The sequence below is a fragment of the Janthinobacterium saanense genome, from assembly GCF_014200675.1.
Lineage (GTDB): Bacteria > Pseudomonadota > Gammaproteobacteria > Burkholderiales > Burkholderiaceae_D > Janthinobacterium.
The window spans coordinates 456,071-513,365 of record NZ_JACHCI010000002.1 but is presented as its reverse complement, the minus strand read 5'-3'; the positions used below and the strand labels follow the sequence as shown (position 1 = coordinate 513,365).

Annotated in this window: 48 protein-coding genes (2 of these 48 cut by a window edge); 27 read left to right on the top strand and 21 right to left on the bottom strand. The window is 62.3% G+C overall.

Annotation, left to right across the window (positions count from 1 at the left end; all coding sequences use genetic code 11):
• A protein-coding gene (locus tag HDE72_RS05140; protein WP_260176500.1) for an AraC family transcriptional regulator crosses the window boundary here: on the bottom strand, positions 1-293 show its start. 673 nt of this gene lie to the left of the window's left edge; the window shows 293 of its 966 coding nt (coding positions 1-293); it begins with the start codon at positions 291-293; the stop codon falls past the left edge of the window.
• A gap of 216 nt (positions 294-509) precedes the next feature.
• Between HDE72_RS05140 and HDE72_RS05135 the strand changes: the two genes are divergently transcribed.
• Positions 510-1,358, top strand: coding sequence for an oxidoreductase (locus HDE72_RS05135; RefSeq protein ID WP_183737633.1), 849 nt, complete (start codon positions 510-512; stop codon positions 1,356-1,358).
• A gap of 276 nt (positions 1,359-1,634) precedes the next feature.
• Here HDE72_RS05135 and HDE72_RS05130 read toward each other — a convergent pair whose 3' ends face one another.
• On the bottom strand, positions 1,635-3,287 hold the full coding sequence (locus tag HDE72_RS05130) for a hypothetical protein (RefSeq protein ID WP_183737632.1): 1,653 nt from the start codon (positions 3,285-3,287) through the stop codon (positions 1,635-1,637).
• A 277-nt stretch (positions 3,288-3,564) separates the two neighbouring features.
• Between HDE72_RS05130 and HDE72_RS05125 the strand changes: the two genes are divergently transcribed.
• The 3 genes from HDE72_RS05125 to HDE72_RS05115 are packed head-to-tail and all read left to right on the top strand — an operon-like array spanning position 3,565 to position 7,274.
• Entirely contained in the window at positions 3,565-4,236 is a 672-nt protein-coding gene (locus HDE72_RS05125) for a vWA domain-containing protein (protein WP_221291159.1), read from the top strand.
• 3 nt (positions 4,237-4,239) lie between these two features.
• A complete protein-coding gene (locus tag HDE72_RS05120; protein WP_183737630.1) occupies positions 4,240-4,998 on the top strand; it encodes a PP2C family serine/threonine-protein phosphatase in 759 nt (252 codons plus the stop codon).
• The gene (locus HDE72_RS05115) at positions 4,995-7,274 is read left to right on the top strand and encodes a hypothetical protein (protein WP_183737629.1); all 2,280 of its coding nucleotides are present in this window, start codon (positions 4,995-4,997) and stop codon (positions 7,272-7,274) included. Before HDE72_RS05120 ends, HDE72_RS05115 begins: the two co-directional genes overlap by 4 nt.
• 16 nt (positions 7,275-7,290) lie before the next feature.
• Here HDE72_RS05115 and HDE72_RS05110 read toward each other — a convergent pair whose 3' ends face one another.
• Positions 7,291-7,899, bottom strand: coding sequence for a hypothetical protein (locus HDE72_RS05110; protein WP_183737628.1), 609 nt, complete (start codon positions 7,897-7,899; stop codon positions 7,291-7,293).
• A gap of 191 nt (positions 7,900-8,090) precedes the next feature.
• Here HDE72_RS05110 and HDE72_RS05105 point away from each other — a divergent pair, with 191 nt between their 5' ends.
• Complete coding sequence (locus tag HDE72_RS05105) at positions 8,091-9,449, top strand: toxin-antitoxin system YwqK family antitoxin (RefSeq protein WP_183737627.1); 1,359 nt, start codon at positions 8,091-8,093, stop codon at positions 9,447-9,449.
• A gap of 105 nt (positions 9,450-9,554) precedes the next feature.
• On the opposite strand, the gene nadB is transcribed toward HDE72_RS05105, so the two are convergent.
• Positions 9,555-11,168 (bottom strand): L-aspartate oxidase, encoded by a 1,614-nt coding sequence (nadB, locus tag HDE72_RS05100; RefSeq protein ID WP_183737626.1) that lies wholly within the window; start codon positions 11,166-11,168, stop codon positions 9,555-9,557.
• A 214-nt stretch (positions 11,169-11,382) separates the two neighbouring features.
• Between nadB and HDE72_RS05095 the strand changes: the two genes are divergently transcribed.
• The 5 genes from HDE72_RS05095 (at position 11,383) to HDE72_RS05075 (ending at position 18,021) form a co-directional block, all read left to right on the top strand.
• Positions 11,383-12,771 carry a TIGR03013 family XrtA/PEP-CTERM system glycosyltransferase gene (locus HDE72_RS05095; RefSeq protein ID WP_183737625.1) on the top strand — a complete coding sequence of 463 codons (1,389 nt, stop codon included), beginning with the start codon at positions 11,383-11,385 and terminating at the stop codon, positions 12,769-12,771.
• Positions 12,768-14,813, top strand: a complete 2,046-nt coding sequence (gene prsK, locus HDE72_RS05090) for an XrtA/PEP-CTERM system histidine kinase PrsK (RefSeq protein WP_311735185.1) — start codon at positions 12,768-12,770, stop codon at positions 14,811-14,813. Before HDE72_RS05095 ends, prsK begins: the two co-directional genes overlap by 4 nt.
• Before the next feature lie 15 nt (positions 14,814-14,828).
• Entirely contained in the window at positions 14,829-16,184 is a 1,356-nt protein-coding gene (gene prsR, locus HDE72_RS05085; RefSeq protein WP_183737624.1) for a PEP-CTERM-box response regulator transcription factor, read from the top strand.
• Between the two features lie 118 nt (positions 16,185-16,302).
• Positions 16,303-17,214 (top strand): hypothetical protein, encoded by a 912-nt coding sequence (locus HDE72_RS05080; protein WP_183737623.1) that lies wholly within the window; start codon positions 16,303-16,305, stop codon positions 17,212-17,214.
• Between the two features lie 237 nt (positions 17,215-17,451).
• The gene (locus HDE72_RS05075) at positions 17,452-18,021 is read left to right on the top strand and encodes a DUF1439 domain-containing protein (protein WP_183737622.1); all 570 of its coding nucleotides are present in this window, start codon (positions 17,452-17,454) and stop codon (positions 18,019-18,021) included.
• 78 nt (positions 18,022-18,099) lie between these two features.
• Here HDE72_RS05075 and lpxO read toward each other — a convergent pair whose 3' ends face one another.
• Together lpxO and HDE72_RS05065 are read right to left on the bottom strand one after the other, a co-directional pair.
• Positions 18,100-18,999, bottom strand: coding sequence for a lipid A hydroxylase LpxO (gene lpxO / locus HDE72_RS05070; protein WP_183737621.1), 900 nt, complete (start codon positions 18,997-18,999; stop codon positions 18,100-18,102).
• Positions 19,000-19,051: 52 nt separating this feature from the next.
• Positions 19,052-19,942, bottom strand: a complete 891-nt coding sequence (locus HDE72_RS05065; protein WP_183737620.1) for a helix-turn-helix transcriptional regulator — start codon at positions 19,940-19,942, stop codon at positions 19,052-19,054.
• A 294-nt stretch (positions 19,943-20,236) separates the two neighbouring features.
• Here HDE72_RS05065 and HDE72_RS05060 point away from each other — a divergent pair, with 294 nt between their 5' ends.
• Entirely contained in the window at positions 20,237-21,865 is a 1,629-nt protein-coding gene (locus tag HDE72_RS05060) for a methyl-accepting chemotaxis protein (RefSeq protein ID WP_183737619.1), read from the top strand.
• Positions 21,866-21,937: 72 nt separating this feature from the next.
• Positions 21,938-22,486 carry a CPBP family glutamic-type intramembrane protease gene (locus HDE72_RS05055; RefSeq protein ID WP_183737618.1) on the top strand — a complete coding sequence of 183 codons (549 nt, stop codon included), beginning with the start codon at positions 21,938-21,940 and terminating at the stop codon, positions 22,484-22,486.
• Here the strand turns inward: HDE72_RS05055 and HDE72_RS05050 are convergent.
• Positions 22,455-23,960, bottom strand: coding sequence for an MFS transporter (locus HDE72_RS05050; protein ID WP_221291158.1), 1,506 nt, complete (start codon positions 23,958-23,960; stop codon positions 22,455-22,457). The genes HDE72_RS05055 and HDE72_RS05050 overlap by 32 nt on opposite strands.
• Positions 23,961-24,072: 112 nt before the next feature.
• On the opposite strand from HDE72_RS05050, the gene HDE72_RS05045 reads away from it, so the two are divergent.
• Both HDE72_RS05045 and HDE72_RS05040 read left to right on the top strand, forming a co-directional pair.
• Positions 24,073-24,975 (top strand): LysR family transcriptional regulator, encoded by a 903-nt coding sequence (locus HDE72_RS05045; protein WP_183737617.1) that lies wholly within the window; start codon positions 24,073-24,075, stop codon positions 24,973-24,975.
• Positions 24,976-25,100: 125 nt separating this feature from the next.
• Positions 25,101-25,604 (top strand): VOC family protein, encoded by a 504-nt coding sequence (locus tag HDE72_RS05040; protein ID WP_311735196.1) that lies wholly within the window; start codon positions 25,101-25,103, stop codon positions 25,602-25,604.
• Here HDE72_RS05040 and HDE72_RS05035 read toward each other — a convergent pair.
• The 3 genes from HDE72_RS05035 to HDE72_RS05025 all read right to left on the bottom strand — a co-directional run bounded on the left by HDE72_RS05035 (position 25,601) and on the right by HDE72_RS05025 (position 29,549).
• Positions 25,601-28,036: a TonB-dependent siderophore receptor gene (locus HDE72_RS05035; RefSeq protein ID WP_183737615.1), complete on the bottom strand. Its 2,436-nt coding sequence runs from the start codon at positions 28,034-28,036 to the stop codon at positions 25,601-25,603. The genes HDE72_RS05040 and HDE72_RS05035 overlap by 4 nt on opposite strands.
• 65 nt (positions 28,037-28,101) lie before the next feature.
• Positions 28,102-29,040 carry a FecR domain-containing protein gene (locus HDE72_RS05030; RefSeq protein ID WP_183737614.1) on the bottom strand — a complete coding sequence of 313 codons (939 nt, stop codon included), beginning with the start codon at positions 29,038-29,040 and terminating at the stop codon, positions 28,102-28,104.
• Positions 29,037-29,549, bottom strand: a complete 513-nt coding sequence (locus tag HDE72_RS05025; protein ID WP_183737613.1) for a sigma-70 family RNA polymerase sigma factor — start codon at positions 29,547-29,549, stop codon at positions 29,037-29,039. Before HDE72_RS05025 ends, HDE72_RS05030 begins: the two co-directional genes overlap by 4 nt.
• A gap of 165 nt (positions 29,550-29,714) precedes the next feature.
• On the opposite strand from HDE72_RS05025, the gene purT reads away from it, so the two are divergent.
• Complete coding sequence (gene purT / locus HDE72_RS05020; protein ID WP_183737612.1) at positions 29,715-30,935, top strand: formate-dependent phosphoribosylglycinamide formyltransferase; 1,221 nt, start codon at positions 29,715-29,717, stop codon at positions 30,933-30,935.
• Positions 30,936-30,950: 15 nt separating this feature from the next.
• On the opposite strand, the gene HDE72_RS05015 is transcribed toward purT, so the two are convergent.
• The 6 genes from HDE72_RS05015 to HDE72_RS04990 are packed head-to-tail and all read right to left on the bottom strand — an operon-like array spanning position 30,951 to position 35,564.
• Entirely contained in the window at positions 30,951-31,565 is a 615-nt protein-coding gene (locus tag HDE72_RS05015) for an ABC transporter permease (RefSeq protein ID WP_221291157.1), read from the bottom strand.
• A gap of 38 nt (positions 31,566-31,603) precedes the next feature.
• Positions 31,604-32,845 (bottom strand): glycosyltransferase, encoded by a 1,242-nt coding sequence (locus HDE72_RS05010; protein WP_260176498.1) that lies wholly within the window; start codon positions 32,843-32,845, stop codon positions 31,604-31,606.
• The gene (locus tag HDE72_RS05005) at positions 32,839-33,684 is read right to left on the bottom strand and encodes a hydrolase 1, exosortase A system-associated (protein ID WP_183737610.1); all 846 of its coding nucleotides are present in this window, start codon (positions 33,682-33,684) and stop codon (positions 32,839-32,841) included. The genes HDE72_RS05010 and HDE72_RS05005 overlap by 7 nt, the downstream gene beginning before the upstream one ends.
• Positions 33,674-34,564: a hydrolase 2, exosortase A system-associated gene (locus HDE72_RS05000; RefSeq protein ID WP_260176497.1), complete on the bottom strand. Its 891-nt coding sequence runs from the start codon at positions 34,562-34,564 to the stop codon at positions 33,674-33,676. The genes HDE72_RS05005 and HDE72_RS05000 overlap by 11 nt, the downstream gene beginning before the upstream one ends.
• A complete protein-coding gene (locus tag HDE72_RS04995) occupies positions 34,561-34,830 on the bottom strand; it encodes an acyl carrier protein (RefSeq protein WP_183737609.1) in 270 nt (89 codons plus the stop codon). Before HDE72_RS04995 ends, HDE72_RS05000 begins: the two co-directional genes overlap by 4 nt.
• Positions 34,797-35,564, bottom strand: coding sequence for a hypothetical protein (locus HDE72_RS04990; RefSeq protein WP_183737608.1), 768 nt, complete (start codon positions 35,562-35,564; stop codon positions 34,797-34,799). The genes HDE72_RS04995 and HDE72_RS04990 overlap by 34 nt, the downstream gene beginning before the upstream one ends.
• Before the next feature lie 236 nt (positions 35,565-35,800).
• Between HDE72_RS04990 and HDE72_RS04985 the strand changes: the two genes are divergently transcribed.
• Genes HDE72_RS04985 through HDE72_RS04975 form a run of 3 tightly spaced genes read left to right on the top strand, consistent with a single transcriptional unit; the run spans position 35,801 to position 40,532 of the window.
• Positions 35,801-37,402 carry an acyl-CoA ligase (AMP-forming), exosortase A system-associated gene (locus tag HDE72_RS04985; RefSeq protein ID WP_183737607.1) on the top strand — a complete coding sequence of 534 codons (1,602 nt, stop codon included), beginning with the start codon at positions 35,801-35,803 and terminating at the stop codon, positions 37,400-37,402.
• Positions 37,399-38,622: a pyridoxal-dependent decarboxylase, exosortase A system-associated gene (locus HDE72_RS04980; protein ID WP_183737606.1), complete on the top strand. Its 1,224-nt coding sequence runs from the start codon at positions 37,399-37,401 to the stop codon at positions 38,620-38,622. The genes HDE72_RS04985 and HDE72_RS04980 overlap by 4 nt, the downstream gene beginning before the upstream one ends.
• Complete coding sequence (locus HDE72_RS04975; protein WP_183737605.1) at positions 38,619-40,532, top strand: asparagine synthetase B family protein; 1,914 nt, start codon at positions 38,619-38,621, stop codon at positions 40,530-40,532. The genes HDE72_RS04980 and HDE72_RS04975 overlap by 4 nt, the downstream gene beginning before the upstream one ends.
• On the opposite strand, the gene HDE72_RS04970 is transcribed toward HDE72_RS04975, so the two are convergent.
• Positions 40,450-41,370 (bottom strand): polysaccharide deacetylase family protein, encoded by a 921-nt coding sequence (locus HDE72_RS04970; protein ID WP_183737604.1) that lies wholly within the window; start codon positions 41,368-41,370, stop codon positions 40,450-40,452. The genes HDE72_RS04975 and HDE72_RS04970 overlap by 83 nt on opposite strands.
• Positions 41,367-42,620 carry a putative O-glycosylation ligase, exosortase A system-associated gene (locus HDE72_RS04965; RefSeq protein ID WP_183737603.1) on the bottom strand — a complete coding sequence of 418 codons (1,254 nt, stop codon included), beginning with the start codon at positions 42,618-42,620 and terminating at the stop codon, positions 41,367-41,369. Before HDE72_RS04965 ends, HDE72_RS04970 begins: the two co-directional genes overlap by 4 nt.
• Before the next feature lie 147 nt (positions 42,621-42,767).
• Between HDE72_RS04965 and HDE72_RS04960 the strand changes: the two genes are divergently transcribed.
• The 6 genes from HDE72_RS04960 (at position 42,768) to HDE72_RS04935 (ending at position 51,258) form a co-directional block, all read left to right on the top strand.
• Positions 42,768-44,852, top strand: a complete 2,085-nt coding sequence (locus HDE72_RS04960) for a glycosyltransferase (RefSeq protein ID WP_260176496.1) — start codon at positions 42,768-42,770, stop codon at positions 44,850-44,852.
• A gap of 6 nt (positions 44,853-44,858) precedes the next feature.
• The gene (locus HDE72_RS04955) at positions 44,859-46,313 is read left to right on the top strand and encodes a lipopolysaccharide biosynthesis protein (RefSeq protein ID WP_183737602.1); all 1,455 of its coding nucleotides are present in this window, start codon (positions 44,859-44,861) and stop codon (positions 46,311-46,313) included.
• A 19-nt stretch (positions 46,314-46,332) separates the two neighbouring features.
• The gene (locus tag HDE72_RS04950) at positions 46,333-47,433 is read left to right on the top strand and encodes a glycosyltransferase family 4 protein (RefSeq protein ID WP_183737601.1); all 1,101 of its coding nucleotides are present in this window, start codon (positions 46,333-46,335) and stop codon (positions 47,431-47,433) included.
• Positions 47,423-48,958: an MBOAT family O-acyltransferase gene (locus HDE72_RS04945; RefSeq protein WP_183737600.1), complete on the top strand. Its 1,536-nt coding sequence runs from the start codon at positions 47,423-47,425 to the stop codon at positions 48,956-48,958. Before HDE72_RS04950 ends, HDE72_RS04945 begins: the two co-directional genes overlap by 11 nt.
• 2 nt (positions 48,959-48,960) lie before the next feature.
• Positions 48,961-50,151 carry a hypothetical protein gene (locus tag HDE72_RS04940; protein WP_183737599.1) on the top strand — a complete coding sequence of 397 codons (1,191 nt, stop codon included), beginning with the start codon at positions 48,961-48,963 and terminating at the stop codon, positions 50,149-50,151.
• Between the two features lie 102 nt (positions 50,152-50,253).
• Positions 50,254-51,258, top strand: coding sequence for a 2-hydroxyacid dehydrogenase (locus HDE72_RS04935; protein WP_183737598.1), 1,005 nt, complete (start codon positions 50,254-50,256; stop codon positions 51,256-51,258).
• Positions 51,259-51,397: 139 nt separating this feature from the next.
• On the opposite strand, the gene HDE72_RS04930 is transcribed toward HDE72_RS04935, so the two are convergent.
• The gene (locus tag HDE72_RS04930; RefSeq protein WP_183737597.1) at positions 51,398-51,745 is read right to left on the bottom strand and encodes a TfoX/Sxy family protein; all 348 of its coding nucleotides are present in this window, start codon (positions 51,743-51,745) and stop codon (positions 51,398-51,400) included.
• Between the two features lie 63 nt (positions 51,746-51,808).
• On the opposite strand from HDE72_RS04930, the gene HDE72_RS04925 reads away from it, so the two are divergent.
• Both HDE72_RS04925 and HDE72_RS04920 read left to right on the top strand, forming a co-directional pair.
• Entirely contained in the window at positions 51,809-52,036 is a 228-nt protein-coding gene (locus HDE72_RS04925; RefSeq protein WP_183737596.1) for a hypothetical protein, read from the top strand.
• Between the two features lie 279 nt (positions 52,037-52,315).
• Complete coding sequence (locus HDE72_RS04920) at positions 52,316-52,720, top strand: RidA family protein (RefSeq protein WP_183737595.1); 405 nt, start codon at positions 52,316-52,318, stop codon at positions 52,718-52,720.
• Here HDE72_RS04920 and HDE72_RS04915 read toward each other — a convergent pair whose 3' ends face one another.
• Positions 52,721-53,620 carry a LysR family transcriptional regulator gene (locus tag HDE72_RS04915; protein ID WP_311735186.1) on the bottom strand — a complete coding sequence of 300 codons (900 nt, stop codon included), beginning with the start codon at positions 53,618-53,620 and terminating at the stop codon, positions 52,721-52,723.
• Positions 53,621-53,801: 181 nt separating this feature from the next.
• On the opposite strand from HDE72_RS04915, the gene HDE72_RS04910 reads away from it, so the two are divergent.
• Positions 53,802-55,175, top strand: coding sequence for an energy-coupling factor ABC transporter ATP-binding protein (locus HDE72_RS04910; protein WP_183737594.1), 1,374 nt, complete (start codon positions 53,802-53,804; stop codon positions 55,173-55,175).
• A 21-nt stretch (positions 55,176-55,196) separates the two neighbouring features.
• Here the strand turns inward: HDE72_RS04910 and HDE72_RS04905 are convergent, their stop codons facing one another.
• A protein-coding gene (locus HDE72_RS04905) for a glycosyltransferase (protein WP_183737593.1) crosses the window boundary here: on the bottom strand, positions 55,197-57,295 show its 3' portion. 331 nt of this gene lie beyond the right edge of the window; only the last 2,099 of its 2,430 coding nucleotides appear in the window; its start codon lies beyond the right edge, outside the window; its stop codon occupies positions 55,197-55,199.

Below are 57,295 nucleotides of genomic sequence, written 5' to 3'. Positions count from 1 at the left end.
GTTTCCATCGTGAACGGCACGGGCACCGAGACGACCAGGCAATGATTTTCGTCATAGACATAAGTCTGGCCGCCAAAAAAGCCCCGTTTCCGGCCCTGGCACACGATCACGATGCCGGGGTCGTACAGCACCGGCACCAGTTTCAGGGCGCGGTTCGAGCGCAAAAAGCGCACGCCGGGCAAGGACGTCAGGTTATAGCCCTCGGTCGGCGCCAGCCGTTCCAGCAGGCTGACCATGCGCAGCCGTTGCTGTTCGCGTTCTTGCGGGGCATAGTGATTCAGGTCATCAGGCATGTGGAAGCTCGCTTGTGGTTGGCGTCATTTTTACCCCAAAGCTAACCCTGGGGTCGGACCCTGCAGGGTCCGACCCCGGCATTTTGCAGTGTGGGGTATTACTGCAATACCTATCGCTCTATAGGATTAGGCAATAAACAGAGATTCTACGCCATGGATAGCTAGGGCTGGGCGATCTATCATGCAATACGTTTATACCTTGACAGGAGCATCACCATGAACACCATCGCAAGCACAGCATCAAAAACCATCGTCATCACGGGCGTGAGCAGCGGTTTCGGCCTGGCGTTGGCGAAAGAATCCCTGGCGGCCGGCCATACCGTCGTCGGCACGGTGCGCAATGAGCAGGCGCGGCTGGAATTCGAAGCGCTGCAGCCGGGCAGCGCCTTTGGCCGCATCCTCGACGTGAGCGACTTTGGCGCGGCTGAAGGCGTGGCGGCGGAAGTGGAAAAGACGCTGGGGCCGGTCGATGTGCTGGTCAATAACGCCGGGTATGGCCATGAAGGGGTGCTGGAAGAGTCGCCGCTGGACGAGTTGCGGCGCCAGTTTGACGTGAATGTGTTTGGCGCCGTGGCCGTCATCAAGGCTTTCTTGCCGGCCATGCGCCAGCGCCGCAGCGGGCATATCGTCAATATCACCTCGATGGGCGGCCACGTGGGCATGCCGGGCGTGGCGTATTACTGCGGCAGCAAGTTTGCGCTGGAAGGCATTTCGGAAGCGCTGGGCAAGGAACTGGCGCCGTTCGGCATCCACGTGACGGCGGTGGCGCCGGGTTCGTTCCGCACCGACTGGGCCGGCCGCTCGATGCAGCGCAGCCCGCGCAGCATCGCCGATTACGATAGCGTGTTCGACCCCATCCGCCAGGCGCGCGAAGAAAAAAGCGGCAAGCAGCTGGGCGACCCGGTCAAGGCGGCGCGCGCCATTTTAAGCATGCTCGACAGCGCCGCGCCACCCGCGCACTTGCTGCTGGGCAGCGATGCGCTGGCCATCGTGCGGGCCAAGCTGGCGCAACTGTCGAGCGAGATCGATGCCTGGGAAGCGCTGAGTCTGACGACCGATCATTGAGACTGGTGCGGATTTTCAGATCAGGCGCGGTAGCGACTGGAAGACCAATGTTTGTAATAGCCTGGTCCACCTTGATCGGCATGACGCGCTGCCGGTGTTTTCTTGCCTACCTGTGAGCGATGATTATCGCCATCGCTTTGTTGGGTGGCAATTTCGACGCCAACGGGTAGCGCGTAGCTGGCAAGATGGGCATGAAGCTGGGTTTGAACCCGGCGGAGTTCGAGTGACAGTAATTAAATTCCATCGCGGGTCTTCAAGCGGTGAGTTCCAGGGGCATTAAAACAGCCGTGTCAGGGTAGCGCTCAATTTGCCCATCGCCGTTTCTGATGCCAGTAAGGCCGCCGCCGCTGCGACGCCGGCTGTCGGCGCATTGGTCAACTGATTGCCATGAATGAGGATAAAGTTAGGGACGTAAGGCTCCCTTGCTTCTTCCTGTTGTAGCTCGTCGTTAAGGTCAATGGACGAGACGATGTCGTCCAACATTTTCCGTACCCGCTCTGGGGCGGGAAGAATCACCGGTTTGCGTTGCTTGACGATATTCTGGCAATGCGGTTCAAAGTGCGAGCGCACAAATGTTGCACGCGATTCTTTGGCATATATTTCTCGCAAGAATGTGGTCGTGCATGCCTCGCCGACTTGTTTTAGTAGCAAGTTGAACTCATCTTGCGTCAGCAAATATTCGTCTGCCAGAAGGGGCAATTCGTCGCCGATAATCCTGAGCATCTCTTCAGCGTCGTCTTCGATAACATAGTCTAGTGTTTTCTTGCTGAGATAAGATCCTCCCGAGCCTGCGCCAATCGAGCCAGCAAGCCCGCCGATGACCATCCCGACCGTGGTGCCTGCGCCAGGGAAAATCATGGTTCCGATTGCGGCCCCTGCGGCGGCGCCCCCCATCCAGCCTGCTGTCCCCGCCGCGACACCTACGCCATTAACAACAAAGTTTTTGCCTAGCTGTGACCACGATGTATTTTTGGAAATGGCTGCACGGTAGAAATCCGGGCCAGTGATCACGACGGTGGTCACGACGCCAGTAATTACGTTGGACCGCAGCAGCTTCGATACATGGTTGGTTGCCGCCGCTCCAGACAGGGCTTTGCCAGTTGAGGCAGAAGCGATTTTATCGACGGCAAGTCGTCCCCATTCCGTCTTGGCAACCTGTTTTACCCCGGCACGGACAAAGACGGTTGCCTTTCGCGCCAAGCCAGTGCGTAGCATCTGAGACGTCGCGATGCCTGCTATGAAGGACGTCCCTGCCGAAAGCAGGCCGGTATCGACCGACTCTTTCATTGCCTCCTTGCTAGATTTCCCCTGCCATTTGGCTCTTGCAAAATTGATGGCAAACCCGATGGCGAATGCATAGCCGCTTGTCACCAGATTGTTTTTTGCATCGTATTTCAGGCTATCGATGTTGCCGGCACGCGCTATATTTCTGGCTTGCCGGTAGGTAACGCTGCCTTTCTTGACGATGCTGCTTGCTTCCTCAGGGTTGGTAACACCTGGAACCTTGCCATCAGCAATCTTTTTCCGCATCAGCTCTACGGCCTTGTCGTACTGATCGCTGGGCACTTCCAACTGCATGCCTTTGTAACGGAATTGTCCAGTGCTGGAATCAAAAGCATCGGCCACGGTTTTTGATGCCGAATCGAAATATTTTGTTTGTATGGGAATGCCGTCGGAGATGCGGTCTGCACCATTCTTTGCATTGTTGCTGCCGACCTGGTCTACTTTTGTACCGCGCAGTTTTTCGTTAAGTGCGTTGCTATCTTCCGCCGCAAAACCGGTGCCGCCTTTTGTGCCGAACTTGTTGAGCTGGGTCGATTCGAGATAGTCCGATACCCTGCCAGTTGCTGCGTAGTTGTACAGATTGTCGGCCATGCCGTTCTTGTCAGGAGAATCTTTTTTCATCTTGCGATTTTTATTGTCAGCCATGCGACAACACCCCTTTATCTTTACCTGTTTTATTGGCTGGTGCGCAGCAACGCAACTAGCCAATCCATTGCTTTGTATTAAGTATCGTGCATGTTGACATGATAATTTCTCTTTGGCAACTTTTTCATATGGGCCGCAAATCTGGCAGAGCGCCATGTGATAGGCGATAGCTTAAAAAGTAACTGTGCGGCAATTGCGTGGTGGGACATCACAGCGATGATGTAAGATTCGCATCTTGTCCGATTTTACATTTTACTGTTTAGCCATGAGTTCAATAATGATTCCCGACGTCGCGCTGGTCGACAATACCGAGCAACGCACGCCGCTGGTACTGGTGCTGGACTGTTCCGGCAGCATGGACGGTGAGCCCGTCGCGCTGCTCAATGAAGGCCTGGCCTTGCTGGAGCAGGAACTCAAGTCCGACCTGATCGCCGCCAAGCGCGTGCGCATGCTGGTCATCCAGTATGGCGCTTACGATGAAGCCGCGGTGGCCAGCAACTGGTGCGACGCCATGGATTTCACGGCGCCACGGCTGGAAGCGAACGGCACCACGCCGACCGGTGCAGCGGTGGAACTGGCGCTGGCCGAGATCGAGCAGGAAAAGCAGCGCTTCCGCCAGGCGGGCGTGGCGTACACGCGGCCCTGGCTGTTTTTGATGTCGGACGGCGAACCGACCGACCGCTGGCAGCAGGGCGCCGAGCAGGCGCGGGCTGCTGAGCAAGGCAACAAGGTGGCGATATTTCCGATTGCCGTGGGCGAACATGCCAATATCGAGACGCTGGGGCAGTTTTCCAGCCGTGGCGAGCGGGGCGTCAAGCAGCTGAAAGGCTTGCAGTTCCGCGAACTGTTCTTGTGGCTGAGCGCCAGCATGCAAGTGGTGTCGCAATCGCGCCCTGGTGCGCAGGCGCAACTGGCGTCGACGGACGGCTGGTCGGTGGTAAATACCTGATCCATGGTCGTATTGAAGAATCATTGGCGCGTGTTTGGCGCGTCCGTAAGGGGCAAATCGCATCTGGACAAGGGCGTGCCTTGCCAGGATGCCCATGCGCAAGTGGTGGTGGACGATATTTTGGTGGCCATCGTCTGCGATGGTGCCGGTTCAGCGCGGCATAGTGAGCAGGGCGCGCGGTTTGTGGCAACGCAAACTATGCTGGCGTTGGCTGAAAGGCTGCGTCTAGGCGCGTCCCTGCAGGATCTGCAGGCTGGCGCATTGACGGCTACTCTGGTGCAAATCCGCGCCGCGCTGGACGAACTCGCCAGCGCTGCTGGCGCTACCCTCGACGATTACGCCACCACCGTGGTGGGCGTGGTGATGGGGCCAGATGATGGCTTCTTTTTCCATCTTGGCGATGGCCTGGGCGTGGCGCAGCTGGCCGATGGCAATCAACTGATTTCACTCCCCGCCAACGGCGAATATGCCAACGAAACTTACTTTTTAAGTGGCGAACGCTGGTCTGAACAGCTACGTTTGTTACCGATAAGCCAGCCTGTGCGCGGTCTGGTGCTGATGTCCGATGGCTGCATGCCTTTTGCCATGAGCAAGAATAACGCCAGCCTGTATGCACCGTTCATGGATGCCGTGCAAGGCTATCTGCGCACGGTCGATAGTGTGTCGGTGGGCAATGAGGCGCTCAGCGCGACCCTGGCAGACCCGCGCACGCACCAGATCACCGGGGACGACAAGACCTTGTTGCTGGCCATGCGGACATGAGTCAAAAGCAGGGCGTGGCGCCGGGACTGAGTGCGGGCGGCAAGATATGGCTCGATAAGTCAGGCGGGCTGGTGCTGGGCAAGCTGATCAAGAGCGGCGGCGCGGGCAGCGTGTATCTGCTGCCGGGTGCGCCTGCGCAAGTGGCCAAGCTGTATCACCCGTATCTGGACCGGGTACGAAACCGGCGCAAGCTTGAAGCGATGCTGGAACTGTCGCCCGAATTGCCGGACCAGCTGGAAAACGGCCAGCGCTATGTGCAGATTGCCTGGCCGCAAGCGGCAGTGTTCGATGGCGAGGGCGGTTTTGCCGGCTTTGTCATGCCCTTGCTGGACATGGCGCAAACGGCCGAGCTGGAACATATCATGCAGGAGCGCCAGGCGCGCGCGGCCGGTTTGCCCACGGGGCTGGGCCCCAAGCTGACCCTGGCTGCCAACCTGGCGGCCGTGATCGACGCCTTGCATCAGCAGCAGCATTATGTGGTCGATCTGAAACCCGTCAACCTGCGCTTTTACCGCGATTCGCTATATATCGCCATGCTCGATTGCGACGGTTTCAGCATCCAGGGCCATGCCGAGCGTTTTCCGGCTGAGCAATTCACCGTCGATTACCTGGCGCCCGAGTTCCAGCGCAAGGGGATGCCGGCTGGCGCGGAACCGGCGCAAGACCGTTTTGCGCTAGCGGTGGTGATCTTTCAGCTGCTCAACTTCGGCATCCATCCGTATAGCGGCCGGCCAGCCAATCCCCAGGTGCCGACCGATATACCGGGGCGCATACGCGACGGTTATTACGCTTACGGCGTGCAGCGGCAAAAGCTGATGGCGCCGAACGCCACCAGCGGCCACGCCCTGATGCCGCCCGAGCTGCGGGCCATGTTCGACCGCGCCTTTGGCAATTCGCCCAAGGCGGTGCGACCATCGGCGGCCGACTGGGCGCTGCTGCTGCGGGCCTATGCGCAGCGCAGCGGCGGCAAGCTGACGGTCTGCAAGCGCAACCCGGAACACCAGCATTTCACCGGCCTGGGTTGCGCCGCCTGTGCGCGCGACAGGATCATCGCTGCTGCGGCGCAGGCGCAGGCGCAGGCGCAGAATCAGCAGCCCGCCGTGCGCCAGCATGCGCCGGGACAGACTCCTGCGCTCGTCGGCGCCAGTCCGGTCTCGGGCAAGCGCTGGACGATGGCCGTGGCGCTGGTCCTGGCATTGCTGTTTATCCTGATGGGCTTTTCCATCTGGTTATCATCCGAAGAGGAAAAAGAACAAGGGCAAAAAGTAGCCCAGGAGGCGGGCCGCGAACGGCTGCAGTGGCACACACCGAAGCCGGCCGGTTTTTTACAGTCCGACGCCAGCAAGTTGCTGCATACCTTGACGCAAGACATGAGCCGTGGCGACGACCCGGCCCTCACGCGTGACTTGCAGCTGCTGTATCGCACAGCCACGCACAATAACTCGGGCTATCAGGGCGACCGGGCGCGCCAGCAATTGCGCACCACCCTGATGGAAGGTTTGGGTGCGCTGCCCGGCTACCAGCCCGACCTGGCCAATACGTACCGGGACCAGTTGCAAGCCGATCCGCGCGACTATCTGGCCGCCGCTGCCTTGGGACGCATGCACCTGAGCCTGAACGAACCACAGGCGGCGCGCCAGTATTTCGAGCAAGCGGTCTGGGCCCGCCCCACCGATGGCGTGGCCTGGCTGGGCCTGGCAGCCACCGCACTGTTGCGTGGCGACAAAGACGACGCCATCCACCTGGTGGCGCTGGGTTATCTGACGGCGCAACGGTATGCCATACAGAACGCCATGCCGGCCGAAGATGGTGAGGCGCCCGATAACGGCGTCGAACGCACGCAGCGCCGCATGGATAGGGCAGGCAAGGTCTTGCGCATGGCCCAGTCCGGCGCGTATCCCAAACGCTGGGACCAGATTCTGGACCAGGGCGCGGTATTGTCGAAAAAGCTGCAAGCCTTGCCGCCGCTGCCAGACCAGGCCGCTAGCATCGTGTCCGGCTCCATGCAGACCTTGCACTATCAGGTAGCCGATCCTGCCAACGCGGAAGGCAGCAACCAGTTGACGCTGTCCATCGGCGCCAACGGCGCGCTGACCTCGGTGCAGGCCCGGCAAGCGTTGGAGACCATGCTCAATCAAGTCATATTGAATGGCGTAAAGACCTGGAAGTTGCAGCCAGCGGTGCAGCATGGGCGATTGCAGGACAGCAAGGTGGATATACTGCTGCGTTACCGCAATGGGCAGATCAGCTTTATGGCGGCGCCATCAGCGAGTTGATGGCGCCGCTGAGCGTTCAGGCCAGGCGCGGCAGAGCCTTGAGTACCAGCTCCTGCAGCGCTTTATCGTGCTGGTCGCAACGCGCGCGCAGCATGGCCAGTTCCAGGCTGGGCTTGTCTGAGAACAGGTCGGCCAATACCTGCTTATGCCAGTTGTCATCGAGCAGGGTAGTGCTGGATGCCTGCATTTTCTGGTTGATTTCCAGTTGCAGGCTGGTACGGCAGGCATAGGGATCAAGCGCCATGCCGAAATGCTGTTCCATGATCTTGCGCAGTTGCACAACCTGCGGATTACGCATTTTTTTGTCGATTAAGTAAGAGGCAATAAATCCTAACAGCAGTGCCGCCATGATGGGAACATTGGGTAGCAGTTCACCCGCTTGCGGATGGGTGCTGATCATCAGAAAGGCAAACGCCACGAATAACCATGGACGCAGATAGCCGAACAGGGTGGACAGGCCGTGTATGCGATTGAGTTCAAACGCGGCATTGTTTTTGCCAGCGATGTAATAGCTGCCCACGGGTAAGAGGGGCAGATACCACAAGTGCCTGAAGACGGTTTTGATTGCGGCATTGCCGACCCGGTCTACCGAGCCATATGTTCGTTTACCCCAGATGAAGAGCATGAATTTTCCGTTTGATGATGTGGCTGCCGTATTGCGACAGTTAAATTGAAATTGCCAATATGAAACTTTTCATATGTTGCCAGATGGGTATGCTTTTGGCAAATGAATAATTTTCCCTTGGTGCCGCAATGGTGTGCGTTAATGCCGCTACCGGCATGTAAGATTCGCAGCGTGTTTAATTTCGCTATTACATGAATATGAACCCAAGCAAGACCGTGCTGTTGGCAGCGCTACTGTGGCCCATCGTGGCGCATGCCGATATCGTGCAGCGCGTACAGTTCACCGCCATCGACCGCGAGCAAGACAGCGAGGGCGCCGATGTGCTGTTGCTGGCAGATGCGACCGCTTGCGGCGGCAAGCGGGTGCGTATGGACAGCCGTTCGGTCAGGCTGGACGATGGTCCTTACGAGACCCTGAAAGCCGAGCTGGACCGTAGCATTGCTGCAAAGACGCCCATGCTGCTGACATTGGCCAAGTGTCCTGCAGGCGAGACGGGAGAGGCGGCGGTTCCCATCGTGCGCAAGATCGTCGCTTGCATACCCGGCGCCTGCGCCGATGGCAAGGCGCGGCTGTATCTGCATGAACGTTTTTTTCCTGTCGAACAGGAGCGCGCGCCGTATGTGCTGATATTGCCACTGCCGAAAGGCAAGTTGCCTGGCACCTGGAAGGTAGAAATTGTCAGCGTGGGCCAGCAGCGCCCGCGTTTGTCGGGCCAGGTCGATGCGGCCGATTATGTCTCGGGCAAGCTGGTGGGCGGTTACGTTTCCTATTACCCGAATGGAAAAGTTGAAAAGCAGGTGGCCCAGGATGGCCAGGGCCGGCGAGATGGCATCAGCAGCGCATATTATTTGGACGGCATGCTGGAGTCGCGCGGCGATTGGCGCCATGGCTTGCCTGAAGGCAGGCATCAGCAATATCACGCCACCGGCAAGCTGCGCGAAGAAATCGTTTATGGCGATGGCAAGCGTATCGATGGTCCCGGCCAGTCATTTGATCAGAACGGCAAGCTGAGCACCAGTTATGTGCTGCGCGATGGCAAGCTGGAAGGGGAGCTGCTGACTTACTTCCCGGATGGAAAAGTGGCCAACCGCGCGCAAGTGAGCAAAGGCAAGTTCAATGGCTTGAGCACCGATTATGATGTCGACGGCGCCGTGCGGAGCACCATGACGCACAGCAATGATTTGCCGGTGGGTGAGGCGCTGGAGTTTTATCCCGATGGCAAGGTCAAGACCCGGCAGCACTATGCCGGCGATGGCGCGCTGCGCAGCATACGCCGCTACAGTCCGGCGGGCGTGCTGGTGCTGCAGCGCGCATGGGATGACAAAATGCGCGAGCAGGGCACGTCGCGTTCCTGGTATGCAAGTGGCAAACCTGAACATGTCATCGAGTATGTGAATGACAGGCGCGAAGGCTGGAGCCGCAGCTGGGGCGAGGATGGCCGCTTGGTCAGCGAGTGCCGCTATGTGGCTGGAGAGCCGCAGGGAGCTTGTGCAGCTGAGCCGCAGTCCGGGGAGTTATTGCAAAGCGAGCAGGCATGGCGCGCGCTGTAGGGCAGGCGCTGCTGGCGCAGGCAGAGATCGTGCAGCGCCAGGTGCTCACGGTGCACAGCAGCACGCGTCAGACACTCCGATCACGAAGTGACTGACGCGTGCTGCTTAGCGATGCGGCGGCGTCAGCACGCTGGCGATGGCTTTTGGCAAGGTTTCGGGATAATCGCGGCTGAAGTGCAAACCTCGGCTTTCGCGGCGCGACAGGGCGCTGTTGACGATCATGGAAGCCACGTCGACCAGGTTGCGCAATTCCAGTAAGTCATGGGTGATGCGGAAGTTGCGGTAGTACTCGTCGATTTCTTCTTTCAGCAAAGCAATGCGGTGCTGGGCCCGTTCGAGGCGTTTGGTGGTGCGCACGATGCCCACGTAATTCCACATGAAGCGGCGCAATTCGTCCCAGTTGTGGGAAATCACTACTTCTTCATCGGCGTCCGTGACGCGGCTCTCATCCCAATCCGGCAAATAAGGCGTGCCCAGCTTTTCCTTGCTTTCGATATCTTGCGCGCAGGCGCGGCCGATGACGATGCATTCCAGCAGGGAATTGCTGGCCAGGCGGTTGGCGCCATGCAGCCCCGTGCAGGCGGTTTCACCGACGGCGTACAAGCCCGGCAAGTCGGCGCGGCCCGCCAGGTCCGTCACCACGCCGCCGCAGGTGTAGTGGGCGGCGGGCACGATGGGGATCGGCTCTTTGGTGATGTCGATGCCCAGTTCCAGGCAGCGCGCATAGATCGTCGGAAAATGTTCGATCAGGAATTCGGCCGGCTTGTGGCTGATGTCCAGGTGCACATAATCGAGGCCGCGTTTCTTGATTTCAAAGTCGATGGCGCGCGCCACCACGTCGCGTGGCGCCAGTTCGGCCCGCTCGTCGTGGGCCAGCATGAAGCGCGTGCCGGCCGCCGCGCCCGCTTCAGGCGGCAGTTTCAGCAAGCCGCCTTCGCCACGGATCGCTTCCGTGATCAAAAAGGACTTGGCGTAGGGGTGGTACAAGCAGGTCGGGTGAAACTGGATGAATTCCATGTTCGACACGCGGCAGCCGGCGCGCCAGGCCATGGCGATGCCGTCGCCGCTGGCCGTGTCGGGATTGGTGGTGTACAGATAGACTTTACCGGCGCCGCCGGTGGCCAGCACGGTGTGCTCGGCGGCAAACGTCAGCACCTTGCCGGTTTGCTCATCTTGCACGTACAGGCCGTGGCAATGGGGCTGGGCGTTGCGCTGGACCGGTTTCATGCCCAGTTTGTCGGAGGTGATCAGGTCGATCGCGCAATGGTGTTCAAACAGGCTGATGTTCGGATGGGCGCGCACCTTTTCTTCCAGCGTCACTTGCACGGCATGGCCGGTAGCGTCTGCTGCATGGATGATGCGGCGCTGGCTGTGTCCGCCTTCGCGCGTCAGGTGGAAACCCAGCTCGGCGCTGGCATCGCGCGTAAAGGGCACGCCTTGCTCGATCAGCCATTCGATCGCTTCGCGGCCGTGCTCGACGATGTAGCGGGTGGCCGCCTCGTCGCACAGGCCGCCGCCGGCGATCAGGGTGTCTTGTATATGTTCCTGGTGGCTGTCGCCCGAGTCCAGCACGGCCGCGATGCCGCCTTGCGCCCAGTTGCTGGCGCCGTCGAGCAGCGCGCGTTTGGAAATGATCGCGACGGTGCGCGTTTCAGCTAAATGCAGTGCAACCGATAAACCCGCCAGGCCACTGCCGACAATCGCGACATCAAATTTCATGACATTGATCTTATTTGAGGGAAGCATACTATATTCCATTTCACATCATTCGGTAATGTGTTGCGCTAAATTCTGCCGGCGCGTGATAGCTGAGGCCGTGGCTTGTGGCGTGTCAATGCTTGTGCGGAACAGTTCGCCATGATGGTGAGACCAGTTCCCTGTCGCCATGTTTCCGGCCGAACGGTTCGAACTGTTCTTCCTGCAGGAGGCACACATGATCCGCATATTCAGCCATTACGTCTCAAAAACGGCGTTTATCTTGCTGTTGCTGGAAATACTGATCCTGTTGCTGTCCGCTACCTTGACCTCCTTGATCTGGCTGGTCGATACCAGCCGCATCGTGCATGCGGGCGACATCTACCTGTCCGCGCTGGCGTTTGCGCTGGTGATGGTGTTCAGCATGAGTACCCTGGGCATGTACCAGCACCGCTCGCGCGAAGATATCCGCAATACCTTGCTGCGCATCATGCCTTCGTTTGCGCTGGGCTTTGCCTTGCTGAGCTTGCTGATCCGCGTGATACCTTCCCTGCATTTCGGGCGCGCCAGCCTGGCCATCTTCGCGCTGGGCGCCATCGGCGTGCTGCTGGCGCGGCTGGCCGTATTCAAGTCGTCGGAATCGACCCTGATGGAAGGGCGGCTGATTTTGGTGGGCGATGGCGCCCTGGCCCGCGAATGCATGGATTTGGCGGCCAGCAAGATCGGTTTCCACCAGTTCACGGTGGTGGGCTGCATCCACGTGCCTGGCGAGCCTTGCTGCGTGCCGGCTTCGGCGCTGCTGCCGGCCGAACCGTCCTTGCTGGCCATGGCGCAGCGCTATGATGCGCAGGAAATCGTGGTCTCTGTCAGCGACAGGCGCAATGGCGCGTTTCCCGTCAAGCAATTGCTCGAATGCGCGCTGGGCGGCGTGCGCGTGATCGATGCCGCTACCTTCTTCGAGCGCGAGTCGTGCCAGATCCGCATCGATTCCCTGCAGCCCAGCTATCTGATTTACGGCGGCGGCTTTGACCAGAGTTTCGTGCGGGCCGCTTCCAAGCGCTTGTTCGACCTGGCCGCCAGCGCCGCCATCTTTGTGGCCGCGCTGCCGGTGATGCTGGCCACCATGCTGTGCATCCGCCTGGAAGATGGCGGGCCCGTGTTTTATCAGCAAGAGCGGGTAGGGCGCGACGGCCTGCCTTTCAATGTGCTGAAGTTCCGCAGCATGCGCTGCGACGCCGAGGGCGATGGCAAGCCCACCTGGGCGAGCGCCAACGATAGCCGCGTCACGCGCGTGGGCCACTGGATACGCAAGCTGCGCATCGACGAGCTGCCGCAGATGCTCAATGTGTTTCGCGGCGAGATGAGTTTCGTGGGGCCGCGCCCAGAGCGCGCTTATTTTGTCGAGCAGCTCAAGCTGCAGATACCTTATTACAATATTCGCCACAGCATCAAGCCGGGTATCACCGGCCTGGCCCAGGTGCGTTATCACTATGCCGCATCGGTCGACGATGCCGTGAGGAAGCTGCAATACGATCTGTATTATGTGAAAAACAATAGCCTGTTCCTGGACTTGCTGATCTTGCTCGATACGGTGCAGGTGGTGCTGTTCGGCAAGGGAAGCAGGTGAGGACAGGCCCCGACTTGCTGGCGAGCACAGACGCGGCGGCGCTCAGCCACGGCCTGGCGTCGCTGGCCTTCTTCGCGCTGGCCTTGTTATTGATCAGCAACTGGCGCGCGCGCCAGAATGCCCGCGCCTTGCTGGCCGCCTGCCTGGCGACGGGCGTCTGGGCTACGGCCAGCGTGATCCTGGTGCTGCTGGGGCAGCGCACAGCGTTTTTCGGCACGCTGCTGGAAACCGTGCGCACGGGCGCCTGGCTGCTGTTCCTGCTGTTGCTGATAGAGCCTGCGCGTTCCCGTTTGCAAGTGGCGATGGCGGTTTTCGTGGCCATTGCCAGTCTGCAATGGCTGTGCGCCCTGGCCGATCCGCTGTCGCCGCTGGCCATGCCGGCGCGCACCACGGCCATCGTCTGCCGGCTGCTGCTGGCGCTGCTCGGCATGTTGCTGGTGGAACAATGGTATCGCAACACGCCAGCGCCGCAGCGCTGGGGCATCAAGTTTGCGTGCCTGGGCGTGGGCGGCTTGTTTGCCTACGATTTTTACCTGTATAGCGACGCCTTGCTGTTTCGTGCCATCAATGACGACATCTGGGCCGCGCGCGGCGTCGTCAATGCCCTGTGCGCGCCGCTGCTGGCTGTCTCGGCTGCGCGCAATCCGGGCTGGGCGCCGGGTTTGTCGGTCTCGCGGCAGATGCTGTTCCGCTCGGCGGCCTTGCTGGGCTCGGCCATTTATTTGCTGGCGATGGCGGCCAGCGCTTATTACTTGCGTTATGTCAGCGGCACCTGGGGCGCGCTGATGCAGATGGCTTATCTGGGCGGCGCCGGCCTGCTGCTGGCTGGCGTGCTGTTTTCGGGCGCGCTGCGGGCCAAGCTCAAGGTATTCATCAATAAACATTTTTATAAGGCGATCTTTGATTACCGCGAGGAATGGCTGCGCTTTACGCGCGCCTTGTCCGAAGATGGGCCGGCGCTGGGCGAACGCAGCATACAGGCCGTGGCGCAGCTGGTGGAAAGCCCGGCTGGCGCGCTGTGGATAGTGCGCGAGCCTGGTCAGTTGATACCTGCCGCCAGCTGGAACTGGCCGCCGCAAGCGTGGAGCGAGCCAGTTTCCGGGCCGCTGTGCCGCTTTCTGGAAGCGCGTCACTGGGTGATCGATGCGCCCGATTGTGCACGCCATCCTGAGGTGTATGACGGTTTGCAACTGCCCCTGGCGCTGCAGCATGTCTGGCTGCTGGTGCCCTTGATGCTGCATGGCAAGCTGTTTGGCGTGGTGGCGCTGGCCCGGCCCCGCACGCGCATCGGCTTGAACTGGGAAATTCGCGATGTGCTGAAAATCGCCGGCAGCCAGGCGGCCAGCTACCTGGCTTACCGCGAATCGCTCGATACCCTCAGTGTGTCGCGCCAGTTCGAGTCCTTCAACCGCATGTCGACCTTTATCGTGCATGACTTGAAAAACCTGGTGTTTCAGCTATCCCTGCTGCTCAGCAATGCCGAAAAGCATCGCGACAATCCCGAATTCCAGCAAGACATGCTGGTCACGCTCGACCATTCCGTGCAAAAGATGAAAACCCTGCTGCAAAAGCTGGCGCGTGGCGAAACCCTGGACGCGCCGGCCTCAACGCCTTTGCAGCTCGACGCCTTGCTGCGCCAGGCGGTGGCGGCCAAGGCCAGTCTCGCGCCCGTGCCGCGCCTGGAAATCATCGATGCTCAATTGACGGTGCTGGCCAACCGGGCGCGGCTGGAACGGGTGCTCGGTCACTTGATACAGAATGCCATCGAGGCCACGGCCAGCGATGGCAAGGTGGCCGTGCGGCTGCGGCAGGAAAGCGGCACGGCCGTCGTGGAACTGGCCGATACGGGCCTGGGCATGAACGAGCAATTCATCCGCGAACGCCTGTTCAAGCCCTTCGATACCACCAAGACGGCGGGCATGGGCATCGGCGTGTTTGAAAGCCGGGTATATATCGAGGAAGTGGGCGGCCGGCTGGAAGTGTCCAGCGTGCCGGCCGTGGGCACGACCTTTCGCGTGATTTTGCCGCTGCACGCGGCGTAACAGTCGGGGAATAGCATGGGCAAGCAAAAACTGCTGGTGATTGAAGACGATCCCGGCCTGCAAAAGCAATTGCGCTGGAGCCTGGCGGCCTACGAGGTGCTGGTGGCGTCCGAGCGCGAAGCGGCGCTGGCCCAGGTGCGGCGCCACCAGCCGGCCGTGGTGACGATGGACCTGGGCTTGCCGCCCGACCCCGACGGCGCGACAGAGGGGCTGGCCACCTTGCAGCAGATCCTGGCGCTGGCGCCCGACACCAAGGTGATCATCCTGTCGGGCAACCAGGAACGGGCCCACGCCTTGCGGGCCATCGCCCTGGGCGCTTATGACTTTCACCAGAAACCGTTCGACGCCGACATGCTGGGCCTGGTCATCGCGCGCGCTTTCTATTTGCATGCGATGCAGCAGGAAAACCGGCGCATGCAACAAACCCAGGCCGATTCACCGCTGGCCGGCATCGTCAGCCGCGATCCCGGCATGCTGAAACTGTGCCGCAGCGTGGAAAAAGTGGCGCCCTCGTCGGCCAGCGTGATGCTGCTAGGCGATTCGGGCAGCGGCAAGGAGCTGATCGCGCGCGGCCTGCATGTGCTCAGCAGCCGCAGCGCCCAGCGCTTTGTCGCCATCAATTGCGCGGCGATTCCTGAAAACCTGCTGGAAAGCGAGCTGTTCGGCTATGAACGGGGCGCTTTTACGGGCGCGGCGCGGCAAACCCTGGGCAAGATCGAACTGGCGCACGGCGGCACTTTTTTTCTCGACGAGATCGGCGACATGCCGCTGGTCCTGCAAGCCAAGCTGCTGCGCTTTTTGCAGGAGCGGGTGATCGAGCGCGTGGGCGGGCGTGGCGAAATCGCCGTCGACGTGCGCATCGTGTGCGCCACGCACCAGGATTTGAAGGCCTTGGCCGAGCAGGGGCGTTTTCGTGAAGACTTGTATTACCGGCTCAGTGAAATCGTGCTGCGCATACCGCCGCTGCGCGAACGGGCCGGTGACGCGGCCTTGCTGGCCCACCATTTCAAGAACAAGTTTTGCGCGGCAGAAGGGCGGCCCTCGCTGCATTTCAGTGCCGAAGCCTTGCAAGGCATCGAAAGCTATGGCTGGCCCGGCAATGTGCGCGAAGTGGAAAACTGCATCAAACGCGCCGTCATCATGTGCGATGGCCCGCAAATTGCCGCCGACGACCTGGGCTTGCCGGACAATCCGCACGCGCCGCCGCTGGAAGACAGCATCAATCTGCGCCAGGCGCGCGAGGCGGCCGAATACAAGGTCATGGTGCGCGCCCTGGCCCGCGCCGACGGCAATATCGTCAAGGCGGCCGAGCTGCTGGGCGTGAGCCGGCCCACCCTGTACGACCTGATGAATCACCACGGCGTGAAGTAGATCACATGGTCTTTCGATAATGGCATGAATATCAAGATTGTGTACGACGCCGCACATACGCGAAAACGGCGGCGGGCCATGCTGGCGACTCACCAACCACGTTCCTGGGGAGTAATCTATGCAAGCTACACAACTATCCGCGACGGACCTGAACCACGCGGGCGTTTCCTGGGGCGCTGTACTTGCGGGCGCCGCCGCTGCTGCCGCTTTGTCCTTCATCCTGCTGATACTGGGCGTGGGCCTGGGCCTGTCGTCCATGTCGCCATGGTCCTTCAACGCCACGGCCATCGGCGTGTCGACCATCGTCTGGCTGGCCTTCATGCAACTGGCCGCTTCCGGCATCGGCGGCTATATGGCCGGCCGCTTGCGCACCAAATGGACCTATGTGCATGCCGATGAAGTGCATTTCCGCGACACGGCGCATGGCTTGCTGGCCTGGGCCGTCGCTACCTTGATTACCGTGGCCGTGCTGGCTGGCGGCACGCGGGCCGTGCTGAGCGGCGCCATCGAAGCAGGCAGCGGCGTGGCGCAAGCAGTGGCGCCGGCCGGCGCAGTGGCGGCCTCGAAAGCAGGCGAGGGCAGTGCCAGCAATACTGGCAACCCGCTCGATTATTTTTCTGACATCTTGCTGCGCGCAGCCCCCACCACCGATGCCAGTGCAACTAGCGGCGCAAATACGGCTGACCAGCGCGGCGAAGTCGGCAAGATTTTCGCCACCAGTCTCAGCACGGGCAGCCTGGCGCCTGACGACCGCGCCTATCTGGGCCAGCTGGTGGCCAAACGCACAGGCTTGAGCCAGGCCGATGCCGAAGCGCGCGTCGACGCCGTCTACAACCGCGCCGCGAAGGCCGCTGCCGACGCCAAGGAGAAAGCGCAGCAAGCGGCCGACACAGCCCGCAAGGCGGGCGCCCACACGGCCCTGTGGATGTTCGTGGCCCTGTTGCTGGGCGCTTTTGTGGCCAGCCTGGCGGCAACCTGGGGCGGACGCCAGCGCGACCATGAACGCGTATTGCGCCAAGTCACGGTTTAGGCCCTGTCACGCTCATCTGATCATCTAATTAAATAGGAGATAACCATGCGTTCGATTCTTTTACTGCTGCTCGGTATTCCGCTGCCCATCGTGATCCTGATCGCCTTGTTTGTCCGTTAATATTGAATAAATAAGCAAATAAAAACGGCGCCCATCGCACAGTGGGCGCCGTTTGTGTTGATACAGACAGGTGTGTAAGATGTACGCACTTTGTTGATGATGTTGAAAAAAACCGCCATGACAGCCACCGCCGCACGCCCTATCTTGAAAACCCTGGCTTATGCCGCCATCGCCTGCACCATGCTCGCTTCCTGCTCGACCTTTATCGGGCCGCGCGATGTGAATCTGTCGCTGAGCAAGATGCAGCAAGGCCTGGATCGCCGCTTTCCTATCGACAAGCGCGTCTTGTCCGTGATCGATGTGAAGCTCTCGCATCCGCAATTGGCCATGCAGCCGGAACGCGACCGCGTCGCCCTGTCGCTGGACGCCGATGTGGCGCCGCCATTCATCCGCAAGTCCTGGCATGGCAGCCTGGCTATTTCGGGCCGCTTGATCTTCAACCCGCAGCGCAACGCCGTTTATCTGAACGACGCCAGCGTGGACAAGGTGGGCATCGATGGCATGGATGAAGGCCAGCAACGCCAGTTCGCCAAGATCGCCAGCCTGGTAGCCGACCAGCTGCTGCATGAAACTCCGATCTACACCTTCAAGCCCGATGAGCTGCGCTACGCCGGCGTGCAATTCGTGCCCACGCAAATCAAGACCACCAGCGATGGCCTGGTGGTGACGGTTGAGCCGGCGAAGTAAACAACAGGTCTGTAAATGAAACAAGCCGCCCGAGGGCGGCTTGTTTTGTTTGCTACTGGCAGTGTCAGATAAAGTAGATCAGATAAAGTAGATCAAAGCGACGATGGCCACGATCAAGCCTACCTTGGACAACTGATACGCCGTCTTGTTCCACGCCTTGAACTGGCGGCGGTACTGGCCCATGGCCCAGGAAATACGGAACAGCTTGCTCACGCCGCCGACCTGGTCGCCCAGTTCGTTTGGTGAGGCGGCGGCCGTCATCAGGGTGCGGCCCAGCCAGCGGTTCAAGCCTTGCGCCCAGCGGTAGCGCATCGGGCGTTCGATATCGCAGAACAGGATGATGCGGTCGCTGTCGGCGTCGTTGCGGGCCGAGTGGATATAGGTTTCATCGAACATCACGGCCAGGCCGTCGCGCCAGCTGTGGCGTTCGCCATCGACATCGATGTAGCAGCGGTCGTCGTTCGGCGTTTGCAGGCCCAGGTGATAGCGCAAGGAACCGGCGAACGGGTCGCGGTGCGGATTGAGCTTGCCGCCCTTGGGCAACTCGGCAAACATGGCGGCCTTGATCGACGGAATCGATTGCAGCAGCGCATAGGTTTGCGGGCACATCTGCTGTGCCGACGGGTGATTCGCGTCATACCATTTCAGGTAAAAACGCTTCCAGCCATATTTAAAGAAGGAATTGAAACCCACGTCATCATTCTTTTCCGCCGCCTTGATCTTTTTCAGCTCCTGCATGCGCAGCGCTTCATCGCGGATGATGTGCCAGTTCTGCTGCAGCGGCGCCAGTTCCGGGAAGTCGCTAACGGCCAGGTAAGGCGTGGCCGGGACTTTCGAAAAGACATGCATGAACAGGTTCAGCGGCGCCATGAACGACGAATGGTCGAACAATTGACGACGGAACGGCAGGCGCACCTTGCCACGAAAATGAATATGTAAAATAGAAATTACAAAAATGCCCAACAAGGCCCACTTCATACCACACCCCGATTGTAAAGAATGGGGCAATTATATACAGTTAATCACGGGCTTACCCTTCACCGCGGTGAAGGAATGGTGAAGTGTCTGCCGTAGCCAGGACTTTTTCAGGCGATTTATTCCTGGTCTTGAGCCAGGCGCGAGGGGACATGCCGCGCCGCGCCGTAAAGGCCTTGCTGAAGGCGGACTGGCTGGCGTAGCCCACGCGGATCGCCACCGCTTGCACGCTGGCGCCTTTTTGCAGCAGGGTTTGCGCCAGCAGCATGCGTCGCTCGCCCAGGTAATCGGCCGGCGTCAGGCCCAGGGTGGCGTGAAAATGGCTGGAAAATTTACTGCGTGACATGTTTGCCAGCTTGGCCATGCGCGCCAGCGGCCAGGCCTGCGCCGGCTCATCGTGCAGCAAGTCCAGCAGGCGCGACAGGCCGGGGTCCACGCGCGCGGCCACCACGCTGGTATGCAAGTGGCCGTGCCGATGGGCGTGACGCAGCAATTGCGTCACGATTACCGCACACACGCGGTCGAGCAGCACTTGCTGGCCCGGTCCCGGCCGCTCCGCTTCCTCATGCAGCAAGGCCAGGCTGGCCGCCATGCCATCAACCTGCTTGGGCGCGACCGTCATGCATTCGGGCAGCGACAGGGCCAGGGTGTCGCCGGCGCCGCCGTCGAAACGGATGCGTGCGCATAGCAGCAAGGCGTCTTCCTGATCCACTTGCACCTGATGTTCCAGGCCGCGCGGGTAAAACACCAGGGCAGGGCCGCTTACTTCCAGCGCTTCGCGTTGCCGATGGTGTAGTAGAACCCGGCCGCTGCGCACCAGATGCAGATGGCCGCCTTCGCCATCTTCTTCAAAGCGCGTGCTGCCGCAGAAACTCCCGTTGAAAAAGACGTGGGCCTGCAGCGTATGTTGGCTTAGTAGAGAAGAAAGATTGTCTATTGGTAACATTTGTTGCTCTACTTGATGTACGTCAAGACATTAATTATGGACTTGTGGAACTATTATAAATTGCTGGTGGGATATAGTTTGCACCGCTCACGCGGACGCGCGTGAGACCGCATCGCACCGATTGTCCGTAGCAAAGCTGACTGCCCAAAAAACGCCAGTTAGAAGCAAGCTATGCCTGATTTTTCCTTGATTTCAGGGCATGGCACATCGACTGACGCGTTCTATCCGTTTATTCCTGATGCATGCAGGAAGCGGAAAGCAATCACTGATTAACAGCTGGACATAGGATACCCAATGAAGACACTGAATAGTCTGACGATAGGCGCTCGCCTTTCCGCCGGTTTTGGCGCGCTGATCGTGCTGATGCTGCTACTGGCGGCGTTTGCGCTGTTGCGCATAGGCGCTATCGCGGACGCGGTCAGCGCCCAGGAACTGGTGCGGCAGGAAAAACTCGAACCGCTGTACGTGGCCCGCGAAGCGCTGGACCAGACGGGCCTGGCCGCCCGCAATGCCTATATTTTCCATGAGCGCGAGGCTGCCGACAAGGAACTCGATATCCTCGACCGCCAGAAGGACCGTTATCTGAATGCGCTGGCCCAACTGGCGCCCCGCTTTGCCGGCGATCCGCAATTCGACAAGGTCAGCAGGGGCTTGAAGGCCATGGCGAAAGAATTGCAGCGTCCGCGTAAGTTCCGCGAAACGGGACAGATGGAGCAATACGGCAGTTTCCTGGTCCATGAATGCAGCCCCTTGCGGCGCCAGATCGTGCTCGATATCGACACCATGCTTAAATCGGTGCAGGGTGAATCGAACCTGGCCAGCGACGCCGCGCGCGCCATTTACAGCCATTCCTTGCGCTGGATTGCGCTGCTGGCCGTGGTCAGCGTGCTGGTCTGTATCGTGATTGCCATCGTGATCACGCGCGGCTTGCTGCGCCAGTTGGGCGGTGAACCGGCTTACGCGGCCGCCATCGCGGGCCGCATCGCCCATGGCGAACTCGATATCGAGGTGGCAACGCGCTGCGGCGACGACAGCAGCTTGCTGTTTGCCATCAAGACCATGCGCGATAATCTGGCCGCCATCGTTGGCAAAGTGCGCCTGGGAACGGAAAGCATCGCCACCGCGTCGACCGAGATCGCCTCGGGCAACCGCGACCTGTCGCAGCGCACCGAGCAGCAAGCCGGTTCGCTGGAAGAAGTCGCCTCGTCGATGGAGCAACTGATTACGGCCGTGCGCCAGAACGCCGACAACGCCCAGCAGGCGAACCTGCTGGCGCGCGAAGCGTCCAGGGTATCGGAGCAGGGCGGCAAGGCGGTGGCCGAAGTGGTGCAGACCATGGGCCTGATTCACGCCTCGTCGAACAAGATCGTCGACATCATCGGCGTGATCGACAGCATTGCTTTCCAGACCAATATCCTGGCCTTGAACGCGGCCGTGGAAGCGGCCCGCGCCGGCGAGCAGGGACGCGGCTTTGCCGTGGTGGCCACGGAAGTGCGCAGCCTGGCGCAGAGGTCTAGCGCTGCCGCGCGTGAAATCAAGCTGCTGATCGACGATTCCGTGCGCAAGGTCGGCACGGGCACGGTGCTGGTCGAACAGGCGGGCGCCACCATGCATGAAGTGGTGGCCGGCATAGGCCGGGTGACGGGCATCATGGCCGAGATCAGCCACGCCACGCAGGAGCAGGGTTCCGGCATCGAACAGGTCAACCGCGCCATCGTCGACATGGACCGGGTCACCCAGCAAAATGCGGCGCTGGTGGAACAGGCGGCGGCCGCTGCCCAGGAATTGCAGCAGCAGGCGGCCCAACTGGAGCAGGAAGTGGGCATCTTCAAGCTGGCGCACGCGCCTGGCCGCGTGCAGCGTCCCGTGCGTGCGCAGCCAGCGCAAAGTCCCCAGCGTCCATTGCGCCTGGCGGCCAGGTAAGCGAGCTGCTTGTAGCGTGCGGATTGGCTATTCCACGCTACAATGAAAGCTGGACCACTGCCAGGAAACACCATGCAAGCGCGCAGCAACGATGAAGTTGTCAATCCGGAAGGTATCGAGCTGGTTCACAAGCCGTCGCCGCCCGTGTTGAAACTGGCCCTGGCCGGATTGGGCTGGGGTCTGCTGACCTGCGTGCTGTGTTTTGCTATTTTGACACTGACAAAATGGTTGCTGCCGCCGCAGTACTGGGGCGCGCATACGGGGCTGGCCAAATTCAAGCGCGAAATGTCGCTGCCGCTGCTGGTGTTCTGGGTCATCATTTATTCGCCGATACTGGAAACCTTCCTGGGCCAGCTGCTGCCGCTGGAAATACTCAAGCGCATACGCGTGAACCGGCCGTGGAGCATATTTATCGGCGCCATCTTCTGGGGCATCATCCATTACCTGAGCGGCGGCTTGCTGCACGCCATCGTCGCCCTCGGTTCCGGCGCCATGTTCAGCTTTGTCTACCTGCGCTACCGCGACCAGGGCGTGGCCGCCGCCTACACCACCACGGCTTTTTCACGCGCCTGCAATAACACGGCGATACTCATCGCGATATCGTTTGGCCTGGACGCTTAAGCAGCAAATACCTCACCAGCGCCGCCAGCAGCACTGCCAGGCCGGATAAGCAGGCCAGCATTTCGCAAAAGGCGCTGTCATAAGCTGCGCGCAACAGGTGCTGCTGGCCCGGCAATAATACGGCCGCCTGCTGTAAATCACCGAGCGCGGCGCGGCTGGCCGCTGCCAGCAAGGGCAGGCCAGGCGGCAACAGTTGCGCCAGACGCGTAGCGAGCAAGCCTGCCAGCACGGCGCCGGCCACGGCCAGCGCCACGCCATCGGCGCTGACGCGTACGGTATTGAAGATGCCCGTCGCCATGCCGGCCCGTGCTGGCTCTACCACGCTCAGCGCCATGCCATCCATCAAGCCCCAGGGCAAGCCTATGCCGACGCCGATCAGCAGCAGCGGCAAGACCAGCGTGGCGCCGCTGCCATCGGCCATCACCACGGCCAGCCAGGCCAGGCCGGCGGCCGTCAGCAGCAAGCCCGCCGCGCACAAGGTACCCGCACTGTACCAGCGCAATAACAGGGCCGCCAGCATGGGCACGCACAGCAGCGGCGCGGCCAGGGCGATCATCAAACGGCCCGCTTCCAGGGGACTGTAACCATCGATGCCGATAAAGCGGCCCGGCAGCATCACGATCAGCACGATGAACAAAAAGGCGGGCGAGGCGGCCAGCACTTGCACGCCCACGAAGCGGCGCTGGCGAAATAGCGACAAGTCCAGCATCGGCTGGAGCGTCTTGCGCTCGATCCTGATGAACAGGCAAAACAGCAGCAGCGCCACGGCCAGCGGCAGCCATACGCCGGCGCTGGACCAGCCATGTTCGGGCGCCAGCAGCATCGCAAAGGTCAGCAGGCCCAGTGCTGCGCTGAAACTGAGGGCGCCTGGCCAATCGAGCCGGCCCGCAGCCTGTGGCTTGTCGGCCGGCACGCTGACTGCCACCAGGAGCAAGCCCAGCAGGCCCAGCAAGGCGGTGGCGTAAAAAACGGCTGGCCAAGCGGCCAGTTCCAGCATGGCGCCGGCCGCCAGCGGGCCGAAAGCCAGGCCCAGGCCAAAAGTGGTGCCCAGTAAGCTCATGATGCGGTTGCGTGCCGCCCCCTGGAACAAAGGCGCCAGCGACGACATGGCGGCGGCAAATGCGGCCGCGCCACCGAGTCCCTGCACGAAGCGCAGCACAGCGATGACTGGCACGCTGGGGGCGGCGGCAATCGCCACGGTGGCCCCGCAAAACACCAGCAAGCCCGCCAGCCACACGCGGCGCCGTCCCAGCACATCGGTCAGGCTACCGGCCACCATCATGGCGCTGCCATAACTGAGGATGTAGGCATTGATGACCCAGTTGAGGGTAGAGGCGCTGCCGCCCAGCTCGGCGCTGAGGGCGGGCAGCACGACGGCCGGGCCCGTGAAACACAGCGGTATCAGCAATCCGCTCAGGCAGGCAGCCAGCACTTGCAGCAATAAGGATAGTCGGGAAGGGGGCGAAACAGGCATGGCGGACTCATACGTAAAGAAAGAGCGCAGAGTATGGTCTTGTCATGATTAAAGAAAAATGGGCTACACTGATCAACATATTGGACAAATTTGTCCTTAATTAAGGAGCAGCATGGAAGGTTTGCATGGCATGGCGATGTTCGTGCAAGTGGCCGACAGCGGCAGTTTCTCGGCCACCGGCCGCCAGCTGGGCTTGTCGTCGTCGGCGGTGGGCAAGAGCGTGGCCCGCATGGAAGCGCGCCTTAGCGTGCGCCTGTTCCAGCGCAGCACGCGCCATTTGGCGCTGACGGCGGAAGGCGAGAAATTCCTCGACCGCTGCAAGCGCATCCTGGCCGAGGTGGAAGCGGCGGAGCAGGAACTGAGCGAGTCTGCCAGCGCGCCCAGCGGCCGGCTGCGCATCAGCCTGCCACGGTATAGCGGCTTGTTCGAGCCGGTTATTCTTGCCTTCATGCAAGCCTATCCCGCCATCGAGCTCGATCTCGATTTCTCGGACGAACTGGTCAATGTGGTGGGTGACGGTTATGACGCCGTCTTGCGCAGCGGGGAACTCGATGATTCCGGCCTGACGCGGCGGCGTTTGTGCACCTTCCGCCGCCTGCTGGTGGCCTCGCCTGCCTACCTGGCGCAACACGGGCGGCCCGCCAGCCCTGCGGACCTGGTGCAGCACGCGCGCCTGCAATACCGTTTCCCTGCCACCGGGCGGCTGGAAACCTGGCCGATGGCCGACGAGGGCCTGCCTTTAGCGCCTGGCATGGTCTGCAATAGCGTGGAAATGCGCGTTTTCCTGGCCGTGCAGGGGCAGGGCATCGCCTACCTGCCTGCCTTTACGGTGCAGCGCGAGCTGGCGGCGGGCCAGTTATTGACCGTATTGGACGATTACACGCCGCAGCAAGCCAGCTTCTGGCTGCTGTGGCCGGCCAGCCGCCACATGCCGCCAAGGCTGCGCGCCTTCATTGATTTTCTGGTGGAACACTTTCAGGAGCGTGTTTTCGGGGGGGCCGTGAGGGAGCTGTGATTGGTGCGCCATACGGTGACGAAGTTCTCTATATTAGTTGATGAATATAGAGCTGGGGTCAGACGGGGGCGCCGAGTCCCGGCGGGTCTGACCCCGGAATGAATAGTTTGCCGATAAAGGGAAACATCATGCAGCGCATCCAGAAAATCACGCCCTGTTTATGGTTCAACGGCCACGCCGAGGCGGCGGCCTTGTTTTATACGGGTATCTTTCCCAATTCCAAGGTTGGCCAGATCAGTCGCTATGGTGAGGAAGGGCAGGAAATTCACGGCCAGGAACCCGGCAGTGTGCTGACCGTGGCATTTGAACTGGATGGCCAGAGCTTTACAGGCTTGAATGGCGGCCCGCTGTTTCAGTTTTCGGAAGCGATCTCGTTCCAGGTCAATTGTGAAACCCAGGATGAGGTCGATCATTACTGGCAGCAATTATCCGAGGGCGGACCGCCGCAGGCCCAGCAATGCGGCTGGCTCAAGGACCAGTTTGGCGTGTCCTGGCAAATCGTGCCCCTGATCCTGTCGAAATTGCTGAGCGACCCCGATCCCGTCAAGGCCCAGCGCGTGATGAAAGTCATGCTGGGCATGAAGAAGCTGGACATAGAACAGCTCAAGCGCGCTTACACGATTGCTTAAAAACTGGCCCGTACAGTCAGCTGCACATTGCGCGGGTCGCCATAATAGCCGCTGCCATACAAGCCATAACCGCTGTAATAGGTCTTGTTGAACAGGTTGTTGATGTTCAGCACGGCGCTGACCTTGTTGCTGAAGGCGTAGCGGGCCATCAGGCCAGCCACCGAAAAACTGCCTTCATCGGCATAGGCCGGTGCATCATCGTTCAGCACGGTGTGGTAATAGGTGCGGCCTTGCCAGTTGACGTTCGCGCCCACCGTCAGCCGCTGCCAGTCGCCGTGCAGGCGGTAGCTGGTGGCCAGCTTGAAACTACGCTCGGGGCGGGTGGTGTCGATGCGCTGGCCATCCTTGTCGCGCGGACGGCTGTAGGTGGCGCCGGCCTGCACTTGCCAGCCCGGTTGCAACTGGCCCGACACTTCCAGCTCGATACCGCGCGTGGTCGTGCCATCGATGGCGCGGTAGATATCGCGCTCATTGTCGTCCGTGCCCACATAATCGGCCAGGTTGTCTTGCTTGATGTGGAACAGCGCCACGCTGGCATTGAGCTTGCGGTCAAAGAACTCGCCCTTGATACCGGTTTCCCAGGACTTGCCGGTGGTCGGTGGTAGTGCCTGGTAATTGGCGTCGCTGACCGATTGCGGCTCGAAGATATTGGCGTAGCTGATATACGCCGAATAAGTTTGATTAATATCGTAGACGGCGCCGGCATATGGCACCAGCTTGTTCTTTTCCCTGGCATCGTCGCGGCCCGTGTCACCCGAACCGTAGATCAGATTACCCGTACGCTCATAGGAATTGAAGCGGCTACCGAGTATCAGCGACAGGCCATCAGCCGGCTTGAAACGGGCGGCCGCATAGGCTGCATATTCCTTGAACGCGTATTCCTGCGTCAGGCTGACTTTCATGACAGCTGGCCGTGGGACTTGATTATTCCAGTGACGATAATCGACTTCCACATTGCCGCCGCTGTAAGCGATGTAATCGGAATTGCGGTCGCTGACATTCATGCCCAGCACCAGTTCATGCTGGCGGCCCAGCCAGCTAAACGGGCCGGTGGCGTACAGGTCCAGCGAATTATTGTTGATGACGTAAGTCTTGGCGCCCCGCTGTACGCTAGCCAGGCCTGTATCCAGGTCCGGATACGGGCCCCAACTGATGATGTTCGCTTGCAGCTGGTCGGTGTCGCCTTTCCAGTGGCTCGCCTCGGCCTTGATTTGCCAGCCATTCTGGAACAGGTGTTCGGCGCCGGCAAACACGCGCGTGCTAGTGCTGCCCGCGTCCGTCCAGCGGGCGGCTGGATTGAAGGAGCGCGGGAACTGCGTGCGGCTACCGTCGCTGTAAAACAGCGGGTTCTGGCCAAACGAAGAACCGGCGGAATCGATTTTCTGGTAGTCGACACCAGCCGTCAGGCGTGTGCCTGGCGCTACATCGGCTTCGATTACGCCATAGGCCACGCTTTTATTCTGCTTGTAAAAATCGATATACGAGCCGTGGTCCTGGTAAGCGGTGACCAGGCGGCCACGTACGGAGCCGCTGTCATTGAGCGGGCCGGAAATGTCGGCTTCGGCGCGGTAGCGGCTCCAGCTGCCGACACTGGCTTGTGCATACGCCTGGAAGGTGGAAGTAGGCTTTTTGCGCACCAGGTTGACGGCGCCGGCCGGGCTGCCCGCGCCGCTCATCAGGCCGCTGGCGCCGCGCACCACTTCCACCCGGTCGTAGACAGCCATGTCGCGGATGCCCAGGCCATTCGAATTGGTGCTGAAATCGAAGGTGGGCACGCCATCATATTGAAAGCTGTTCAGATTAAAACCACGCGCATAGTAGTTATAGCGCTCGGAATCGTCATGCGAAACGCTCACGCCCGGTGTTTGCTGCAGCACGTCGGCCAGGGTGGAAATGCCCTGGTCATCCATCTGCTGGCGCGTGATGACGGTCAGCGACTGCGGCGTTTCGCGCGGCGACAGGGCAAAGCGGGTGGCCGTGCTGGCCAGCGCCGCTGCGTAAGAGCCGCTGCCTTCTGTTTCCAGCTTGGCTTCATTGGCGGCCGTGACGCTGATTTCCGCCATTTGCTGTTCGCTGCCCTGGCTGGCATCGCCGGTCTTGGGCACCGGGCGCAAGGCAAAATCATTGGGCGCCAGGCGCACGGCCGTCAGGCCGCTACCGGACAACAGCAATTGCAACCCCGCTTCGGCGCTGTAGCTGCCGGCCAGGCCCACGGTGCGCAGGCCGCGCACATCGGCCGCCTGGTAAGTCAGTGTCAGGCCAGCCTTGCGGGCCAGTTGTTCCAGCGCCGCATCGAGCGGACCGGCGGAGATTTGCAGGCTGTGGGTGGTGCTGGCGCTGGCAGGCTGGGCCAGCACAGGCGTGGACAGGACGAGCAGGGCGCTGGTGACGGCGCAAGCCAGGCGGGAACGCAGGGGAAATACGTGGGTCATGGTGGTTTATCAAAGAGTGGACTCACCCTGTATGCCGTGCGGCGATCGATATCCCCTCATCTTTTTCAGGCTTTTTTCAAGGTGACCCAAAAACGCGTGCGGTAGACGGCCACGATGGGCTGCGTTTGCAGGAGCACGCGCAGCGCCCGTTCCGGGTCGTCGAGCTGGAATACGCCGGAGACAGGTAAATGCGCGATCTCGGGATCGCAGCGCAGCAAGCCAGGGCGGTGGCGCGCCAGTTCCGCCACCAGTTGCCCCAACGGCATCTCGCGCGCGGCGATCACGCCATCGAGCCAGGCGGCCGGGTCTTCATGCAGCTGCGTATCACGCCAGATGCGCTGGCCGTCGGTCAGCATGGTGTCGCCCGTCTGCGCCAGCACGGGCGTGTCGCCATGCGCCGCGTGCAATTGCACGGCGTGTTCCTGCACGCTCAATCGCGTCAGCTGACTATCCAGGTGCCGCACCGTAAAGCGCGTGCCCAGCGCCTGCATGCGCGCTTCGGCTGTCATTACCCAGAACGGACGATGTAAAAGGTCGCTGCCTGTAGTGACGGCGATCTCTCCATGCAGCACCGTCAGCAGGCGGCGCGCGCCATCAAAGCGTACGTTCACGGAGGTGCCCGAATTGAGGGTCAGCATGCTGCCGTCATCGAGTTGCACGGTCAGGCGCTGGCCGGTGCCGGTGCTGTAGTCGGCCGTGTCGATGGCGATCCAGGTGGCGCTGCCGGCAAAGCCGGCCACGGCCAGGATTTTCAAGGCATTGCGGCGTTGCCGGCGGCGCGCCAGGCTCGCATCCAGGGTGCTGCGGCTGGCTTCGGGCGGCAAACTGGACAACTGCGCCCCCATGGAGGCGATGCGTTGCCAGGCCTGTTCGTGGCTGGCGTCGGCGTCGCGCCACTGGCGCAAGGCTTGCACGGTATCGGGCACGGGGCCGTGCATTTGCAGGCGCACGGCCCAGGCGATGGCTTGTTCGACGGCGTTGTCGTCCTGCGTAAGAGCCCTCATGAAAAATACACGCGGTAGCAGGCACGCCAGGCGCTGGCCAGGTCGCGTTCGACGGTGGCCAGTGAAATATTGAGTTCTGCGGCGATGGCCGGCCCCGTCAAGCCATCTAGCTGCGCCAGCAAGAATGCCTGGCGCGCGCGCGGCTTGAGTGCATCGAGCGCCGTATCGAGGCGCACCAGGGTGTCGATGATCAGCAAACGGGTTTCAGGCGAGGGCGCCGTCGGCTCGGGCAGGGCGGCGAGCGCCTGCAGATACGCGTGTTCCACGTCGCGGCGCCGGTAATGGTCGATCACCAGGCCTTGCGCGATGCGTGTCAGGTAGGCGCGCGGTTCGCGAAACACGGGTTGCGGCCGTGGTCTGTCCTGCCGCTGCAGCAAACGCAAAAAGGTATCGTGCGCCACGTCGGCCGCATCGGCGCCGCTGCCCAGCTTGAGCCGCAGCCAGCCTTGCAGCCAGCCGTGATGGGCGCTGTACAGGGTGGACAGGTCGGGTGGCGCGGCGTGGCTCATGGACTTTGGGTATGACTTTAACTGAGAATCATTCTCAATTATTGCATTGACTAAGCAAATTGGCAAGAACCTCGGGCAAGGGGGACACGATAGGAGCGCACCCTGCCCAAAGCGGCCTGCATTTGTTATAGTCCGGGCCATCCTTCGTTCACCATGATCGTTTACATGACCAACGCTATCCAGACTCCCCGCACCTTCGGTACTCCCTTGTCGTCCACCGCCATCAAAGTCATGCTGCTGGGCTCCGGTGAACTGGGCAAGGAAGTGATCATTTCGCTGCAGCGCCTGGGCGTGGAAGTGATCGCCGTCGACCGTTATCCGAACGCGCCCGGCCATCCGGTGGCGCACCGTTCGCACGTGATCGACATGAGCGACGGCGTGGCCCTGGCTGCGCTGATCGCCCTGGAAAAGCCGGACCTGATCGTGCCGGAAATCGAAGCCATCGCCACCGACACCCTGGCCGCGCTGGAAGCGGCTGGCCAGATCACCTGCATCCCGAACGCACGCGCCGCCGTGCTGACGATGAACCGCGAAGGCATACGCTGCCTGGCCGCCGAAGAGCTGGGAGTGGCTACGTCACCCTACCGCTTCGCCAGCAGTTTGCAGGAATTGCAGACCGCCTGCCAGGAAATCGGTTTCCCTTGCGTGGTGAAACCTGTCATGTCGTCATCGGGCAAGGGCCAGTCCAGGCTCGATGGTCCGCAAGACGTGGAAACGGCGTGGAATTATGCGGCCAGCGGCGGGAGGGTCGATTCGGGCCGCGTGATCGTCGAGGGCTTTATCGATTTCGACTATGAAATCACCTTGCTGACGGTGCGCGCCGTCGGTGCGTCGGGCCAGATCGAGACGCAGTTTTGCGAGCCGATCGGCCATCGCCAGGTGCAGGGCGATTACGTCGAATCGTGGCAGCCGGCGCGCATGGCGGAGCTGGCGCTGGAGCGTTCGCGCGAAATCGCGCGCAAGGTGACGGACAACCTGGGCGGCCTGGGCCTGTTCGGCGTGGAGCTGTTCGTCAAGGGCGACATGGTGTGGTTTTCGGAAGTGAGCCCGCGTCCGCACGACACGGGCATGGTGACCATGGCCAGCCAGCTGCAAAGCGAATTCGAGCTGCACGCCAAGGCGATCTTGGGCTTGCCCGTCAACGTGGCGCTGCGCTCGCCGGCTGCCTCGGCCGTCATCTACGGCCAGCTGGAAGCAAAAGGCATCGCCTTCGAAGGCGTGGCTGAAGCCTTGCGCGTGCCTGGCGCCGACTTGCGCCTGTTCGGCAAGCCCGAATCGTTCGCCCGCCGCCGCATGGGCGTGGCGCTGGCCACCGCCGACGATATCGATACGGCGCGTGAACGTGCCGTGCTGGCGGCATCGAAGGTCAAGCCAGTCGCCCGCTGATCAAGCGGCCAGTGCTTATTCCCCGCTAGGGAGGTCAGGCGCGTTTTCAGCGACAGGCGGTGGAGGTGGCTCTTGCCACTTGCCAGCTTTTTTCAGCTGGTTCTTCAGCCCCGGCAGCGGAAAGCCCAGCGCGTAGGCCTTGTGCGCGTAGGCCAGCGCCTGCGCATAATCCTTTTTTTTCATGTACATCAAGCCCAGGTTGTACTGGATGGTGGCCTGCCCGGGCGCCAACCGGCCCGCCTCGCGCAATTGTTCCAGCGCGGCGTCCTGCTGTCCCGTCGCCAGCAGATAGCTGCCGAACACGGAGCGCGCCGTCGCGTCGGCGGGCGCGTAGGCGATGGCGCGCTCAAAATAACAGTTGATCGTGTAGCGCGCGCCCACCGGTTGCACGCTCTTGTCGCGCAGGCCCAGTCTGGCCATGGCCGACAAGGCCCGGTGGTGATTGGGGAAGTGCTCCAGTGTGTAGCTGATATCGTTGCCCAGGCTGCCCGTCATGCCTTTCACCAGTTTTTCCACGCCCTGATTGAAATGGAATTGCTCGACCACCGTCAGGCCGGTACGGTCTTGCGCATTCGTGTAGTCGCCGCCCGGATCGTGCTTGACGTAAGGCGGACAGCTTGTGCTGGCCATGGCGCACCAAGGCATCAACAACACTAGCGCACTGATTTTCATGGCGGACTCCGGTGGCAAACTTCATGCAGCAGCGTGGCCAGGGCGCCGGCCCGGGCTGACCGCGATTGTTGGACGATGGATGCGGCGCTGGCCAGCGGTGCCTGGCCCTGGCGTGCCAGTGTCATGAAATGCATCAGCGCGCGCGCGCAATCGCTGGCGCTGTCCAGCTGGCCGATGGTGGTTATGCCGCACAAACGCAGCCTGGCCGCGCTGTCGCCGGCCAGGTCGGTCAAAGCCAGCACGGGCCGGCGGCAGCGCAGGTATTCATACAGCTTGGCGGGTATCTGGCTATTGCAATTGGCGGCCTGCAGCAACAGCAAACCATCAGCCGTTTGCATTTCCTGCAGTGCGGCCGCATGGGTTTGCAAGGGCGCCAGCGTGACCAGGCCGGTGACGCCATAGTTGACGAGCAGGCTGGCCAGCCAGGCATCGTGGCCGGTGGCGCGCAGCAGCAGCTGGAAATTATGCGGCGCCAGCACTCCTTGTGCTTGCAAGCTGGCCAGCGCTGCGAACAGCTGCTGCGGATCGCGTTCGGACGGGTAGATCACGCCGCTGTGCAGCAGCACGAAGCGCTCACCGGGCCGGTCACCAGGCCGTGTAGTGCTACTGTAGTCTTCCTCGTCATGGCCGTTTTCAATCAGCACGCAGCGCGCGTGGGCCAGGCGCCGGCGGTGCATGCGCACCGCGCCCGGCGTGGTGCAGACGATGGCGGCGCTGCCGGCCGCGATCCGCTGTTCTATCCAGCCATGCATGCGGTAAAGGCGCGGATCGGCCGGATACAGCGCGCCGCTGTCGCTATCGTCCAGCATGGGGTCGCGCTGGTCGGCGATCCACGGCAGGCCGCTGAGTTTTTGCAGGGTGAGGGCGATCAGGTGGGCGGTGGCGATCGGGTAGGTAGACCAGATCGCGTCAGGTTGGTATTGTTTGATCATGCGCAGGCCTGCCGGCACGGCGCTCAGCCACCAGGAGCTCCAGCGGTCGGGCAGCGCCAGCCAGCGTGGATAACGGCCCCTGATCGCCAGATGGCGGCCCGCGTCCAGCGCCAGGCTGCGGTGCACTATCGCCGGGTCCGCGCCGATGTCCCCTGTTTGCCCATACGCGCCGGGGCTGGGGCACAGCAGCAGCGGCTGCCAGCCGTGGGCAGGTAAATGGCGGACAAAACCCCGGGTGCGCAAGATGCCGCTGCCGCCCTGCAGCGGCGGGTAGTGATAGGCGATCATCAGGACGCGTTTTAGCATGGGCGCATCCAGGCCAGGCATGCGTGTTCGACCTGGGCACGCCAGGCGGCGCTGGCGAAGGTATGGTTGGCGCCAGCGATGTGGGCGTGCTGCCATGGCGCGCAGCTGGCCAGCGTGCGCCAGGCACTCGATGTTTTGATCAGCTGGTCCCATTCGCGGGCGCCCAGGTCTTCTCCGCTCAGTATGATGAACACCTTGCCCTGAAACTGGCACAGCGCGTGGTACAGCTCCGCCTGCGGCAGCTCGGCCTCGGTCAGTGCGGCGTCGGCCGCCGTGCTGCGCAGGGTAGCCAGGCTGGCCGCCCAATGCAGACCGCCGCCGGCCAGCTTGCGCCAGAAGTCCCCTTGCCCCAGGCGGCGCAGATAATAATGGCGCAAGGTGGTGCGCGCCAGGCTGGCCGGACTGCGCACCCAGGGGTTGAGCAAGACCAGCCCTGTGATGCGCGCGTCGCGTGGCGCATGGCAGGCGGCAGCCGTGGCGCCATCGCATAGTCCCCACAGTATCACTTCGCGCAGCGCGGGCACGCTATGGAAGAACTGGAGCAGCGCGCTGTCGATGTCGCCGGTGATGCTGCGGTAGTCGCGCACCTGGCCTTCGCTGTCGCCCATGCCCCGGTAATCGAAACGCAGCACGGGAAAACCTTGGGCCGCCAGCCTGCGTGCCAGCAAGGTGAACTGGCGATGGCTGCCGGCCCGGTATTGCGGCCCGCCCGTGACGATCAGCACCCCGCGCGGGCCGGGTGTGCGCGGCAGGCTGAGGATGCCTATCAGTTTTTCATCGCCACAGCTGAAGCGCAGCGCCAGCTCCTGGCAAGGAGTCTGTTGATGGTCATCGGCCATGCGGCACGCTCCCCGCTTCAGTCATCCAGTCGTCGCACAACTGGCGGGTGGCCTGCAGCAGTTGCGGGCATTCCATGATCTCTGCGCTGGACCAGAAAGCGCCATCGCCGAAGACTGCCAGTTGCAGCTGTGCGCCTTCGTCGCGCCAGCGCTGGGCCAGGCGCGCGGCTGGCGCGGGCAAGGTGTTTGGTCCGGTGCTGGCGCCGTATTCAAGCCAATACACGGGAAGCGTGGGCGCCAGCCTGGCTGCATCGATGTCGTCGATGGCGTGCACCAGCTCGGGGGCCAAAGTATAGCCGGCCACTTCGATGCTCTGGCCGGCCGCCAGCTGCGCGCGCGCATGGCCAGCCGCTTCCTTCGGGCCGTTATCGGCCAGCATGCGCGCAGCCAGGCGCAGGCGCAGGAACTGGTCCATGCTGCGCCGGCCCACCAGCTCGGGCTGCCACAGCAGCAAACGGGCCAGTGGCACTGGCGGGTGGCGGGCGATGTCGAGCGCCAGCAGCGCGCCCAGGCGCACGCCCCACAAGGTCAATGGCCCGCTGACCCTTTGCTGCAGCCAGGCGCAGGCCAGGTGCACATCGTTGCGCCAGATGGGCCAGCGCGCATCGGAGAAGTCGCCGCTGCTATCGCCGCAGCCATGCAGATCGATCTGCAGCACGCTGTAGCCGGCGTCGGCGAAGGCGCGTGCCTGCAGCGCCGCCACGCGCCGGCTTTTATTGAGTTCTTCTGCAAACGGATGCAGGTACACGATGCCGCCGCGCGAGGGCCTCTTTTGCCCCGATTCAGGCGCAGGCAGGTGCAGCAGACAATAGCGCTGGCCGCCGCTGGCGGGCAGGAAGAAGGGCAGCAGGCTGGCGCTTGAAGGTATAGCGCGCATCATGTCATCAGCCGGGCGCGGACAAAATCGCTCAGGCTGCCCACCGTGGCGAAGTGGCGCGCATGGATCTCGTCGTCGGCCACCTCGAAGCCGAATTGGCCTTCCAGCGCGGCGATCACGCTGATGACGGCCATGGAATCGAGTTCAGGCAAGCTGCCCAGCAGCGGCGTTTCTGCCGTCAGGGGCCGCGTGCCCAGTCCCAGGGTCAGGCAGAGCAGTTGCTGGACGGCGGTGCTTACGGTGTCGTTGATTGTTTCAGGATGCGGCATGTCAGCTCCAGGGAAGGAATGTGCGGCAAGCCGCTGGTGTCGAAAATGAAGCTGGGGAAGCTATCTGCCCGGCGTGACAGGTGCAGATAGGGCGGCCGGCTGGCCACCATCCATTGCCAGCGGCCGCAGCGCAAAAAGGTCGCCGTGCCCAGATCCAGCGTACCCAGACGTGCGTGGGCGGCCATCGAGGCCAGGTTGAAGCGCGAGATGCGGCTGCACGACCAGCGCACTCCCTGTGCATGCAGCACGGTATTGGCTTCTTCCCACAGGCGGGCGAAGACCAGGCCGCCGCGCAGTTCCGGCTGCACCCATACGTCGAGATCCCACGACGATTGCGGCGACGGCAGCACGTAACGGGCGCGCACCTCGTCTTCCTGGCAGGCGCCGGGCACCATCCATAGCCAGCCGGCCAGCGGTGCTTGTGAAGAGTGGGCCAGCAGGCAGCGCGCGCCCTGGCGGAAACGCGCTTGCAAGGTGGCCGGTGGACGTGGCGGACGCTGCGAAGCGGGCGGCAGCGTCTCGATATCCACGCACGGCGTGACCACGACAGACTTGCCGCGCCCACCGCACAGGGTGCCGGGCGCCACGGCTTGCGCCACGAACTGATAGCGGTGCAAGGCGCAGCGCTGCCCTGGCACACGCTGCAGCAAGCGCGCCAGTGCGTGCCAGGCGCTGTCGCGCCAGCCCAGTTCGGCGATGCTGTTGCGGATGCGTTGTGCGGTGTTGAATGGCATGGCGGTTACGCTGGAGGCGCCTGGCTAGGCTACGCTATTCATTAGAGCGCAGCCGGGCGCGTCAGTGTTGCGTTGTCTCAAGCTGTCGCGCTTGCTGTTTTAGTTGATAAAAATCAATGTCGATCTTGTCATTTTTCCCAATCATAGCGGGATGCATGGGGCAGCTTGCCTGGGCATCGGGGAGCGCGGCCGTCTGCCGGTGCTCCGTAACAGGGTTGAAAGACAGGGACAAAACCATGGCGACACTACTACACGACTTCATTTTCGAGACGGCGCAGCGCGCACCTGGCACGCCGGCGCTGTCTTATCCTGCTGCTTATCCGTCCCAGGAAAAGCTGCTCAGTTATACAGAACTGGCCCGTCGCGTGCGCGATTGCGCCTCGGCCTTGCTGAGCCTGGGGCTGCGGCGCGCGGAAAGAGTCGCCGTCTACCTGGAAAAATGTCCCGAAAATGTGACGGCCATGTTTGGCGCGGCGGCCGCCGGCGGCGTCTTCGTCCCCGTCAATCCCTTGCTCAAGCCGCAGCAGCTAGCCTACATACTTGCCGATTGCAACGTCAGCATCCTGGTCACCTCGCGCGAACGGCTGGCCCAGCTGGCGCCGGCGCTGGCGGCCTGTCCGGACTTGCGCACGATTATTGTGACCGGCCATGATGAGCTGCCCGCCAGCGCGCTGCCCATCATGGCATGGAAGTCCTTGCTGGCGGCCGGCGCCGATATCCCGATGGCGCCGCACGTCGTGATCGATACCGACATGGCGGCCATTTTGTACACCTCGGGCAGCACGGGCCGGCCCAAGGGCGTGGTCTTGTCGCACCGGAATATGGTGAGCGGCGCGCTCAGCGTTGCCAGCTATCTGCGCAATACGCCGGAAGACCGCATCCTGTGTGTCTTGCCGCTCAGTTTTGATTATGGCTTGAGCCAGCTGACGACGGCCTTTGCCAGCGGCGCCTGCGCCGTGCTGATGAATTATCTGCTGCTGCGCGACATCATCGAAACGGTGGAACAGGAAGCGATCACGGGCCTGGCCGCCGTGCCGCCCTTGTGGATACAGTTGTCGCAGCTGAGCTGGCCCTTGTCTTCGCCGCTGCGCTACATCACCAATTCGGGCGGCGCGATGCAGCGCTCTACCATCGAGCATTTACGTTTATCGTTGCCGCGCACGCAGATTTTCCTGATGTATGGCTTGACCGAAGCGTTCCGTTCCACCTATCTGGCGCCGGAACAGCTGGAGCGGCGGCCCGATTCCATCGGCCAGGCCATCCCGAATGCGGAAGTGCTGGTGCTGCGCCCGGACGGCAGCGTCTGCGAGGCGGACGAGCCCGGTGAACTGGTGCACCGGGGCGCGCTGGTGGCGCTCGGCTATTGGAACGATGCAGCGCGCACGGCCGAGCGCTTCAAGCCGCTGCCGGCCCAGACGGCGGGCCTGGTGGTGCCGGAACTGGCCGTCTGGTCGGGCGACACGGTGCGCCGCGATGCGGATGGCTATCTGTATTTTGTCGGCCGCAATGACGACATGATCAAGACTTCGGGCTACCGGGTCAGCCCGGCCGAGGTTGAAGAAGTGGTGTATGCCAGCGGCCTGGTGGGCGAAGCGGCGGCGCTCGGCGTGCCGCATCCGGTGCTGGGTGCAGCGATTGCCTTGCTGGTGACGGCCGCCCCCGGCGTGGAACTGAGCCGCGACGCGCTGCTGGCCGCCTGCCGCCTGCGCTTGCCCGCTTACATGGTGCCCGTGTACATCGTGATCCGTGGCGACTGCCTGCCGCGCAATCCGAACGGCAAGATAGACCGGCCGCTGCTGGCGGCGGAACTGGCCGCCGCCCATGGAGACCACACATGATCGCGCATGCGCCGCAAACGCAGTTTGCCGTGGCCGGCGACATGCTGCAGCTCGGTGGTTTGCCGCTGGTCCGTCTGGCCCAGCGGGTGGGCCGCACGCCGTTTTATGCCTATGAGCGCCAGCATATCGCGCGCCGCGTGGCCGGTTTGCGGGCCGCGCTGCCGGCCGGCGTGCATTTGCATTATGCGATGAAGGCCAATCCCATGCCGGCCGTGGTGCAATACCTGGCGGGCCTGGTCGATGGCATCGACGTGGCCTCGGGCGGCGAGCTGGCCATCGCCCTCGACACCGTCATGCCGGCGCAGCGCATCAGCTTTGCGGGGCCGGGCAAGGGCGATGGCGAATTGTCTTGCGCCGTGGCCGCTGGCGTGCTGATCAATGTGGAATCGCTGGTCCAGCTGGAAAGAGTGGCGCTGGCCAGCGAGCGGCTCGGTGTGGCGGGCAAGGTGGCGGTGCGTGTGAATCCCGACTTTTCCCTGCGCCGCGCCGGCATGCGCATGGGCGGCGGCGCGCAGCCGTTTGGCCTGGATGCCGAGCAGGTGCCGGCCTTGCTGGCCCGTTTGCGGCAGATGGCGCTGGAGTTTCACGGCTTGCATATTTATACGGGCTCGCAAAACCTGTGCGCCACGGCCCTGGCCGAAGCGCAGGGGCAAAGCGTGGAACTGGCCTTGCGCCTGGCCGATCATGCGCCTGGCCCCTTGCGCGTGCTCAATATCGGCGGCGGCTTTGGCGTGCCGTATTTTCCCGGTGACCAGGCGCTGGACCTGGCGCCCCTGGCCGACGGCTTGCAGCGCCAGCTGGACCGCTTGCAGGCGGTCTCGCCCGGCACGCGGCTGAATCTCGAGCTGGGCCGCTATCTGGTGGCGGAATCAGGCATCTATGTGTGCAAGGTGATCGAACGCAAGCTGTCGCATGGGCAAGTGTTTCTCGTCACCGATGGCGGCCTGCATCACCATCTGGCCGCATCCGGCAATTTTGGCCAGCTGATACGCAAGAATTATCCGGTCGCCATCGGCAACCGTCTGCACGGTGGCGAGCGCGAACTGGCGTCGGTGGTTGGCCCCCTGTGCACGCCGCTGGACTTGCTGGCCGACCAGATGGAAATGGCGCGGGCCGATACGGGCGACCTGGTGGTGGTGTTCCAGTCGGGCGCGTATGGCTTGACGGCCAGCCCCACCGCCTTCCTCAGCCATCCCTTGCCGGCGGAGGTGCTGGTATGAGCGGCCTGTGCGGCTGGCTGGCGCTGCAGGACAATACCGCGCCCGATAATGAACAGCTGGTGGCCAGGATGGCGGAACCGCTGGCGCGCTTTGACCGCGTGCCGGTACAGCTGCGTACAGGCTACGGCAGTGCCGTGGCCGTGGCCGCCTGTGCAGGCGCCAGCCATGTGTATCAGAAAGATGGCTTGCTGCTCGCCATCTGGGGCCGGCCCGAGCTGGACGGCTCAGGCCTGGAGGTGGCGCGGCGCCTGGCGCCCCTGTGGCTGAGCCGGGGCGTGGCTGCCTGCGTTTCCCTGTCCGGCCCGTTTGCACTGGCCATCCTCGATGAATTTTCAGGGACAGCTTTGCTGGCCGTGGACCGGGCTGGCCAGCATCCGCTCAGCTATGTCAGCCACGCGCAGGGCTTGTTTTTTGCTTCTTCGCACGACGCCATGCTGGCCCATCCGGCCGTGCGCGGTGCGCTTGATCCGCAAGCCTTGTACAACTATCTGTACTTCCACATGGTGCCCGGCCCAGCCACGGCGTATCTGGGCCAGCAGCGCCTGCTGCCCGGCGAGTACTTGCATGTGCAGGCTGGTAAACTGTGCAAGGGGAAATACTGGGACCTGGTCTTCAAGGAAACAGCGCAGCGCAGGCGGGGCGCCAGTTTTGCCCGCCGGCAGCAGGAATTCCTGCGTATCTTGCGGCTGGCGGTGGAACGCAGCCTGGGCAGCGAGGTGGAAACCACGGGTTCTTTCCTCAGCGGCGGCACCGACAGTTCCAGCATCGCCGCCATCGTTGGGAAGGTCACTGGCCAGCCGGCACGCACCTATTCCATCGGTTTCGATGCGCCCGGCTATGATGAAATGGCCTATGCGCGCCTGGCTGCCCGCCACACGGGCAGCATCCACCATGAACGTTATGTGACGGCCGATGATGTGCTGGCCGCGATCCCGCAAATCGCCGCCGCATTCGACCAGCCGTTTGGCAACGCTTCGGCAATTCCCGCCTTTTATTGCGCGCAGATGGCGCGCGAAGATGGCGTGACGCGCTTGCTGGGCGGCGACGGCGGCGATGAATTGTTTGGCGGGAACGAACGTTATGCGCGCCAGGCCTTGCTGTCGCGCTATGAGCGCTTGCCGGCCATGTTGCGCCAGGCCATCATCGAGCCGCTGCTATTTCGCACGCAGAACACCGGGCCCTGGCGGTTGCCCGAGAAGGTGCGCCGTTATATCGAGCAAGCCAGCCTGCCTTTGCCGGCCCGCATGGAAAGCTACAATCTCTTGCAGTGTTATGGCCACCGCACGGTGCTGGAAGACGGCTTTATCGACACCATCGATCCCGGCGTGGCGCCCGGTTGCCTGAATGGCGCGTACTGGCAGCGGCAAGATCTGAAGCTGAGCCAGATCAATCAACTGCTGGCGCTGGACATGCGCTTTACCCTGGCCGACAATGACTTGCCCAAGGTGCGCAAGGCTTGCGAGCTGGCCGGCGTGGAAGCGGCTTTTCCCTTCCTGCACGACGAGATGGTGGCCTTTGCGGCCAGCCTGGCGCCTGGCGACAAGCTGGACGGCATGCAGCTGCGGCCATTTTTCAAGCGGGCCCTGGCCGGCACCTTGCCGCCCGCTATCTTGCACAAGAAAAAGCACGGTTTTGGCTTGCCTTTCGGCCTGTGGCTGCACAGCCATGCGGGTTTGCGCGACTTTGCCTTCGATAATTTGACTCAGCTGCGCCGGCGCGGCATCGTGCGGCCCGCCTTTTTGTCCGATCTGCAGGGCCGCTTGCTGCAGGAACACCCGGCCTATCACGGCACCATGGTGTGGATCTTGATGATGCTGGAACAATGGCTCAGTTTGCACCCGGGGGCGGTTGCCGCAGGTTCTGCTGCAAGCGCCACAGAAACATCAAGCGTCCTCGATCCCACGGCGTAAAGCGGGGCAGCTGGAACAGGTCCAGTTCCGGACCTGGCCGGCTGGCGCCCCAGTCTGTCGCCAGGGCCGCCGTAAAGCCCAGCGCCTTGACCATCTCCACGTGGCATGGGCCATAATCGCGGCCTTGCTTGCCATTTGGGTAGGCAAACAGCGTGACCGGGGTTTGCAGCCACTGCTCCAGCTGGGCCTTGCCAGCGGCGATTTCCTGCTGCGCAGCGTGATCGGGCAGCGCTGCCAAAATGGGGTGATGGACGGTGTGGGCACCGATCTGCATGCCGGCCCGCTGCAGCTGGCGTAATTGCTCCACGCTCAGCATCAGCTCTGTTTGATGGCCCGCCCTGGCGATTTGCCTGGCTAAGGTCTCGCGCTGTGCAAACGGCAGGTATTTCAGCTGGCCCAGCAACTGGGCGATGGCGGCCTGGCGCTGCGCCAGCTTGGCAACGGGCAGGCACCCCAAGCCCCACGGACGCAAGTCCAGGCTGGGGCCGGGAGCGTGGCGCACGGTCTCGATCAGCTTGTCATTCCACATCTGGCCGCCGTCCAGGTAAGCGCTGGCAATAAAAAAAGTCGCGTGCAAGCCATGTTTTTGCAGCAGCGGCAAGGCGATCTGCGCATTGTCTGCGTAGCCATCGTCGAAGGTAATGCAGGCCGCGCGCGGTGGCAAACTGCCATCCTGCAAGCGCTGCAAGGCTTGCGGCAGCGGCAGCGGCGTGAAAAAGTGCTTCAGCAGCATCAATTGGCGTTCAAACAGGCGGGCATCGACTTCGCCGGGAAACAAGGGGTCGGGACTGGCCAGCACGCGGTGGTAGATCAGGATAGACAGGGTCGGCAGACTCATGGCTGGACTTTCCCCGTCAGCAGTTGCCGCTCGACCACGATGCGCGTGGCGATCAGCACGGCCATCAAATAATAGGGCATGTCGAAATACAGCAGGCTGAGGAAGGCGCCGCCCACGGCAAAGCCGATCATGCTCGCCTGTATCATCGTCGCCAGGCCCAGCGCCCAGCGCAGCTCGGCCGCATTGCGCGTCAGCTTGATGATGCCGCTGGCTGCGCGCCAGGTGGCGATGCCCAGCGCCAGGTAAATCGCCAGGCCGACAAAGCCGTGTTCGCCCAGCACCTGGAAATAAATGCTGTGCGCCGCGTGGACATCCATGGGGTTGGGCGCATAGCGGGCGAAGATGCCCGGATCGGACACGTCGAAGCCGCCGCCCAGGAAACGGTCGCGCGCCAGGTTCCAGGCCATTTCCCAGGCGTTCAATCGGCCCTGGGCGGAACTGTCTTCCTGGTAAGTGTTAATCGACTCCATGCGTTCGGACCAGCGCTCGGGCATGAAGGCCAGCAACAGCGGCGTGAGCAGGCACAGCACTGCACCCAGCGCCACTTTACGCCCGCTCTTGATCCACATGAACAGGCACATGGCGGCGATCGCCAGCAGCGCGCCGCGCGAATACGAGCCCAGGGCGGCCAGTGCCGAGAGCAGCATGGCGGCGCTCAAGCCGTGGCGCAGCCAGCGTTTGTCGCTGTTTTGCTGCAGATAGAACATCAGCGGGATGGTGATGATCAGGGCCAGGGCCAGGGAGTTATTGTCGCCGATGAAAGTTTCCTCCGGCCCCCAGACCCGCTCCGTGCCGCCGCTGCGGATGGTAAAGATGCCGCCCTTCACGCCGTAATAGCCGATCGAGCCGACCAGCACCCATACCAGACGCACAATATCTTGCCGCTTGCGTATCACCATCATCACCACAAAGCTCATCAGCATGATCTTCATGACCTTGTTCCATTGCACCCAGGACGACTCGGGCAAGAGCGCAAACGGCGCGGTGATATTCATCCAGGCAACAAACATCAGCAGCAGCACGCTGACGGAAGTCAGCGGCAGGCTTTTGGGGCCATGCGAAATCAGCAGGCTGAACATGGTAGCAATCGCGATGATGAAGGCGAACGGCAAATGGGTGGCAAAACCCCATGCCTGCGTGTGCGGATTCATGACGCTGACCCAGACCCACATCAGGCCGCCAACCGCCGGCGACTTCAGGATGAAGGGCAGGGAGCCAAGGATCACGAGGGTGACGAGGATATCGCGCATGGAGCTGGGCTGTCCTGGTTGAGGCGGTGTACTTGATACCGCGCAAGAGGCTGCTGGGGAGGCTCAGTACACTGCTCAGTACGGTACTCAGTTCAGTAGTGAATCTGTGAATCAGTTTTGCCATGGTAAGACGAAGGAGGCGCGCCCTTGTTGACCGTTCTCATGCCTACCTACAATGGCGCCGGCACTTTGCCCGAAGTGCTGCACGCCTACACGGGCTTGTTGCCACCACCGGGTGGCTGGCGGCTGATCGTCGCCGACAATGGCAGCATCGACGGCACTGCCGCCGTGCTGGAACGTTTCCGTGGACGCTTGCCGCTGACCGTGGTGCAAGTGGCGCGGCGCGGCAGGAGCGCCGCCTTGAACGGGGCCGTGGCGCGGGCTTTGCGCCAGGCCGGCGATGGCAGCGAGCTGTTCGTGTTTGGCGACGATGACGCCATCCCCGCCAGCGATTGGCTGCGCCGCATGCTCCATTGCGCACAGCTGCATCCGGACCGCGCCCTGTTCGGCGGCGCCATCGTGCCTGCCTGGCGGGTGCCGCCCGCGCCATGGCTGCTGCGGTTGACGCCCGAAGGCTTGACCTGGGGCGTGACCAGCCCCGCGCTGCGCGACGGTCCCGTTTATCCGGGCCTGGTGTGGGGCGCCAATATGGCCGTCCGGCGCCGCGTGTTCGAGACGGGCGCCCGCTACGACGAAAGCATAGGCCCGAAAGGCGCCAGCTACGCCATGGGCAGTGAAACGCGCTTGAACCTGGAGATGCACCAGGCGGGCCATCTGCCCTGGTTTTGTCCGCAGGCCAGGGTGAACCACATCATCCGCGCACACCAGGTGGAAATGGCCTGGGTGGTGCGCCGCGCCTACATGTTCGGACGCGGCAAATGCCGGCTGCAAGCACCCGAACAAACGGTGGAATGGCTGGGCGTGCCCCGCTGGATGCTGGGACTGTATCTGCGCCACCTGGCCGGCAGCGTGCTCGACTGCTTGCGGCGCGACCAGGAATCCTTGTTCCAGCGGCGCTGGGAGCTGGCTTCCTTGCGTGGTTTTTTCCATGAAACCTGGCGTGGACGGCGCAAGCGGCTGCCCCGCATCATGATCAGCAGTTATTCAGGCGAGCTGGGCGGCATGGAGCTGCGCATGGCGCAAGAGGCGCGCGTGCTGGACGCGGCCGGCTATCACAGCATGCTGGCGCTGCGGCGCTTTCCCGGATTTCACGCCTGGGCGCAGGGGCTGAAAGCGGAGCAGTTGCGGGTCAGCATCTACGAGCCGCCGCTGTTCATCGAGCACTGGGCCTGGCGGCGCCTCAATTTACTGCGTGCCAGGCTGCTGGGCGCCTGGCGGCTGCGGCGCTACCGGCCCGACCTGGTGCACGTGGCGTTTTGCTGGACCACTTATGGTGCGTCTATCCTGTGGCAAGCGCGCCAATGCCGTTTTCCTACCGTGATCAGCGTGCACAATGCCTTCCCGCTGGAAAACCTCAGTGCCTGGCAGCAGCCCTTGATGCGCGAAGCGTTTCGCAGCGTAAAGGGCGTGTACGCCGTCTCGCTATCATCCATGCAACACTTTCTGGCGCTCTACCGCGACTGGCTGGCGCCCGGCACGCGGCTGGCCGTGATCCCGAACGGCGTCGATACCGACCGTTTCATCGTTTCCGCTGCCCGGCGCGAGCAAGCCCGCCGGCTGTTGGGCTTGCCGCAAGACGCGCTGGTGCTCGGTTCGGTGGCGCGGCTGTCGGCGCAAAAGCGGCCGCAGGAACTGCTGGCGCTGTTCATCCGCCTGCAGCCGCGCTTTCCTCATTTGTATCTGGTGCTGGCCGGCAGCGGTCCGCTCGAAGCGATGTTGCGGCTGCAAGTGCAGGCGGCAGGCCTGGGCGGCTACGTCTTGTTTACCGGTTTCCAGCAGCGCATCGATTTGCTGATGCCAGCCTTCGATCTGCATCTGCTGCTCAGTAAAAATGAAGGATTCGGTATTTCCACTATCGAGGCGATGGCTTGCGGCGTGCCGGCCGTGGGCACCGATGTGCCGGGCACGGCCGATATTTTGCGTGGCAGCCGCGGCGGCTTGCTGCTGCCGCCGGGCGATGCCCACGCCGCTTGCGAGGCCGTGGCCGCCTTGCTGCAGGATCAACCCAGGCGCACCGAGATGGGGCGGCAGGCCAGGATCGAGGCGGAACAGCGTTATTCCATGCAGCGGCTGGAGCAGCAATTGCGCAGCTTTTATGCAGGGCTGGTCTAGCATGCCATGAACGCCACGCATCATTCCTTTCTCTTTTCCTTCGCCGAGAAATATACGGTGCTGCTGCTGGGCATGGTAGCGACCATGGTGCTGTCGCGCCTGTTGACTCCGGCCGAGGTGGGCGTGTATTCGCTGGGCGCGGTGCTGATGGCGCTGGCCCAGGTGGTGCGCGATTTTGGCGTGGGCCAATATCTGATCCAGGAAAAGACCTTGGACATGGACAAGCTGCGCGCCGCGCTGGGCACCAGCCTGATCGTGGCCTGGCTGCTGGCGGCTCTGGTGCTGATCGCCAGCGGGCCGTTGGCGCATTTCTACGAGGAACCACGGCTCAAGCTGGTGCTGCAACTGCTGGCTATCAATTTCCTGCTGATTCCCTTCAGCGCCTTGACCTTGCCCATGTTGCGGCGGCAACTGCGCTTTCGCGCCATCTATGCCATCAATGCGGCCAATAGTGTGAGCAATATGGTGGTCGGCGTGAGCCTGGCGCTGCTCGGTTGCAGTTACATGAGCCTGGTGGGCGCCGTGCTGGCCGGTTCGCTGGCGTCCTTGCTGACCAGCCTGGTGGTGCGTCCCCGTGAATTGCCGTGGCTGCCATCGCGGCGCGGCATGAAGCACATCATCACCTTTGGCGCCTATTCGACGGGGGGCGGCCTGGTGGACGAAGCGGGGCTGGTGGCGCCCGACCTGATTATCGGCAAGATGATCGATGTCGAAAGCCTGGCCCTGTTCGGCAAGGCGCAAAGCATGCTCGGTATTTTTAACCAGGCCATCACCAGTGCGATTTCTCCCGTGGTGTTTCCCCTGTTTGCCCTGCGCAACCGGGAAGAAGGCGGGGCGGTGCCGGTGTATCTGCGCACCATCAGCTGCATGACGGCGCTGTCGTGGCCGTTTTTCCTCTTCCTGGCCTGCATGGCCTTGCCTTTGGTCAAGGTGTTATATGGCGAACAATGGAGCGCCTGTGCGCCCTTGATCAGCATCATGTGTCTTTCGGCGGCGGTGCTTAGCATGTTCAGCATGGCCCGCTATCTATTCGTGGCGACCGGGCAGATGCGTGCCCAGGCCAGGCTCGATGCCTGGGCCGGGCTGTTGCGAGTGGCGGTCTTGCTGGGCGCGGCGCCGTTCGGCTTGCTGGCCGTGGCCTGGGGCGTGGTGGCGAGCACCCTAGTGCGCAGCTGGCTGATTTACCGCTGTTTGCGGCGCTTGAGCGGCCTGGAGTGGCGCGTGCTGTTCCAGGCCTTGCGCAAAAGCATGGTCTTGTGCCTGCTGACGGCGGCGCCACCGCTGAGCATGCTGGTATGGCATCCGCACGTAAGACCGCTGCTGGCGCTGGCCGTCACGGCGCTGGCCATGCTGGCTTGCTGGATCGCCGGCATCTTTTTGCTGAAACACGATATCGCTACCGAGTTCCTGTTGTTGCAGCGCAAGCTGACGGGCCGCATGTTTGCCGCCAGATCACATTGAACCAGCTGAAAGGATGTCCATGCGTGTCGGCATACTGTCTTACCCGATGCTGTTCCAGCGTGACGGCGGCCTGCAGATACAGGTACGTGAAACCATTGCTGCCCTGAACCGTGTCGTGCCCTGCGCGCCGCGCCAGCTGCAGGTGCAACTGGTGGACGCCAATCACGGCCGCCTCAGCGACTATGATCTGATCCACGTTTTTTCTTCGGCGAACGGTAATTACCGCATCGTGGAAATGGCGTGTGAACTGGGCTTGCCGGTAGTGCTGTCGCCGCTGCTGTCACCGGGCTGGAACCGGGCCGCTGCCTGGCGCGCACGGCTGGCCGACAGGCTGGCGGGCCGTTTGACGGACTGGATGGTGCAAACCAGTTACGCCCAGAGCAAGCGGGCCTTGCAATTGTCCAGCCTGGTGATCGCGCTGGGCGAGGCCGAGCGCACGGCCATCGTTCATGGTTTTGACATGAGCGAGAGCAAGATAAGAGTCTTCCCCAATGGTATCAATCCGCATTTCTTCACGGCCAATAGCGATCTGTTCCGGCGTGAAACCGGTATCGATCGTCCCTTCGTGCTGATGGTAGGCAGTATTTCTGCGTATAAAAACCAGCTGGGACTGGCGCAGGCGCTGGCCGGCAGCGGCCTGCCCGTGGTGCTGATAGGCGCGGCGCCCGGTGGCGACAAGGTTTATTTGCAGAAACTGCTGGCCTTGCCCCATGTCAGCTGGCTGGGGCCGCTCGATCATGCCGATCCGCTGCTGGCCAGCGCCTACCATGCGGCCGCCGTGGTCGCCTTGCCCAGCCAGGGCGAAGTGTTTCCCTTGTCCGTGCTCGAAGCGCTGGCGGCTGGCACGCCGGTGGTCATGACGGCGCAAAGCGCGCTCGACTTGCCCGCTTCCGCGTTTGCATTGCGCAAGGTGCGCTGGGACGATGGCCAGGCGCAAAGGCTGGCCATCGAGCAACTGGTGGCGCAGCGCCCCGAGCGGAGCGCCGTGCAGGCGCTGGTCGAACAATTTACCTGGGACCGTGTCGCTTGCCAGATCGCCGATTGCTATTTTGGCTTGCAGGCTGGCGCTGGCGCAATGAGCGCCTTGGCCGGGCAGGGCGGGAGGCGCCATGCTGTTTAATTCGTTTGGTTTTCTGTTTTTCTATTTGCCTATCGTGCTGGCCGGCTACTTTTTGCTGGGGCGGCTGGCACGCCATGGGCAAACCGGCTGGCGCAAGCTGGCGCCCGCTGCCTGGCTGGCGGCCGCTTCGCTGTTTTTTTATGCATGGTGGGAATGGCGCTACCTGCCACTGCTGCTGACCTCGATCTGCATCAATTACACGGCCGGCCGCTGGATCGCGGCCAGCACGGGCCCGGTCCGCAAGCGTTTGCTGGTGCTGGCGCTGGCCATGAACCTGGGCTTGCTGGCCTACTATAAGTATGCGAATTTCTTTATCGATAGCGTGAATGCGGCTACCGGCCTGCATTGGGCCGACTGGCAAATCTTGCTGCCGATCGGCATCTCTTTCTTCACCTTCACGCAGATTGCCTTTCTGGTCGATTGCTACCGGGGCGAAGTGCGCGAATACCGTTTCATTCACTATGTGCTGTTCGTCAGCTATTTCCCCCACCTGATCGCCGGCCCCGTGCTGCACCACCGCGACATGATGCCGCAGTTCGCCGACCCCATCAACAGCCGGCCGCAGGCGGCCAACTTCGCCATCGGCCTGTCGATCTTCGTGCTGGGGCTGGCCAAAAAGGTGCTGATCGCCGACAATTTATCGCCGTTGGCCATGCCCATCTTCGCGGCGGGCGCCGAACCGACCCTGATCGAGGCCTGGATAGGCGTGCTGGCCTACACCTTCCAGCTGTATTTTGATTTTTCCGGCTATTCCGACATGGCCATCGGCCTGTCGCGTTTGTTTGGCGTCAAGCTGCCGCTGAACTTCAATTCGCCTTACAAGGCAGGCAATATCGCCGATTTCTGGCGCCGCTGGCACATGACCTTGTCGCGTTTCCTGCGCGATTATCTCTACATCACCCTGGGCGGCAGCCGCCGTGGCACGCTGCTGCGCTACCGCAACCTGATGCTGACCATGCTGCTGGGCGGCCTGTGGCATGGCGCCGGCTGGACTTTCATTATCTGGGGCGGCTTGCACGGCCTGTATCTGGTGATACAGCAAGCCTGGCGCCATCTGTTCGGCACGGCAAAAGCAGGGCGCTGGTGGCCGGCCGTGCTGACCTTTTTTGCCGTCATGCTGGCCTGGATCTTTTTCCGCGCGCCCGATGTGGCCACCGCCTGGGATATTTTCGGCGCCCTGTTTGGCGCCAACGGTCTCAGCCTGCCACGGGGCTTGGCGGGGCAGGGGGCATTTCTTGCATCATGGGGACTGCACCCCACTTTTGACGGCATCCGCTGGATCGAGCTGGCCGGGCCCGGTTTGCCGGTCTTGCTGGGCGCCATGCTGCTCGCCTTCAAGGCGCCCAATACGCAAGAAATATTCTGTCACTACCAGCCTGCGATTGAAAGAATATTTCAGCCCGCCGGCCGTTGGCGGCTCAGCTGGCGGCCCACGCCGCGCTGGAGCGTAGGCCTGGCCGCGCTCTTCATCGCCTGCATCTTCGGCATGAACCGCGTCAGCGAATTTCTCTACTTTCAATTCTGACCATGGATACTTCCGCCCGCCGCTACCTCGCCTGGTTTTGCACCTGCGTGCTGATCGCGCTGACAGCTGTTTCGGCCCTGAATTACCGGCTCGACCCCTATCTGCTGCACCAGTGGGACAGCCCCTTGCTGCAGCGCTTGCGGCCCACCTATGAAAAACTCAGTGTCTGGGGCAAGACCTACGCCGTGGCCCGCTACCGCCCGGCCGTCGTGTACATCGGTAATTCGCGTACGGAAATCGGCTTGCCCACCGCCGTGCGGCCCTTGTTTGGTGGTTTGACGGTGTTCAATAGCGCGGTGTCGGGCGCGTCTATCGGTGACGCCATGCTGCTGGCTGAACATGCAGCCAGGGTCAGCCATGTCGATACCCTGGTGTGGGGCATCGATGCGCCCTCGTTTTCCATGGAGCTGGGCTCGGCCGGCGTGGAGCCGGGCCTGACCGATGGTGGCCCCGCCTTTTTTGCGCGCCGCGCGCTGCTCAATGTGAAGCGCGGCTTGACGGTGGACATGACGCACGATAGCTGGCGCATCCTCAACGGCAGTTATGACGGCGTTTGCCTGTCCAGCCTGGCTTTGCATGGCCAGCGCGACCAGTCCTGCATAAGCAAGCCCAGCTATGGCTGGGTCGGCACGGCGCGCGCCATGCAGCCGCGCCTGCAAGAGTTTGGCGATGGCCTGGGCCCCACGGCGAGTGCGCTGCAGGCGTTCGCTGGCAGTATCGCCAGGCTGTGCCGTGGCGGCACGCGCTTGCGCCTGTACATCAATCCCACGCATGCTTTGAGCATGGATGCCCTGTATTGGCGCGGCAAGTGGCCCGCCATGGAACAGTGGCAGGCCAGTCTGGCGCAGCTGGCCCAGCACCAGCGCGAGCAGGGCTGCGATGTGCGCCTGTTCGATTTTTCCGGTTTCAACAGCATCACCAGCGAAACCATCCCGCAAGTGAGCGGCCAGCGCGAAATGCAGTATTACTGGGAAGCATCGCATTACCGCGACAACGTGGGCCACATGATATTGGCGCGATTGTTTGGTGGCGAGCCAGTGCCTCCCGATGATTTTGGCATCGAGCTGACGCCCGCCAGCCTGGCCTTTCATCATGCAGCCATGCAGGCCGCGCGCGAGCGTTATCACCAGGCGCATGTGGAAGAAACGGCCTTCGTGCGTGCTGCGCTCGCTGCGCCGCGTATAAAAGATTAATCCCTTGACTTCCTGTGTGGCGGGCAAGCATGGGCATGCGCTATGATGGCGTTTTGACATGCGGCAATTTATTTTGCCTGCGCACTCCAACTAGGAAGCCCCATGAAAATCGCCTTTTTTGGCAGCCAGCCCTACGACCGCCGTTTCTTCGATGAAGCCTTGCCTTCGCAACCGGACGCCGCCGGCATCGAACTGATTTACCACAGCGCCTTGCTGGAACAGGAAACAGTGGTCCTGGCGCAAGGCGCCGACGCCGTCTGCGTCTTCGTCAACGACGTGCTCGATGCGCCCGTGCTGGAAGCCTTGCACGGCTACGGCGTGCGCGCCATCCTCTTGCGCTGCGCCGGCTACAACAACCTGGACCTGGACACGGCCAAACGCCTGGGCTTTTTCGTCGCCCGCGTGCCTGCGTACTCGCCGGAAGCGGTGGCCGAACACACCCTGGCGCTGGTGCAAACCTTAAACCGCCACACGCACCGCGCCTATGCCCGCGTGCGCGAAGGCAATTTTGCCCTCGACGGCTTGCTCGGCTCCACCTTGCACGGCAAGACGGTGGGCATCGTCGGCCTGGGCAAGATCGGCCTGGCCACGGCCCGCATTTTCAAAGGTTTTGGCTGCCGCGTACTGGGCCACGATCCGTATCCGGCGCCAGCCTTCGATGGCCTGGGCACTCTGGCTGACTTGCCGCAATTGCTGGCCGAGTCCGACATCGTCTCCCTGCATTGCCCGCTGATGGACAGCACGCGCCACATGATCAGCGCCGACACCTTGCCGCTGATGAAGAAGGGCGCCATGCTGGTGAACACCTCGCGTGGCGGCCTGATCGACACGGGCGCCGTCATCGACGCCCTGAAATCGCGCCAGCTCGGTTCGCTTGCCATCGACGTCTACGAGCAGGAAAGCAGCCTGTTCTTCCAGGACCGCTCATCCGACATCATCGACGACGACATCTTCCAGCGCCTGATGACTTTCCCCAACGTCCTGGTCACGGGCCACCAGGGTTTCTTCACCATCGAAGCCCTGCGCGAAATCGCCGCCATCACCTATCACAACCTGGACTGCTACCGGCAGGGCAAGGTTTGTGATAACAGCGTGCTGGCTGACTAATGAAGTGCCGGGGGCAGACCCGCCGGGGGAATGCTCTCCAATGGAGAGCATTCCGATCCCGCAGGGACTGCCCCCAGTCTTTGCTTGTGTGTGGGGAAATAGCGCTAACTGAACGCTCATAATGCCCGTAGCCTGGAATTTACTTTCGCGCTTTCGGCGGCGGCTTCGGTTTGGGCACCGGCAAGGCGTCGGCCGTACGCCGCGCCAGCTGGGACAGCCAGTCGCGCTCGTCCCACAGTTCGCCACTGATCAAAAAATAGGGTTTGGCTTGCGGGTAGGGCGGCGCTTCCTGCAGCGTGCCTTGCGCACTGATCCAGGCCCGCCCGGCGTCCGTCGGCTTGATGAATAGCTGGTCGTCGGCAATGATGGCGAACATCTTGCCGTCGCAATACACGCCGTACTCGCCAAACATCTTCTTCGCGCTGAGGCCGCCCGCGCCCGCCATCTGGTCCAGCAAAAAATCCACCGTGCCTTGCTGTGATGCCATGTTGTTTTCCCTATGTCATTATGCCGGGTGGGCGGTTACACTCTCTCTTTTGTCTATTTTGCCATGAAAACCATCCTCCACCGCGGCATCACCATCGCTACCTTGGCATCGACCCAGGAGGTGGCCCAGCATTGCGCGCCAGGCCACACCGCCATCCGCGAACAGGGCGATGGCTGGTGGCTGTATTTTGTCGATAGCGATGGATCGATCGATGGTTACGACAGCCCGTTTGCCAGTCACGCCGAAGCACTGTGGGCAGCCAGGGCGGCAGCGGAGTTCAGCGCGGAATGACGGTGTGGGATAGCTTGGGGCAGGTGCCCATTGCTGAAGCGATAGGCCTTATGCCAATGCGCACCGCCGCGTAACGTCAGAATGTGAGGTTTGCCGATGCAGACACAAGCACTTTATTGTGCATGAGCATGGACAGTCATGGCGTAGATCCTGTCTTTTGTTGCTCGTTTTAATTCAATAAGATGTTCATCAGTTTCAGGCATCGGGCTAGCTAGCTAGCAAGTCCCGATGCGGAAACTCTTTTGATGATCGTATTGCATAAACAAGCAAAGGAAGTCCATGAGCAAGCCTGAATTTTTCCTTACCCCCGGTTATGGCCCGCTGCTGCAAAAGGAACTGCATTATTCCCAAGCGGTGAAGATAGGCAACCGGATTGAAACGTCTGGCCAGGGTGGCTGGGATGATGGATTGAATTTCCCCGAAAGCGTCGAGGATGAGATCGTCCAGGCCTTCAAGAACCTGGACAGCACGCTGGCCACGGCCGGCGCAAAGTGGGAGCATGTGGTGCACGTCAATTCCTACCACGTGGGCGGTTTCCCGCCGGAAGTCAATCAAACGATGACGCGCATGTACCGCCATTACATGCCGCATCATTCGCCGATCTGGACGGAAACGGGCGTTGCCGCGCTGGGATTGCCGCAGATGCGGATTGAGATACGCGTGACGGCGATACTTCCTGACTAACTAATCTACTGTATCGCCAAAAGTGCGCAGCAGCCAGTCGATAAACACTTTCAATCTCGCATTTTGATGGCGGTTGGGTGGATACAGCACATGCAGTGGGATGGCTGGCCGTGACCATTGCGGCAAAATCTGCAGCAGCTGGCCCCCATCCAGATATGGTTGCACCACACGCTGGAAGTGCTGGCCTATGCCCAGGCCCGCCAGCAGCATTTCTTTCAAACCATTGCCGTCATTGGTGGAAAACACCGTGCTGGCCAGTGTGTGGCGCTCGGTTCCCTGTTCAAATACCAGCGCATCCAGCTTGCCCGAGGCGGCAAAAAAGTATCCAGCCTGCACGTGGCCTTGCTGCAAATCGAGCGGCGAAGCCGGCGTGCCCATGCGCTCCAGGTAGGCGGGCGCCGCGCACGTGATGTATTGCAAGTCGGTGATCTTGCGGGCTATCATCGTCATGTCGTCAAGTTTGCCCGCCCGTAGTACGCAATCGACGCCTTCCCCCACGATGTTGACGGCGCGGTCGCTGATGCCCAGCGCGATGGTGATGTCCGGGTAAAGCCGGTGAAAGTCAGGCAGCGTGGGAATCAGCAGGCAATTGGCAAACGAGGCGGGCGCGTCGATGCGCAAATGGCCGCCCGGCTTGAGCTTGTTGCTGCGCGCAGCCGTGTCGACTGCATCGAGTTCGGCGATCAGGCGCGCAGCGTGGCTGTAATATTCGAGGCCATCCGAAGTGGGGACAACGGCACGCGTGGTGCGCTGCATCAGCTTGATGCCCAGATGCCGTTCCAGGTCGGTGATGAGTTTGCTGACGGTCGAGCGCGGCAAGATCAACTGGTCGGCTGTGCGGCTGAACGAGCCGTTTTCCACGACACGCACAAAAGCGCGCATGGCGAGTAGTTGGTTCACGGTGAGGCCCCGCACGCTGTTGACAGGGCTGGCATTGTACATAAAACCGCGCACTCGAATTTGTCATGCTGTAATTTGTTCGGTTTTTTGATGGCCGCGACTGGCACTATACAAGATCAAACCGCCGCTGCTAGAATCGGATGGATTGCACGATGCACTACACTACCAGATAGGACGTTCCATGCGTTTTAAGTTAGCCATGACTGCTGCCCTGGCCGTCATCACCGCGCCCATCATGTCGATGACGGCCACGGCTCAGTCATCCGCTGCGGCGCAGGCAATCAAGCCGCTGGACAACGACATCTTGCTGGAAGCCTACAAGCAATCGATCAGCGATGCATCGCATGGCAAGTATCTCGACGCGACCTTCGGCATGCTCAAGCGCCTGGGCGTCCAGCGGATAGAGCAGATCGATGACCCGGACGTGGTCGACCAATGGGCGCAGGTGACGTCCTGCATGACCGGTCTGCCAACCTTCAACCCGGCGAAAGGCGCCGATTTCAAGGTGCCCGCCGAACAGGTCGCCGACCTGCGCGCGGCAGACGCGGTGGCCGCCATACCCGAAATCGTCCGGCGCGCAAAAGAAACCAGCATCGTCATCCTCGATGAAAACCATCTGGATCCCCGCGGCCGGGCCTTCGGGCTTGAAGTGGCGCGCGCCTTGCGCCCGCTCGGCTATACTGTGCTGGCGGCCGAAGCCTTGAAACGCGACGTCGAGGATGCCGCATCGTTCAGCAGGATGGCGAAGCTGGCGGCCGATGGCTATCCGCGCCAGGCTAGCGGCTATTACCTGGACGATCCGGTGTTTGCCGATTTTATCCGCCAGTCGCTCGCGCTGGGCTACCTGCCCGTGGCGTACGAGTCGACGCGCACCGACTATGCCAAGGACCCGCTTGAGGCGCAGGGCCAGCGCGAGCAGGACCAGGCCGATAACCTCATCCGGCGGGCGGTAAAGCAGTACCCGGGCGCGAAGATCCTGGTGTATGTGGGCGAGCACCATATCGCCGAACGGCCGATTGCGGCCGAAGGCGGCAAGGTGGCGATGATGGCCGAGCGCCTGAAGCGGGTCACGGGGATCGACCCGTTGACGATCGACCAGGCCGGACTTTCGTCGCTGCCGATGAACCGTCCCGACACCCACCTGTATGCCATCGCGGCGCCCAAGGCGCAGGGCCAGTCCATGGTCCTGATGCGCCACGGTCAGCCGCTGGTGGTGGGCTTGCTGGCCGGTTCGGTCGATCTGCAAGTCGTGCATCCGCCCACTGTGCAGGCTGGTGGCCGGCCCGACTGGTTGACGATCATGCAGCGCAAGCCGGTGCCGGTGCCGCAAGACTTGCTGCCGGCATCCGGCATGCGCCTGGTGCAGGCTTTCTTGGCCGGCGAGGAAGGGGACGCGATTCCCATCGATCAGGTGCTGGTCAGCGCAGGCACTGCTGCGCCGATGCTGATGCTGCCGTCGCAGCCGGTCCGCTACGCCGTGCAGGATTTTGCCGGGGGCACCGTTGCCGGGGGCACCGATGCCGGGGGCGCCCAAGCCGGGGATGGTAAGCTTTGATTTTATGGTCAGGCCACGGTGTCAAACCACCTTGCTGATCACATAACGGTACTTGCCCGAGGCTTCCGCCGCGATTTCATCGACTTCTTCGATGGCGATCGTTACCTGCGCCCCCAGCCTGGCCTGGAAACCTGCCACGATCAGGGTGCGCGTGGTCTCGTCCAGGCGCGGCAAACAGACCAGCAGCACGCGCGTCAGCAACAGGGTTTCCTGGACTATTTTAAAACTGCGCACTTGCGGCAGTTCGCGCACGATGTAGACCAGGGCCAGGCCATGCATGACGGTGCCGTCCAGTGCCGTCAGAAAATCCGTGCTGCGCCCTTCCAGTTTTTGCAGCAGCGGCAAGCCGCGTCCGCAGGGGCAGGGTGCAATGCCCAGTGCGCCCACGTCGCCGGTGGCGTAGCGGATGAAGGGATAATCCTGCGTGCCCAGGTGGGTGATGACGATTTCGCCGGTGCTGCCGGTGGGCAGCGGCTGGCCGGCGGCGTCGACGATTTCCACGATCAGGTCTTCGGCCGTGAGATGCATGCCGCCTTCCGGGCATTCGTGGGCGATGAAGCCGGCGTCGCGCCCGCCATAGCCGTTGGCCACCAGGCAGCCGAAGGCGGCGCCGATCTGCTCGCGCTGCGCGTCGTACAGGCGTTCGGAGGTAACGAAAGCGACTTTTACGCCCATGCCGTCGAGCGGCGTGTTGTGTGCGTGGGCATGGCTGGCGATGCGGCACAGCGCCGAGGGATAGCCGAACAGCATGCGCGGGCGCAGGCGGCGCAGCTGTGCGATATAGCCGTCGATGCGCACCGGCGACATGGCGAAGGCGGGTAGCAAGGTGCTGCGCAGCAGCCAGTCGCGCAATCGGCGCAAGCGGTCTTGCGCATGCAGTTCGATCGGTGAACCCCACAGCACGGCTTCACGGTCGCCGATATCCACGCCCCACCAGCGCGTGGCGCGCCACTTGGCGGCGATGTCGTGGCTGATGCGGCGCCGTCCCAGGAAAAACAGCAGCGGCTCGCCGCTGGAGCCACCCGTGGCAAACGGCCGCAAGCCCACCGCCTGGCCAGACTTGAAGCTGTCGCGGGCCGCTGCGATGTCGGCCTTGTGCAGCAGCGGCAGCCGCGCCAGGTCCGCCAGGCTATCCACCCTGGCGGGATCAAAGCCGCTGCGTTCAAACAGCGCCTGGTAATACGGCACATGGCCGGCTGCGTGCTGCAGCAGATTGCGCAGGCGGGCCAGCTGATGCGCCTGAAGGCGTTCTGCGTTCCACCATTGCGAGCGTTCCAGCTCGCGCAGCAAAGACGTGCTGTGGTGGCGTTTAATTTGTTCGTGCAGCGGAAACAGCCATTGCGTGACCAGCCGCGTGTAGGCGCCGGGGCGCGCAATGGCGCGTATGCGCCGGTAGTGCGCCAGCAGCAGCGGGGCTATCGCCGGCCAGTCATATTGTGCCACCTGCGCCAACCCAGCCTTTGCCAGCTGGCGGGCGCGCTGCGGCTCGCGCAGCAGCGACAGGATGGACGCCGCCATGGCGCTACTGTCGCCGGGCGCCACCAGCAGCGCCGTGACCTGGTCTTGCAGCAGTGCCGCAATGCCGCCCACTTTGGTGCTGACGATGGGCAGGCCGCAGGCTTGCGCTTCCAGCACCGAGATCGGCATATTGTCGGCCAGGCTGGGATTGAGCACCAGGTCGCAGGCCCGGTACAGCGCCGGCATGTCTGCATTATCGACATGTCCGGCAAAGTGTACCGGCACGTCCAAGTCCATCGCCAGGTTGTGCAAGGCTTGCCGTTCCGGGCCGTCGCCAGCCAGCACCAGGCGGGCCGACGGCATGCTGGCGTGGACGATGGCAAACGCGCGCACGGCGCTGGCGTTGTCGTACAGCGCTTCCAGGTGGCGGGCCACCATGATCACGGGGCCATCACCAAAAGTGGACGTACGCGGGCCAGGCGTAAAGCGTGCCAGGTCGACGATATTGGGCACGACATGCGCCGTATGGCCGTATTGTTCGAAGATCCCGGCCAGGAAGCGCGAGGGCACGACGATGGCGCTGGCGCGGCGCAGGCTGAGGGCGAGCAGGCGCGGCGAGCGGGCAAAGAAGGCTGCCGCCTCGCCGCCCCGGTAATTGAGCA

Coding starts and splice junctions, on each gene's coding strand:
- HDE72_RS04990 (WP_183737608.1), bottom strand. CDS start 35,564: ATGCCATTCAACACCGCACAACGCATCCGCAACAGCATCGCCGAACTG.
- HDE72_RS04910 (WP_183737594.1), top strand. CDS start 53,802: ATGCGTTTTAAGTTAGCCATGACTGCTGCCCTGGCCGTCATCACCGCG.
- HDE72_RS05095 (WP_183737625.1), top strand. CDS start 11,383: ATGATCCGCATATTCAGCCATTACGTCTCAAAAACGGCGTTTATCTTG.
- HDE72_RS05115 (WP_183737629.1), top strand. CDS start 4,995: ATGAGTCAAAAGCAGGGCGTGGCGCCGGGACTGAGTGCGGGCGGCAAG.
- HDE72_RS05075 (WP_183737622.1), top strand. CDS start 17,452: ATGACAGCCACCGCCGCACGCCCTATCTTGAAAACCCTGGCTTATGCC.
- HDE72_RS04965 (WP_183737603.1), bottom strand. CDS start 42,620: ATGCGCGATATCCTCGTCACCCTCGTGATCCTTGGCTCCCTGCCCTTC.
- nadB (WP_183737626.1), bottom strand. CDS start 11,168: ATGAAATTTGATGTCGCGATTGTCGGCAGTGGCCTGGCGGGTTTATCG.
- HDE72_RS05035 (WP_183737615.1), bottom strand. CDS start 28,036: ATGACCCACGTATTTCCCCTGCGTTCCCGCCTGGCTTGCGCCGTCACC.
- HDE72_RS04980 (WP_183737606.1), top strand. CDS start 37,399: ATGATCGCGCATGCGCCGCAAACGCAGTTTGCCGTGGCCGGCGACATG.
- HDE72_RS04935 (WP_183737598.1), top strand. CDS start 50,254: ATGAAAATCGCCTTTTTTGGCAGCCAGCCCTACGACCGCCGTTTCTTC.
- HDE72_RS04995 (WP_183737609.1), bottom strand. CDS start 34,830: ATGCCGCATCCTGAAACAATCAACGACACCGTAAGCACCGCCGTCCAG.
- HDE72_RS05065 (WP_183737620.1), bottom strand. CDS start 19,942: ATGTTACCAATAGACAATCTTTCTTCTCTACTAAGCCAACATACGCTG.
- HDE72_RS05080 (WP_183737623.1), top strand. CDS start 16,303: ATGCAAGCTACACAACTATCCGCGACGGACCTGAACCACGCGGGCGTT.
- HDE72_RS04970 (WP_183737604.1), bottom strand. CDS start 41,370: ATGAGTCTGCCGACCCTGTCTATCCTGATCTACCACCGCGTGCTGGCC.
- lpxO (WP_183737621.1), bottom strand. CDS start 18,999: ATGAAGTGGGCCTTGTTGGGCATTTTTGTAATTTCTATTTTACATATT.
- HDE72_RS04975 (WP_183737605.1), top strand. CDS start 38,619: ATGAGCGGCCTGTGCGGCTGGCTGGCGCTGCAGGACAATACCGCGCCC.
- HDE72_RS05110 (WP_183737628.1), bottom strand. CDS start 7,899: ATGCTCTTCATCTGGGGTAAACGAACATATGGCTCGGTAGACCGGGTC.
- HDE72_RS05060 (WP_183737619.1), top strand. CDS start 20,237: ATGAAGACACTGAATAGTCTGACGATAGGCGCTCGCCTTTCCGCCGGT.
- HDE72_RS04955 (WP_183737602.1), top strand. CDS start 44,859: ATGAACGCCACGCATCATTCCTTTCTCTTTTCCTTCGCCGAGAAATAT.
- HDE72_RS05105 (WP_183737627.1), top strand. CDS start 8,091: ATGAATATGAACCCAAGCAAGACCGTGCTGTTGGCAGCGCTACTGTGG.
- HDE72_RS05135 (WP_183737633.1), top strand. CDS start 510: ATGAACACCATCGCAAGCACAGCATCAAAAACCATCGTCATCACGGGC.
- HDE72_RS05045 (WP_183737617.1), top strand. CDS start 24,073: ATGGAAGGTTTGCATGGCATGGCGATGTTCGTGCAAGTGGCCGACAGC.
- HDE72_RS05015 (WP_221291157.1), bottom strand. CDS start 31,565: ATGGCCAGCACAAGCTGTCCGCCTTACGTCAAGCACGATCCGGGCGGC.
- HDE72_RS04920 (WP_183737595.1), top strand. CDS start 52,316: ATGAGCAAGCCTGAATTTTTCCTTACCCCCGGTTATGGCCCGCTGCTG.
- HDE72_RS04940 (WP_183737599.1), top strand. CDS start 48,961: ATGGATACTTCCGCCCGCCGCTACCTCGCCTGGTTTTGCACCTGCGTG.
- HDE72_RS04945 (WP_183737600.1), top strand. CDS start 47,423: ATGCTGTTTAATTCGTTTGGTTTTCTGTTTTTCTATTTGCCTATCGTG.
- purT (WP_183737612.1), top strand. CDS start 29,715: ATGACCAACGCTATCCAGACTCCCCGCACCTTCGGTACTCCCTTGTCG.
- HDE72_RS05030 (WP_183737614.1), bottom strand. CDS start 29,040: ATGAGGGCTCTTACGCAGGACGACAACGCCGTCGAACAAGCCATCGCC.
- HDE72_RS04925 (WP_183737596.1), top strand. CDS start 51,809: ATGAAAACCATCCTCCACCGCGGCATCACCATCGCTACCTTGGCATCG.
- HDE72_RS05010 (WP_260176498.1), bottom strand. CDS start 32,845: ATGCTAAAACGCGTCCTGATGATCGCCTATCACTACCCGCCGCTGCAG.
- HDE72_RS05025 (WP_183737613.1), bottom strand. CDS start 29,549: ATGAGCCACGCCGCGCCACCCGACCTGTCCACCCTGTACAGCGCCCAT.
- prsR (WP_183737624.1), top strand. CDS start 14,829: ATGGGCAAGCAAAAACTGCTGGTGATTGAAGACGATCCCGGCCTGCAA.
- HDE72_RS05120 (WP_183737630.1), top strand. CDS start 4,240: ATGGTCGTATTGAAGAATCATTGGCGCGTGTTTGGCGCGTCCGTAAGG.
- HDE72_RS05125 (WP_221291159.1), top strand. CDS start 3,565: ATGATTCCCGACGTCGCGCTGGTCGACAATACCGAGCAACGCACGCCG.
- HDE72_RS05005 (WP_183737610.1), bottom strand. CDS start 33,684: ATGGCCGATGACCATCAACAGACTCCTTGCCAGGAGCTGGCGCTGCGC.
- HDE72_RS05130 (WP_183737632.1), bottom strand. CDS start 3,287: ATGGCTGACAATAAAAATCGCAAGATGAAAAAAGATTCTCCTGACAAG.
- HDE72_RS05055 (WP_183737618.1), top strand. CDS start 21,938: ATGCAAGCGCGCAGCAACGATGAAGTTGTCAATCCGGAAGGTATCGAG.
- HDE72_RS04985 (WP_183737607.1), top strand. CDS start 35,801: ATGGCGACACTACTACACGACTTCATTTTCGAGACGGCGCAGCGCGCA.
- HDE72_RS05000 (WP_260176497.1), bottom strand. CDS start 34,564: ATGATGCGCGCTATACCTTCAAGCGCCAGCCTGCTGCCCTTCTTCCTG.
- HDE72_RS04950 (WP_183737601.1), top strand. CDS start 46,333: ATGCGTGTCGGCATACTGTCTTACCCGATGCTGTTCCAGCGTGACGGC.
- HDE72_RS04930 (WP_183737597.1), bottom strand. CDS start 51,745: ATGGCATCACAGCAAGGCACGGTGGATTTTTTGCTGGACCAGATGGCG.
- HDE72_RS05050 (WP_221291158.1), bottom strand. CDS start 23,960: ATGCCTGTTTCGCCCCCTTCCCGACTATCCTTATTGCTGCAAGTGCTG.